The following is a 56,207-nucleotide window of genomic DNA, read 5'->3' as shown; positions in this document are numbered from 1 at the left end:
CGTGCTCACCCCCCACCCCCCTCGTCCTCCCTATCCGCCGCCCGGCGCCGGGGCGGGTGAATCGGACGAGTCGCTCGCCGCCCCGCTGCGCGCCGGCTCGGACTCCGAGGCATCCCGCTCCGCCGCGCTGCTCATGGCGCGGCACTGGCAGCCGGCCCAGGACTACGCGGCCATCTGCCTGGCGACCCCCGGCACCCTCGCCCACATGGTCACCGCCGCGGCCTTCCATCAGATCCTCGACCGGCTGGTGCTGGGCGAGACGGCGGACGCGCTTCGGCCCCGGTTGCTGCTCGCCGTCCGCGACACGGTCGCCAACTGGTCCGCCGAGGACCGGATATCCGAGGTTCTCCCCGATCTCCAGAAACCGGCCGGCGGCCGCGGTATGCGCGCGACGAAGTCGATGACGCCCGAAAACCGCGCACTCGCCGAGCGCTCTTTCCAGGGCCTTGTGCCGATGGCGCAGTGCCTGCTGTGGCACACCGCGGTCGAGGCCGAGTCGATAAATGTCCCGGCCGCCCTGCTGGGGATGGACGCCGACTCGGCGGCGTTCGCGCTGGAACAGGCCAGGGAGAAATTCCGGGAAGGCTGCGTACGTGCCCACCGGGAACTCGCCCCGTCCAAGGACTGCCGCTTCTACAACCGCCTCCTCGACGTCCCGATCCGCCGCGGCGGCGCCCTGCTGCCCGACGTCCAGCGGCATCTGACGGGGTGCCGGTACTGCCGCCACGCCGCCGAGCAACTCGGCCACGTCGAGAACGGGCTCGGCCTGCTGCTTGCCGAAGCGGTCCTCGGCTGGGGAGGCCGCCGCTATCTCGACTCGCGTCCCGGCCGCGGACGTCCGGCGGGAGCGCGCGGCCGGGGCGCCTCCCGGCACGGCGGCGGACGCCCGCACGCGGGAGCGCGCCACCGGCTGCTGGCTCGCATCCCGCTGTCCGCGCGCCGGGCCCCCGGCGCGGTCCGCTCGTCCAGAGCGCTGCTCACCGGAGTCGGCATCGCGGGTGCCGGGCTGCTCGCGACCGTCCTCGCGGTCGGCGCCTGGCCGGACGGCGGTGACGGCACCGACCCCGTCGCCTCCACCAGCGCGTCCGGTGCCCGCCGCACCCTGCCCGGGGCCGACACCCAGGCGCCGCCCGCCGTGACCCGGCAGACGCGGCTGCGCAACGCCGAGTCCGGCCTGTGCCTCGACATCAAGGGCGGGCCGGAGCCCGGTGCGGGCGTGGTCCTCGCGGTGTGCACCTCGTCCTGGACCCAGCAGTGGACGTACGAGGACGACGGGCTGCTGCGCAGCGTGGCCGGCGCGGACCTGTGCCTGGACTCGCACGCGGACGCCGGCGTCGTCATCCTCGGCACCTGCGCGGACACGAAGAACACGCGGGGTGACGACGTGCGCTACGACCTCACCGTCCACGGCGAGTTGCTGCCCCGCTGGGACGAGACGCTCGCACTCGCCGCCACCGGCCGGGACCCCGGCGCAGAAGCCGTCGTCAAGGTCCGCGACCGCTCCGCCGGCGAGCGCTGGCTGACCGACCCGGTCCCGGCGACCGACGGTTCCCTGTCGATCGGCGGCACCGGGAGACCGCCGGCACGAGCCGCGGAGCTGTCGGACCGGGTGGCGGGACGTTAGGTCACGACGTCGCGCGGCGCGTCCCCCGCGAGAGGCCCGGTCGCGTTCTGGTCGGCCGTCAGGGCTGTCCGGACCACCGTCTCGCGGGTGACGCCGCCGACGTGCGGAGCGACGAGGTCCCCCGGGAGGCTCACACGGACTGCTCGACGAGGTCCGCCGGGCCGAGCGAGCCGGGAGTGGCGTGTCCCGACAGGGCCAGGGTGAGGTCGAACTCGGCCAGCAGACAGCGGATCACGTGCTCCACGCCCGCCTGACCGTCCAGGGCGAGACCATAGACGTACGGCCGCCCCAGCAGGACCGCCCGCGCGCCGAGGGCGAGGGCCTTGAACACGTCGTCGCCGGTGCGGACCCCGCTGTCGAACAGCACGGTGAGCCGGTCGCCGACCGCCTCGGCGACCCGGGGCAGGGCGTCGGCCGCCGCGATCGAGCCCGCCACCTGCCGGCCTCCGTGGTTGGACACCACGACTCCGTCCATGCCGGCGTCGACGGCGAGCCGCGCGTCGTCCGGGTGCACGATGCCCTTGAGGACGATCGGGCCGTCCCAGTTCTCCCGCAGGAACGCAAGGTCCGGCCAGGTCTTGCCGGGGTCCGCGAACATGCCGACGAAGTGCAGCACGGCCGCGTTCGGATCCTCGTGCACCGGCTTGGTCAGACCCGCCTGGAACGCCGGGTCCGAGAAGTAGTTGGCGGTCCCCACCCCGTGCAGGAACGGCAGATACGCCTGGTCGAGGTCGCGCGGCCGCCATGCCAGCAACGGTGTGTCCAGCGTGACGACCAGTACCGAGAACCCGGACGCTTTCGCCCGGTTCAGGAAACTCCGCGTCACTTCACGGTCCTTGGCCCAGTACAGCTGGAACCACCGCTCGGCGTCCCCCATCGCCTCCGCGACCCGCTCGATCGGGGTACTGGACGCGGAGGACAGGACGAACGGCACCTCCTGCGCGGCTGCGGCCCGCGCGGCGGCGGTCTCCGCCTCCGGGTGCATGATCGACAGGACGCCGATGGGCGCGAGCGCCAGCGGGGCGGGCAGCGCGCGGCCCAGCACCTCGGCCGACAGGTCCCGTTCCTGCACGTCCCGCAGCATGCGCGGCACGATCCTGCGCCCCTGAAGGGCGGCCCGGTTGGCGCGCGCGGTGCTGCCGTCCCCGGCGCTGCCCGCGACGTACCCGACGGGACCGGGGCCGAGCCGCTGCTCGGTCAGCTCCTCGAGGCGGGTGAGATCGGTGGGCAGCCGGGGCACCGTCCCGGTCATCCCGTTGAGATAGATCTCGTACTGGAAGTCCGCCCAGTGCTTGGCCATCCGCCCGCCCCGCCTCTCGTCGTCGAGTCTGCGCCCGCTGACGATACTCGTGGGTAAGTGCGGGTCCGTCCACGGGGGATGCGCCGCGGACCAGGCCGGAGCAGCCGGGCTACCGCCCGCACGGGAGCGCCGTCCGCGCCGGGCAGCCGCAGCGGGAAGAGAAACGCCCCCACCTCCCGCTCGCCCACGAGCGGCCCAGGCCGGTGAGGTCCTCGTCGATCACCCCGCCCGCGCCGCGCAGCACCCGGTGCGAGGGCAGCCCCGGGGAACGGCTGTCCCGGCCGCGGGGGTCGCGCGGCACGGGCGGGGACGTTCTGGCGGGGTCCGCCGACGGTACGGCACCGGGCGGGACCCCGGCCGGAGGACGTCTCATCCGTCTTCCGCGTCGTCGGCGGACGAATCAGCCACCTCCTCGGCGTCGGGACCCTGGGAGCGCACCCGCTGGACGTGTTCGAGTGACTCGCGCAGTTCGCTGAGCCAGTCGTCGGTGTGGCGCTGGACCAGGCGCACGCACCAGGCCAGGGCCTCGCTGCGGCTGCGGGCCACACCCCCGGCGATCAGGGTGTCCAGGACCTGACGCTCCGGCTGCCGCAGCCGGGTCATCACGGGCGCCGCGATGTGCGTGAACAGGGCCCGCTCCGTCCCGCACACCACACCCCACGACACCTTGCGCCGGAACCGGTGCTCGGCCTCCCGGGCCACGGTCATGCGGCTCTCCCGGGTGCGCTCCCGGAACTCCTGGATCCGGCCCTGTACGGCCGCCTCCCGCTCGGCGTCCGAGGCGTCCTCGGCGAGCCGGGGTTCGGGAACGCGGCCGATCACGGTGATCTCCTCGCGGTCGACGGTCACCTCGACCAGTTCCTCGAAGAGATCGTCGGGCAGACGGCCGGCGAACCAGCCGCGCAGTTGCTGTCGCTGCTCCGTCGTAATCATGTAATGACGATTACTCCGTTGCGTCATGAACACAAGGGATCGCCGAGAGGTCTGCCGAGAGCTGAACCGGAATGTTTCAGGACGATCGGTGAGGCACCGGAAACCGGCCACCCGACCGCATTCGCTGATCAAGAACGGCCGGGTTCCGGGGTCGGCACGCTCGAATTCCGTGACTTCGCGCCACTGATTCAACACGCAAAGTTACTGAAAGCTGTGGGTCGGATGTGAGTTCCGGCGGCGGACTCGGCAGACTCGCGCTCGCCGTTTCCGGGACCGACCGCTCCGGAGCCGGCAGTCGGACGAATCGAGCGGAAGGATGCACACCATGCGGACCACCGCGCTCTGGGCAGCGACCCTCGGCCTCACGGCCGCGCCGTCTGCGGACCTCTGACCGGGGCCGCCGCCGCCTCGCCGGGCGCCGCCCCCGCGTCGCTGTACGCCCCTTCGGCCCTGGTGCTCACCACCGGACACGGCGACGACGCGGCCACCGTCACCCCGGAGCGCGCCGTCACCCTGACCTGCGCCCCGACGGCCTCCGGCAGCCATCCGGCCGCGGCCCGGGCCTGTGCCGAACTGCGCGGCGCCGACGGCGACTTCGACGCCCTCACGACCAGAGACGACGTGCGTTGCACGAAGGAGTACAACCCGGTGCTCGTCACGGTCCAGGGCGTCTGGCAGGGCCAGCGGGTCTCCTACGAGCGCACCTTCGGCAACGAGTGCGTGAAGAACTCCTTCGGGGCGGGTGTCTTCACGTTCTGAGGGACCGGGATCGCCCGGGTTCGCCGCATTCGCGGGATCAGGCTCGCAGCTGGGGAGTGCGAGCCCCCGCGGGAACCCGCGATCTCGCACCGGGGGTCGGCAGGGCGGAGTGGGGCCCCCTGCCGGCTCCCGGAATCACCGTCTCAGGCGTCGGCCCACGGGGTGCGCCGCGGCCACCAGCCCGGCACCGCCCGCCGGTAGCGCTCGTAGTCGGCGCCGAACCGCCGGGTGAGGTCCGGTTCCTCGTACCAGTGCACGAACGCCCACATCAGCACGGCCGCGCAGCCGCCGTAGCCGAACACCACCGGCCGGGCCAGCAGCAGCCCCTGACCGCCGAGCACCGCGAGCACGGCCAGATAGATCGGGTTGCGGACGTACCGGTACGGCCCGGTGACCACCAGCCGTCGGGGCGGCGCGAACGGCGCCGGGGTGCCGAGCCCTTGCAGGGCGAACCGCGTGAACGCCGCAAGGATCAGCGCGGTGCCCGCCGCCAGCGGCACCACCCCGAGCAGCCGCAGTGGCAGCCACCAGTCACCGGCCCGCCAGCCGGTCAGCCACCACGGCACCAGGACGGCCGCGCTACCGGAGACGACGATCAGGAAGAGCGCACTGCCCAGTGCCGCCGACGACTTGCGCATACGGCCACCATGACAGCGAAGAGGGGCCGCCGTCTCCCTGTGGACGGCGGCCCCTCGGACCGGTCGGCTCCCGGCAGCGGCCCTGCGGAGCCCTCGTGGCATCACATGTGGACGACCTGCGCGGCGGCCGCGTCCTGCTCGGGCACCCCGCGGCGGAAGAACACGAACGCGAGGACCGCGCCCGCCGCGAAGAAGCCCGCCGACCACCAGAAGGCGGTGGTGTAGCTCTCGATGGTCGCCTGCGCCTGGACCAGCTTGCTGGTGGCGTCCCGTCCGGCCAGATAGTCCGTCGCGGCGCTCGCCGCCAGGGTGTTCAGCAGGGCTGTCCCGACCGAACCGCCCACCTGCTGCATGGCGTTGACGGTCGCGGAGGCCACACCCGCGTCCTCGGCGGCGACCCCGCCGGTGGCCAGCTGCATCGCGGGCGGCATCACCAGGCCGAGACCGACACCGGTCACGATCAGCTGAGGCAGGACCGCGGTGACGTAGTCGGAGCCGACGCCGATGCCGGTCAGCCAGGCCATGCCCACCATGGCGACGGCGAAGCCCAGCGGGATGACGACCTTCGGGCCGATACGGGGCAGCAGGACCGTGGTGCCGAGCTGTGCGGTGACCATCAGGGCGCCGACCATCGGCAGGAACGCCGCACCCGTCTTCGTCGGACTGAAACCGAGGTTGAGCTGCAGGTAGTAGGTGAGGAAGAGGAACACGCCGAACATACCGGCGCCGGTGATCAGCACGGCGAGGAACGAGGCCGCCCGGTCGCGGTCCAGCAGGATGCGCAGCGGCAGCAGCGGGTGCGCGGCCCGGGTCTGCCACCAGGCGAAGGCCGCCAGCAGCAGCCCGCCCGCGAGCAGGAAGCCCCAGGTCAGCGGTGAACTCCAGTCGTGTGTCTCGGCGTTGGAGAAGCCGTAGACGAGGGTGAACAGACCGGAGGCGACCAGGACGGTGCCCGGCACGTCCAGCTTGGCGCCGGCCGCGTCGCGGTGGTTGGACAGCAGGACCCAGCCGCCGGCGAAGGCGACGACCGCGATGGCCACGTTGACGTACAGCGTCCAGCGCCAGTCGAGCGCGTCCGTCAGCAGACCGCCGAGCAGCAGGCCCACCGCACCGCCGGCGCCCGCGATGGCGCCGTAGACGCTGAACGCGCGGGCCCTCTCCCGGGCGTCGGTGAACGTCGTGTTGAGCAGCGACAGCGCGGCCGGTGCGAGAAGTGCGCCGAAGGCACCCTGCAGGGCGCGCGCGGTGACCAGCATCCCGAAGCCGGTCGCGGCACCGCCGAGCGCCGACGCGACGGCGAATCCGACCACGCCGACGAGGAAGGCCGGCTTGCGGCCGAAGAGGTCGGCGATACGACCGCCGAGCAGCAGCAGGGAGGCGAAGGCGAGCGCGTACGCCGTGACGATCCACTGCCGGTTGCCGTCGGAGAAGCCGAGGTCGGCCTGCGCCGACGGCAGGGCGATGTTCACGATCGTGGCGTCGAGCACGACCATCAGCTGGGCGACGGCGACGATCGCGAGGATCCACCACCGCCGGGGCGAGGCGGCCGGCGGCGCCTCCTCGGCGCGCGTCACGGCGCCGTCGGTCAGGGTCTTCTGGGGCATCGGGAACCACTCCGGGGAAGTCGTTCGGGTTCGAGGTCCACGGCTCACGGCAAAGGAACCATAAACGAAACTGTTTCGTACACATGAGCCTAGACCCCAGTGAGCGAAACGGCAACGTTTCGCTAGCGGGGTGGCTAGAGTCTCAGCGAATTCCAATATTCCTTGACGGGCATATAACCGTCGAGGCATATTGAACTCATGTCCGACTCCGCGCTCTGGACCGCCCTCGCCGACCCCCACCGACGGGCCGTCGTCGCCCTGCTCCTGGAGCGGTCCCGGCCCGTCGGGGAGATCGCCGAGGCGTGCGGGCTGAGCCAGCCGAGCGCCTCCAAGCATCTGAAGGTGCTGCGGGAGGCGGGCATCGTGCGCGTACGACAGGACGCGCAACGCCGGGTGTACGCCCTCGACCCGGCGCCGATCGCCGCCCTCGACGCCTGGCTCGCCCCCTACCGCAGACTGTGGAACCGCAGCCTGGACGCGCTGGGGCGCCGCCTCGACGAGGCGCCGGACGACAGCACCGAACCCTCCACCCCGAAGGACTGAGCCACCATGTCCGCCGAACTCACCGGTACCTACCTGACCTTGGGCGACGGCCGCCCCGCCGTCCGCTTCAGCCGCACCTACGACCACCCGATCGACCGCGTCTGGCACTTCGTGACCAATCCCGGCGAACTCGCCCAGTGGTTCCCCTCCCGTGCCGAGATGGAGCTGCGCCCCGGCGGCACGATCAGGTTCAGCGGCGACCCGAACATGCCCGAGTCCACGGGCCAGGTCCTCGCCGTCGACCCGCCCCGGCATCTGTCCTTCGACTGGGGCGGCGACGAACTGCGCTTCGATCTGGAGGAGTTGGACGAGGCGCGCACCCGGTTCACCCTCACCAACGTCCTCGCCGCCGAGGACACGGCCGCGCGCAACGGCGCCGGCTGGGAGGTGTGCCTCGCCGCCCTGGACGTGAAGGTCCACGGCGAGCGCTTCGAGGGGGCGCACGCCGGGCCGAGCGCGCCCTGGAAGGAGTTCTACGACGGCTACCTCGAGGCCGGCGTCCCCTCCGGCGCGCCCGTCCCCGGCCTCGACTGAACCGTCACGCCAGCTGCCGCCGCACCAGCTCGTGCAGCCGCCCGCCGGTGTCGGCGAGCAATTGTGCGGGCGGCCCCTGCTGGGCGATCTTGCCGTCCTCCATCACGATGACGCGGTCGGCGTCCAGGACCGTCGACAGCCGGTGCGCGATGACGACGCGCGTGGCGTTGAGCTTGCGCGTGCTCTCGATGACCGTGCGCTGGGTGTCGTTGTCCAGGGCGCTGGTCGCCTCGTCGAAGAAGAGGATGCGCGGGCGGCGGATCAGCGCCTGGGCGATCATCAGCCGCTGCCGCTGCCCGCCCGAGACCGCACCGCTCCCCGAGACGATCGTGTGCAGGCCCATCGGCATCCGCTTGATGTCCTCCGCGAGCCCCGCCATCTCGGCCGCCGCCATCGCCTCCTCCGGCGTGTAGGGCTCGGTGCCGCAGATGACGTCCAGGATCGAGCCGGTGAACGGCTGCGCGTGCTGCAGCACCACCCCGCACTGCCGCCGCACGGCCGACTGGTCGAGCGCCGCCAGGTCCTGCCCGTCGTACAGCACGCTCCCCGAGACCGGCCGGTCGAAGCCGATCAGCAGCCTGAGCAGCGTGGACTTGCCGCAGCCGCTCGGGCCGACGATCGCCACGAACTCGCCCGGCCGGACGTCGAACGACACGTCGTCCAGGACGAGCGGGCCGTCGTCGGCGTAGCGGAAGGACAGCCGGCGGGCCTCCAGGGCCCCCGACAGCGAGCCGGGCCGGGTGCTCGCGGTGCGGACCTCGGGTGTCGCCTCCAGGACCGGCCTGATCTCCTCGAACAGCGGCAGCGCGGCCACCAACGACACGAAGGAACCGGTCAGCTGGGTGACCGAGGTGAGCAGCATCGTCACCGACGTGTTGAAGGTGAGGAACGCCGCCGCGGACATCGTGCCCTTCGCCGGACCCGCCAGCAGCATGAACATCAGCAGCGTGCACACCGGCAGATACACGGAACCCATCACCGTGGTGAGGTTCTTGATGCGGCCCACCTTCTGCTGGAGCTCGCGGCTGCGCGCGAACTCGCTCGCCCAGGCGGCGTACGCGTAGTTCTCCGCCGCCGCCACGCGCAGCTTCGGCAGGCCGCGCAGCGTCTGGAACGCCTGGTTGTTCAGCTTGTTGCCGAGTACCACGAGCCGCCGCTGCCAGCGCACCTGCCACAGGCCGAGGCCCAGGAACACGGCGGCGATGACCACGAGCATGCCGATCGCCGCGAGCGCCATCGACGCACTGAACCAGAACAGCAGGACCAGGTTCATCGCGCCGACCGTCACCGACTGCGCGACCACCGGGCCGACGCCCGCCAGCAGCCGCCGGATCGCGCTGATGCCCATGGCCGCGCTCGCCAGCTCACCGGTCGAGCGCTCGGTGAAGAACTTCGTCGGCAGGCGCAACAGCCGGTCCCAGACGGCCGGTTGCAGCGTCGCCTCGACCCGGCCCTCCAGGCGCAGCATCGTGAGGTTCTCGAGCAGCATGAACGCGGCCGCCACGACACCGCTGACCATCACCGCCAGACAGACCTGCACGATGAGACCCGTCTGGGCCTTCGGCACGTACTCGCCGAGCACCTTGCCCGTCGCGACCGGCACCAGCGCGCCGATCGCCACCGTCACCAGACCGGCGAGCAGCAGGCCGGTCAGATCGCCGCGGGTGCCGTGCATGCTGAACCGCAGCAGGCCCAGCGGGCCCAGCTGCCGGTCGGGGAGCGGGCGGTAGAACATCACCGCGCGCGGTTCGAACTCCTCCGCGTTCGCCTTCTCGATCGGCGTCTCCCGGCCGGTCGCCGGATGGACGGCCATATAGCCGCCGCGCCGCCACAGCAGCGCGACGGGCGCCCCCGACAGCGCCCGGTGCCCGACCAGCGGGCCGACGTCGTCCCGCCACCAGGCGCCGTTCAGCCGGACCGCCCTGGTCCGCACCCGGGACGCCAGGGCGACCCGCTCGACGGGGTCGAGGCGCTCGCTTTCGGTGCCGCTCTGCGCCGGTTCGGCGAGGGTGATCCCAGCGGTCCGGGCGACCAGCTTGCAGGCGGCGTACGTGGCATCGGCGTCGGCGGCAGTGGTGCGCTTCGCCGACGCCTTCCCGATGGAGGCGAGGAGCGTCCGGTCGGCCTGGGCGCGAACCGCCTCACCGGCCTTGATCCCGGCGGCCGTGCGCGTCTCGTGGGTGTGCTCCAGCTGCTCGATCCAGCGGTCGAGGGTGGTCAGCAGCCGGTACTGCTGGTCGACCACGCTCTGCCACAGCGCCGGGTCCATCAGCAGGTCGGCGGCGGCCTCGGCGCCGTACAGGGAGCCGTACTGCACACTGCCCGGCGGCACCTGCATCCAGAACACGTCGTCGTCGTCCCCCATGCTCGAATACGCTCGCACGGGGGCACCCCCACCTTCGGCCTCGCGCTCGGTCGCCATGGGTGCCTGGAAGAGGACCGACAGGCCGCGGCCCACTCCGAGAGCCAGGGCGTACTCCAGCGGGCTCGTCGTCGGCGGTACGTACTGCGGGTTGCCGTACTCGTCGTACGACCACGTCTGGGTGTCCGGCGGCTGGTACAGCTCGCGCAGGCCGATCCGGCGCACGACACAGTCGCGCAACGGGCGCGCCACCAGGGTGTGCTGGGGCCCGGCGACCGGGCCGAGCAGCAGGGCGCCCGCCTCGAGCCGGCCCAGGTGGTGCCAGTGGCCCTGCTGGACGGCGTCCACCGCGAACAGGTCCAGGGCGCCCGCCGCGACCAGCCACAGCACCTGCGGGCCTTCCAGGTCGAGGCGGTTGAAGCCGCTGCAGTCGACCGGCGTGCCCAGCGCGCCGAGCGCGCCGAGGACCAGATCGCCTTCGTGCACGGAGGTCATCTCACCGCTCCCTGACCAGCGCGGTATACGCACCGCCGCGCGCCACCAGCTCGTCGTGCCGCCCGCGCTCCACGATCGTGCCGTGCTGGAGCACGACGATCTCGTCGCTGTCGCGCACGGTGCTCAGCCGGTGGGCGATCACCACGCAGGCGCAGCCGCGCCGGCGCAGATTGTCCATGACGACCAGCTCGGTCTCCGCGTCGAGCGCGCTGGTCACCTCGTCCAGGACGAGGATGCTCGGCCGGCGCACCAACGCCCGTGCGATCTCCAGGCGTTGACGCTGCCCGCCGGAGAAGTTGCGGCCGTCCTGCTCGACCTCGCTGTGGATGCCGCCGGGCCGGCGCATCACCACGTCGTACAGGGCCGCGTCCCGCAGCGCCTCCACCACGGCGTCGTCCGGGATCGACGGGTCCCACAGCGCCACGTTGTCGCGCACCGAGCCCTCGAACAGGAACACGTCCTGGTCGACGAAGGACACCGAGGCCGCGAGCGAACCGCGCGGAATGTCCTCCAGCCGTTGCCCGTCGATGCGGATCACTCCCTCCCAGGGGGCGTACAGGCCGGAAATGAGCCGGGACACCGTCGACTTGCCGCTGCCGGAGCCGCCCACCAGCGCCACCTGCTGTCCCGGGCCGACGGTCAGGTCGAACCCGGTGAGCAGCGGCTTGTCCAGCGGGCTGTAGCCGAAGGAGATGTTCTCCAGCTCGACGTGGCCGTGCAGCCGGCGGGTCGAATCACCCGCGCCGGGGCGGGCGTACAGCGGGTCGGCCTGGAAGTTCTCGACGTCCTTGAGACGGGCCACGTCGGCCGCGAAGTCCTGGATGCGGCCCGCCACGCCGTTGAGCCGGGTGAGCGGTGCGGTGAAGCGGGTCACCAGGGCCTGGAAGGCGACCAGGAGGCCGACGGAGATGTGCCCCTCCACCGCGCGCATGCCGCCGATCCACAGGATCAGCGCGCTGTTCAGGGTGGCGAGGGCCGGTGCGACCACGCCGAGCCAGGCGCTCGGCACCCCGAGCCGCTGCTGCTCCTCCAGCGTGCTCGCGTGCTGCCCGGCCCACCGGCGGAAGTAGCCGTCCTCGCCACCGGTCGCCTTCATCGTCTCGATCAACTGCAGTCCGGTGTAGGCCGTGTTGGTGAGCCGCGCCGTGTCCGCGCGCAGCTTCGCCGTACGGGTGGCCCGCATCCGTACGACGAGCCGCATGGCCACGATGTTGAGCAGCGCCACGCCGATGCCGACGAAGGTGAGCTGCGGGTCGTATGTGTAGAGCAGCACCGCGTACAGCACCACCACGACCGCGTCCACGCCCGCCGCCGCCAGGTCCCGGGCCAGGGTCTCGGCGACCTGGTCGTTGGACTGGAGGCGCTGCACGAGGTCGGCCGGGCTGCGCTGGGCGAAGAACGTCACCGGCAGCCGCAGCAGATGACGCAGGAAGCGGGCGCTGGAGAGGGTGGAGGAGATGATGCGGCCGTGCAGGAGATTGGCCTGCTGGAGCCAGGTCAGCACCAGCGTGAGCAGCACACAGGTGCCCATCGACGCGAACAGCACGCCCAGCAGCGAGGTCTGGCCGCCGATGAGGAACATGTCGATGTAGGTGCGGCTGAGCGCGGGCACCGCGGCCCCGACCGCCACCAGCAGCAGGCTGGCCAGCACCGCGGCGGGTATCGTGCCGGCGGTGCCGCGCAGCCGGGCGGGCATCGCGCCGAGGACGCCCGGCTTGCGCCCGCCCTTGTGGAAGCCGTCGCCGGGCTCCAGCACCAGGACGACCCCGGTGAAGCTGCCGTCGAACTCCTCCATCGGCACAAAACGGCGGCCCTTGGCGGGGTCGTTGATGTACACCCCGCGCCGGCCGAAGCGGCGGCCCATGCCGTCGTAGACGACGTAGTGGTTGAACTCCCAGAACAGGATGGCCGGTGCCGACACCTCGGCGAGGGCGGCCAGGTCCATCTGCATGCCCTTGGCGGTGAGGCCGTAACTGCGCGCCGCCTTCAGCAGGTTGCTGGCGCGCGAGCCGTCGCGGGAGACACCGCACGCGATGCGCAATTCCTCCAGCGGGACGAACCGGCCGTAATGGCCGAGCACCATGGCGAGGGAGGCGGCCCCGCACTCGACGGCCTCCATCTGGAGCACGCTGGGCGTACGGACCGTCCTGGTACGGCTCTTGGGTACCGGGCGCTTGGGCGGTGCGGCGCGGCGCCGGCCTCGAGTCTCCTGGGCGGTGGTCACGGGAGCAGCCAATCGACGGGACGCTGGTCGGCCAGCCGGATCGAACCCGTGGCCGGGGTCATGGTGTCGAGCCGGTACGGCGGACCCCCGGCGGAGCTCCACTTGTACCCGCTCTTCGTGGACGACGACGTGTCCAGCCGCACGAGCACGGCCACCGGCCGCCCCTTCCTGGTGAACTGCTCGCCCAGCTGGCCGTCCCCGAGGAACGCGGCGATCGACTGGGCCGACTGGGCCGTGCGGTCCACGGACTTCACATGACCGCGCAGCACGCCGTACTCCTGGGTGGACACCGAGGACACGGTCAGGTCGACGGCGGCGTGCGCCGGGATCGAGGCGGCGTTCTCGGCCGGGACGTACACGGTCGCGTACAGCGGGTCCGAGGCGTGGGCCACCTTCTCCACCGAGGCCACGTTGGCGCCGGTCTGGATGATCTGCCCGATGGTGGCGGCCAGCGCGGTGATCCGGCCCGCGGCGACGGTGCGTACGACCGCGTCGCCCTGGTTCGTACGGACCTTCAGGACGGGCGAGTCGGCGGGCAGCTGCTCGCCCTGCTTCGCGAGCACGGCGGTGACCTGGCCGGCGACCGGGCTCTGCAGGATGTAACTGCCCTGTCCGTGCGTCAGGATCGCGGGTGCGGCGACCGTGGAGGCGACCGAACCGGTCACCGCCCACACGGAGGCGGCGGCCATGACGACGACCGTGACGGACAGCGCGAGCCAGCCCTGGGGACGGGCGAGACGCACCGGAAGGTCGAGCTCCTCCGGCGACTGGAGCTTGGCGAGGGCCTGTTGGCGGAACTGCACGGAACTTCCCTCACCTGTGGGAGAGACTTCGTCACGACGTGGTTCTGGGCAACCGAGAGTCCCGGAGCCGCGGTACGGCTCCGGGACTCAGCGGCAACGAGGTGCGATCAGAGACCGGCGACCAGGTTGGTGACCGGAGCGGTGCTCAGGCCGGTGACACCCTCGACCGTGCTGACGCCGGTACCGATGAGGCCGGAGACCGGGGCGATGCCGTCCACCAGGCCGGTCACGGTGCCGACAGCGTTCAGGGACAGGCCGCCGGAGACGTTGTCGAGCTCGGCGTCGGAGATCTCGACGGTCTCAACCTGGGGGGTGGAGTTCATGATGGAACTTCCCTTCATATGGATATCTCATAAGGGGGGAGCGGCCCCCTCTGGGGACAGACGGACGGCCGCGGCCGCGGGCACCGGGCACCTGTCTCCAGGAGCCCCTCGCGGCCCCCGCGGTGCGATGGATCAAAGCACGCACGCGGCCTGCGTATCCAATCAATCACCGTTCCCACCTGGGCACTTGAGCCTCAGTGGACATCAACCGTGCAGGCCCGCCCACGTCTTGTCGGCGACTCCTTCACATGCCCCACCGCATCGGTGCACACGGGCGCTTGCCCCCGGCGCGGCGAATCCGGCACTCGGTACCAAAGAGGCGTGAGGGGGCGCGCGGTTGTGCAGATCCGCCGCATCCGGTGACTTGCTTGGGTGGTGGATGTGCAGATTCGCTGAAACAGCGATTCCGGTCCGTGATCGCGACGGAGCGTCGCCGACCGGTTTCGGGCCGTGTCAGCCCAGGATCGCGTAGACCGTGCTCGCGCGGGCGGCGATCGCACCCGAACTACCGTCGGTCATGGTGATGTCCGCGAATGCCATACGGCGGCCCAGTTTGCTGAGCACCGCCTCGATCAGGACGTCCGAACCCGTCACCGCCCGCTGGAACGACGTCGACTGCTGCACCGTCGTCATCGGCACGAACCCGCCCCGCGCCGCCGAGACGGCGATCACGGTCGCGGTGTCGGCGGCGGCCATGAGCGCCTGCCCCGACAGCCCGCCGCCCTCCCGGGACAGCCGGTCCGACCAGGGCAGCCGCAGGATCGCCCGGTCCTCGCCCACCTCCTCGACCGACAGCCCGAGATCGAGCACCCAGGGCGCGAAGTTGGCGGAGAGGATCTTGTCGGCTTCGGCGGTGGTCATCGTCATATGGGGGATTGTTCCCGGCTCCGCCCGACGACACGCGGAGCGTGGCTGATTCGCCGTTGCACACAGCCCGTTGGCGAACGGAGTTGAACGCACCATCCGGCCCGTCCGTACCTACAGCCATCCAGGCGCCCGACGAACCGGCTGCCGCACCGGCGGCACAGACCCCGTCCCCAGGAGGTCGAGCAGTTTGAGTCACAAGCGAATTCCGAAACGCAAGGCCGTGATGGCGGTGGGTGGTGTCGCGGCGCTCGGAGCGGCGGCGCTCCTGCTGCCGAACGCCAACGCGTCCCAGGACGACGCGGCGGGTGACACCACCCCCAGGACCTTCAAGGCGACGGACGCCTCGGATCTCGCCACGCGGCTGCGGGGCGTGCTGGGCGAGACCTTCGCCGGTTCCTACTACGACAGCGGCAAGCGGCAACTCGTCGTCAATGTGGCCGACGGCGACACCGGCTTGATCGCGCAGGCGGAGAAGGCGGGGGCGGTCGTCCGGCAGGTGGCGAACAGCACCGCCGAACTCAAGTCCGCGGCACGGACGTTGAAGGCCGGGGCGACCATCCCCGGCACCTCGTGGGCCGTCGACCCGCGCACCGACAAGATCCTGGTCACCGCCGACAGCACGGTCACCGGAGCCAAGTGGGACAGACTGCAGTCGACGGTCCGCAGCCTCGGCCCGGGTACGGCGACCGTCAGGAAGTCCGCGGGCACCTTCAAGACCTTCGTGTCCGGCGGCGACGCCATCTTCTCCCAGGTGCAGGGCGGCACCGTCCGTTGTTCCCTCGGCTTCAACGTCACCGCGTCCGACGGCAGCCCCGCCTTCCTGACGGCCGGTCACTGCGGCGTCGCCGCCAAGCAGTGGTCCGACTCCGAGACCGGGCAGCCGATCGCCACCGTCGACCGGGCCACCTTCCCCGGCGAGGGCGACTTCTCCCTGGTGAAGTACGACGACCCCGCCACCCAGGCACCGAGCGAGGTGAACGTCGGCAACGGCCGGACGGTCCAGATCAACCAGGCCGCGGACGCCACCGTCGGCGAGACCGTGTTCCGGATGGGCAGCACCACCGGACTGCACGACGGCACCGTCACCGGCCTCGACGCCACCGTCAACTTCCAGAGCGAGACCGACCCGAACGGCGTCGACACCGTCACCGGCCTCATCCAGACCGACGTCTGCGCGGAACCCGGCGACAGCGGCGGCTCCCTGTTCACCCAGGACGGCAGCGCGCTCGGCCTCACGTCCGGCGGCAGCGGCGACTGCACGAGCGGCGGCGAGACGTTCTTCCAGCCGGTGACCACCGCACTCCAGGCGACGGGAGCGACGCTCGGTGACGCCGGAGCGGGGGCCGGCGGCGGGGCGGGCGCGGGTGACCAGACCGGTGCCGGTGATCAGCAGGCGGGCGTCGACGGGACCGGCACCGGTCAGGAGCCCGGAACCGGTGAGCAGTCCGGGACCGGCGTGGACGACGGATCGTCCGCCCTCACCCGGACCCACTGACCGGCCACACCCGCGTTTCCCGGCCGGCGGTGGACGGCGGCCAGGCCCTCCGGCGGGAGGGCCTGGCCGTGGCCCGGTCCGGACGACTCGAACTGCCGTGTCGGACAGGAGAGCCGAGCCTCACCCGTCCCCGAGCGCGCGCAGCAGCAGCACCGCCACGTCGTCCGCCCGCTCCCGCGCGGCCACACTGTGCCGTATCAGCTCGTCGGCCAGGTACTCCAGGGGCTGGTCGCCCATCGCGGTGAGGAGTTCGCCCAGTCGGGCCAGGGCGTCCTCTAGGTCGACGCCGGGGGACTCGATGAGGCCGTCGGTGTACAGGACGAGCAGCGAGCCGGGTGCGAACTCGACCTCGGTGGTCGGGTACGTCGCCTCCGCGTCGATGCCCAGCAGCGGACCGCCGGCCAGGTCGAGGACCCGTACCCGCCCGTCCGGCCGGCGCAGCAGCGGCGGCGGATGCCCGGCTCGCGCCATCTCGGCCCGACCGTGCGCCGGATCGAGCCGTAGGTACAGACAGCTCGCGAAGAGTTCGGCGCCGAGGTCGACGAGCAGCCGATTGGTACTGCCCATGACCTCCTGAGGCGGCTGACCGCCGGTCGTGAACGCTCGTACCCCCGTGCGGATCTGACCCATCAGACCGGCCGCCGTCACGTTGTGCCCCTGCACGTCCCCGATCACCGCCGCGGCCAGCGGCCGGGTCGGCACCAGGTCGTAGAAGTCGCCGCCGATCTCCATGCCCTGAGTGGCCGGCAGATAGCGTGCGGCCGCGTCGATGCCGGGCAACGGGGCCAGCGAGTGCGGCAGCAGCGCCGCCTGCAGCCCGTGCGCCAGCTGGTTCTTGGCGTCGTACAGCAGGGCCCGCTCCAGTGCCTGCGCGATCAGCCCGCCGAGGCTCGTCAGTACGGCCCGCTCGTCTGCCGGGAAGACGTGCGGCTCCGCGTAGGCGAGCACACAGGTGCCCACCGGCCGCCCGGACGCGATCAACGGCAGATACGCCCACGCGGCGAACCCCTCCGGTGCCTTCTCCCGGGTCGGATACAGATGCTCCAGCTGCTGCCGCGAGTCGAAGAACGCGGGCACCCCGCTGCTGAGGACATGGGTACTCGGCGTCCGCTCGGTCAGCGGCATGCCGTCGAACCGTTCGACGGTCCGCGCGTCGGGATACCCGCGCTGTCCCAGCAGGCGCAACCGTCCGGCCTGCGTCCCGAGGATCGCCAGTGCCTGGCTGCCCACGGCCGGGCAGACCTCGTCCGCGACCAGCTGGACCACGTCCTGCACGCCGACCGCCTCGGTCAGCGCCCCGGCCAGGCTCAGCAGCTGGGAGATCGTGACCAGCCGGGAGTGGCCCTCGCCCGGCCGGGGCGAGCGGCTCGCCATCTCCGCGACCGCCCGGGCCCGGGTGATGCGTACGCTCAGCCCGGTCATGCTCGGGTACAGCCGGAACGACAGCCAGTCACTCGGCGGGCGCAGCGCCACGAACGAGGTCATCTGCTGGCTGATCAGCGCGGCCCGGTAGCGGTCCTCGTACATCGGGTCGTTCAGCCACGGCACCGACGCCCACAACTGGGTGCCGAGCAGTTCACCGGCCGGCCTGCCGAGCAGCGCGGCCGCGGCCTCGTTGGCGAAGCCGACCCGGCCGTGCAGGTCCAGCGAGACCAGCCCGTACGGCAGCCGGGCCACCAACCGGGCCGCCTCCACCGTCCCGAACGCGTCCGCGACGTCCGACGTGAGCCGGATCGTCAGATCGGGTTCGTGGCGCAGCGGGTGGCCGCCCTCCACCGAGCGCTCGAGCCGCAGCGCGAGCTGGTCGCAGGCCGCCGTCAGATGGTCCCGCTCCCGGTCGGACAGCTCCGGCGGGTGCGAGGCGGGCCAGGTCACGAAGACCGCGCCGAACCGGGTGGTCGCCGTGGCCACGGGCAGCGCGGCCAGCGCGAAGGGGTACGGCAGGACGACCGCGATACGCGGATAGCGGCGCGCCATCTCCTCCTCGCCGCCCACCCAGACCAGCCGCCGCTCGCGCAGTGCCTCCGCGACCGGGACCGGCGCGCTCAGCCCCACCCGCTCCCACGGCGCCGCGAACGCCCGGGGCAGCCCGGCCATCACCGCCATCTCCAGCACCGGCTCGCCGGGCGTCAGCAGATACACAGCGCCGGAGTGTGCGTGGACCTCCTCCATCATCGCGGCCAGCGACAGCGACAGCAGCGGCCGGCCGACACGCGACTTGGCCGCCGCCTGCGCGTGGATATGCCCGTTGGACACGGCGACCACCTCCTAGCAGCGCCGCGGGTCGCCCCCAGGGGACAAGGCTCCTCCCTGACGCGGCCCGGCGCACGGCGAGCACATGACGCTGACACGTGCCGGTGCGCGGGAGACGTCGGGGCGCACGCGGTCGGGCACCCCGGCGCGGAATGCGCCGCCGTTACCCCGTGTGGCTTACGGCGGGACCGGCAGGGCACCCTGATCCGGGGGGTCGTGTGTGGAGTGCGGCGTGTGGCGAGCGGCCCGGAGGCCCGCGGTCACAGGTGCGGGCCCGGGCGTACGGCGTGCCCGGAGGGCCCCGGCCATCCACCCCTCTCCCGCCCCGGCCGCCCGCGCACCGCAGTCCCGCCGTGCACACAACCCGGCCCTGGCGCCGAACCGTCACCCTCGTCCCACGGCCACCCCACGAAACGCGGCCACGACGTCATGTTCGGTGGGTTTCGAGCATCCGGGTGTCGCCGCGGCTTCGGGAGCTCCACGGAACGGTCACAGGGGCTGCGCAGGCGCCTCATAAGCGCTGTAATGGCGAACGTGGTCGGAGAGGGCGCAGCGGTACGCAGAACGCGAACGGAGCGTGCCGAAGTCGTCCTGGAAACGCTCGGCGCCGACCCGTACTCACCCGCACGGCTGCGCCGCGTCCTCGAACAGGCACTCGTCTTCGCCGGTGCCGCCTTCGCGGGCGTGTACACCCCGGGCGACGACGGCACGCTCCTGTGCCTGATCGAGTCGGCCGGTCTCCCGCTCACGCTCTACGGACTGCGCGACACCTATCCCCTGTCGGGCCGCTCCCCGCTCGTCGAGGCGCACCGCACCGGCCGCCCGGTCTGGCTCGGCCCCGAGGACCTGGCCGGCTGCTCCGAGGCACGCCGCACCCCGTCCGTGGACTTCTCCGTCGCCGTCCTTCCGATGCACGCCGGCGGCGGCTGCCTCGTCGCCGTGACCGACGCCGCCGGCGGCTTCGACACCGAGGACCGCGGCTGCCTCGCCCTCATCGCCGAGGCCGTCGGCCACCGCGCCCCGGCCGGCGCCGCCGACACGGGCGAGCTGCCCGCCGACGCCTTCAGCCTGGCCATGGACACCGGGCACGTGGAGGTCGGAAACGAGATCCTGGCGCTGTTCGGCATCGGCCGGGACGAGTTCGACGGCAAGGTCGAGAGCCTGCTCGGCCGGACCGTCCCCGAGGACCTGCCCGCGCTGATGTCCGTGGTCGAGGCCGACCACATGACCATCGGCGACCGCGAACTGGAGTTCCGCATCCTGCAGGCCTCCGGCCCGCCGAAGTGGCTGCGGCTGCGCGGCCGGCTGCTGCCCGGCGGCGAGGGCCGCCCGGCCCGGCTCGTCGGCACCGTCGCGGACGCCTCCACCCTGCGCTCCGACGTCACCGACGTGGCCCGGGTCCAGCGCCTGGCCGCCGCGCTCGCCACCGCGGGCAGCGTCAAGGACGTCGGCCACGCCGTCGTGACGGCCCTGCGCAAGCCGCTCCAGGCCGACCGGATCGCCCTCGCCGAGCTGGAGAACGACCGCCTCGTCGTCACCGTCCTCGACCCGCCCGAACCCGAGTCCTGGCCCGAGCTGTGGCGCACCGAGTGGCGCACCGAGTGGCCCGACGCGCCGGTGCGGGCCATGCCCACCCTCGCCGCCGCCCTGCGCGAGGGCCGCGCCCAGATCTGGCCCGCCGGAACCACCCTCGAACCCGCCCTCGCCGAGGTCGGCCCCGGTGGACTCGCCGTCCTGCCGCTGCCCGCCGGCGGCCGCATGGCGGGCGCCTGCCTCATCGGCTGGGACAGCCCGCACGAATTCGGCCCCGACGAGCGCGCCCTGCTCACCGCGTCCGCGGGCCTCGCCGGCCAGGCCCTGGTGCGCGCCCACGCCTTCGACGCCGAGCACGAACTCGTCGGCATGCTCCAGCGCACCCTCCTGCCCCGTCGCCTGCCACGACTGCCGGGCGCTGTCGCCGTCGCCCGCTATCTGCCCACCATCGCCGGGCTCGAGGTCGGCGGCGACTGGTACGACGTGATCCCGCTGACCGACAACCACGTGGCCCTCGTCATCGGCGACGTCCAGGGCCACAACGCCGGTGCCGCCACGCTGATGGGCCAGATGCGCACCGCCCTGCGCGCCTACGCTGCCGAGGGACACCCGCCCGACGTGGTCGTCTCGCACGCCAACCGCCTCCTGATGGAGATGGAGACGGACCTCTTCGCCACCTGCTGCTACGTCGACGTCGACATGGAGGAGGGCGCCGCCTGGTGCGTGCGCGCCGGCCATCCGCCGCCGGTCCTGCGCCACCCGGACGGCAGCACCGAGATCGTCGAGACCGAGGGCGGCCCGCCGCTCGGGGTGGTCCTGCAGGCGGCGTTCCCCATGACCCCGCTGCGCCTGCAGCCCGGCACGGTGCTCGCGCTGACCACGGACGGCCTGGTGGAGTCCGCCGAGTCCGACATCGACGAGGGGCTCGACCGGCTCGCCCGTGACCTCGCCGTCGCCGACCCGGCCCATCTCGACCTGGTCGCCGACGCCCTGCTCGGCGGCGCCCACCGCGGCGACGACGTGGCCCTGCTCCTGATGCGCTACGACGGCATGGCCGTACGCCCGCTGCGCGAGAGCTGGACGGTGTGGCGGGTCCCGGAGGCCGTCCGGCACGCCCGCCGCTTCACCCGCCGTACCCTGCGCTCCTGGGGCGTGCCCCAGGACCACCTGGACGCCGTCCAGCTCGTCGTCTCCGAACTGGTCACCAACGCCCTCGTGCACACCGACGGTCAGGTCCGTCTCGACCTGACCCTCGTCAACCACCGTTTCCGGGTGGCCGTCGCCGACTCCTCGCCCCGTTCGCCCATCAAGCCGACCAGCATCGGCTGGGAGGCCACCGGCGGCCGCGGCATCCTCCTCGTGGACGCCATGTCGGCGGCGTGGGGGACGGTGCCGGTCGGCGGCGGCAAGCAGGTGTGGGCCGACGTCGTGCTCGACGGCTGACGGCCACTCGGGTGCGCGGGACACTGCCCCCGGCAGGTCGTGGGGGCTGCGGCGGCCCGCCGTGCCTAGGGTTCATTGACGTGTCACACACCATCGAAGAGCTCGTGGCCAAGCAGCACGCGGCGGACGCGGCCCACGCCCAGGTCCTGGAACTGCGGGAAACCTACGGTCCCCCGGCCGAGGGCCAGTTGACCGGTACCCAGCGCGAGACCTACGAGACGGCCCTGCGGGCCTGGCGCGACCTGGACCGGGACCTGCAGACCGCGGTGAGCGAGTACGCCCGCGACGAGGGCCGTTCCCTGGCCGAGGTGGATGCCGAGCTGGCCCGGGTGGCCGGGAAGTCCCCGGAGAACCCGGAGGAGGCCGGGAACTGACACCCCCCGGCCAGCTGCCCTTAGGGCCCGGGACGTACTGTCGTAACCGATCGGCGGGACAAAGAAAGGTTTCCATTCGGACGATCGCCGATAAGGTGTGGCAGATGAAGGCACTCGTGCTCTCCGGCGGTGCCGGCACCCGCCTGCGGCCGATCACGCACACGTCGGCGAAACAGCTCGTGCCGGTGGCCAACAAGCCCGTGCTGTTCTACGGGCTGGAGTCCATCGCCGCGGCCGGGATCACCGACGTCGGGATGATCGTCGGCGACACCGCGGCCGAGATAGAGGAGGCGGTCGGCGACGGGGCGAAGTTCGGCCTGGAGGTGACCTACATACCCCAGGAGCGTCCCCTGGGCCTGGCCCACGCGGTGCTGATCGCGCGGGACTTCCTCGGGGACGACGACTTCGTGATGTACCTCGGGGACAACTTCATCGTGGGCGGCATCAACGACGTCGTCGACGCGTTCCGCACCACCCGTCCCGACGCCCAGATCCTGCTCACCCGCGTCCCCGACCCCCGCTCGTTCGGCGTCGCCGAACTCGGCCCGTCCGGGCAGGTGGTGGGCCTGGAGGAGAAGCCGGAACATCCCAAGAGCGACCTCGCGCTCGTCGGCGTCTATCTGTTCACTCCCGCGATCCACGAGGCGGTACGGGCGATCAAGCCGTCCTGGCGGGGCGAGTTGGAGATCACCCACGCGATCCAGCACCTCATAGACGCCCGCGCCGATGTCCGCTCCACGGTCGTCCGGGGCTACTGGAAGGACACCGGCAACGTCCGCGACATGCTGGAGGTCAACCGCACCGTGCTGGAGAGCATGGAGCGGCGTATCGACGGCGAGGTCGACGAGGCGTCCGAGACCGTGGGCCGGGTGGTCGTCGAGGAAGGGGCGCGGATCACGAACTCCCGGATCGTCGGCCCGGTCGTCATCGGCGCGGGAACCGTCGTCAGCGACTCCTACGTCGGCCCCTTCACCTCGGTCGCGGAGAACTGCCGGATCACGGACAGCGAACTGGAGTTCTCCATCGTGCTGCGGGACTCCTCCATCGACGGGGTGGGCCGGATCGAGTCCTCGCTGATCGGCCGGCATGTCGAGGTGACCCCGGCGCCCGGAGTGCCCAGTGCCCACCGCCTCGTCCTCGGAGACCACAGCAAGGTGCAGATCCGTTCATGAATCTCCTCGTCACCGGCGCCGCCGGGTTCATCGGCTCGACGTACGTCCGCGCGCTCCTGGCCGACGACGGCCCGGACGCGCCGCACATCACGGTCCTCGACAAACTCACCTACGCGGGCACGCTCACGAACCTGCCCGCGAGCCATCCCCGCCTGGAGTTCGTCCAGGGCGACATATGCGACGCCAGCCTGGTCGACAAGCTCATGGCCGAGGCCGACCAGGTCGTGCACTTCGCCGCCGAGTCGCACGTCGACCGGTCGATCGACGGGGCAGGGGAGTTCGTGCTCACCAACGTGGTCGGCACCCAGACCCTCCTGGACGCGGCCCTGCGGCACGGCGTCGGTCCGTTCGTGCACGTCTCCACCGACGAGGTGTACGGCTCCATCGACTCCGGGTCCTGGCCGGAGACTCACCCGCTGGCCCCGAACTCGCCGTACTCCGCCTCCAAGGCCTCCTCCGACCTCCTGGCCCTCGCGTACCACCGCACCCACGGCCTGGACGTGCGCGTCACCCGCTGCTCCAACAACTACGGGCCGCACCAGTTCCCCGAGAAGGTGATCCCGCTCTTCGTCAGCAACCTCCTGGACGGCCGCAAGGTCCCGCTGTACGGCGACGGACGCAACGTCCGCGACTGGCTGCACGTCGACGACCACTGCCACGGCATCGACCTGGTCCGTACGAAGGGCCGTCCCGGCGAGGTCTACAACATCGGCGGCGGCACCGAGCTCAGCAACAAGGACCTCACCGGCCTGCTCCTCGGGGCCTGCGGTGCGGACTGGGACCGCGTCGAGTACGTCACCGACCGCAAGGGCCACGACCTGCGCTACAGCGTCGACTGGAGCAAGGCGCGCGACGAACTCGGCTACCGTCCCCGCCGCGACTTCGCCACCGGCCTCGCCGGCACCGTCGCCTGGTACCGCGAGCACCGCGACTGGTGGGAGCCGCTCAAGCAGCGGGAGGCGCGATGAGGTGGCTGGTCACCGGCGCGGGCGGCATGCTCGGCCAGGACACCGTCGAGGAACTGCGCCGGCGCGGCGAGGAGGTGACCGGCCTGGACCGGGCCGCGCTCGACATCACGCGACCCGGGTCCGTACGGCGGGCGTTCGAGGAGCACCGGCCCGACGTGGTCGTCAACTGCGCCGCGTACACGGCCGTCGACGACGCCGAGAGCGACGAGGAACGGGCGCTCGCGATCAACGGCGACGGCCCGCGGCTGCTCGCCCGTGCCTGCGCCCGGAACGGCGCGCGCCTGATCCACGTCTCCACCGACTACGTCTTCGACGGCGGGACCAGAACCACCCCGTACCCGGAGGACCACCCCACGGCCCCGCGCACCGCCTACGGCCGCACCAAACTCGCGGGCGAACAGGCCGTGTCGGAGGAACTCCCGGGCGCGAGCGTGATCCTGCGCACGGCCTGGCTGTACGGCGCCCACGGCCGCAGCTTCGTCCGTACGATGCTCGAACTCGAAGCCCGCCGCGACACCCTCGACGTCGTCGACGACCAGCGCGGCCAGCCCACCTGGAGCGCGGACGTCGCGGCCCGGATCGCGGACCTCGGCACGAAGCCCTCAGCGCACGGCGTCTTCCACGCCACCAGTTCCGGCGAGGCCACCTGGCACCAACTGGCCCGCGAGGTGTTCCTGCTCGTGGACGCGAACCCGCACCGGGTGCGCCCCACCGACAGCCGCTCCTTCCCCCGGCCCGCGCCGCGCCCCGCCTACAGCGCCCTCGGGCACGCCCGCTGGCGGGAGCTCGGCCTGGCACCCCTGAGGGACTGGCGATCCGCCCTGCACGAAGCACTGCCCCACATCCGCAAGGAGATGTCTCAGTGAAACGGCACGAGTTCCTGCGGGAACTCCACAAGGTGACCGCGAACCGCAACTACCTGGAGATCGGCGTCAACGACGGCCGCAGCCTGACGCTGTCCCGGGTGCCCAGCATCGCGATCGATCCCGCGTTCAAGGTGGTCACGGAGATCCGCTGCGACGTGCACCTCGCGAAGGCGACCAGCGACGACTTCTTCGCCCGCGAGAACCCCCTCGCGCACCTGAGGGGCGGCCGTCATCCGCTGCGCCAGCTGGCGCGCAACCGCAGCCCGTTCGGCTACTGGAAGCGCACCACGCTCGACCTGTCGTTCATCGACGGGATGCACCTGTTCGAGTACGCGCTGCGCGACTTCATCAACGTCGAGAAGTACTCGGACTGGGCCGGCGTGATCGTCTTCGACGACATGCTGCCGCGCAACGTGGACGAGGCCGCCCGTGACCGGCACACCAACGCCTGGACCGGGGACGTCTACAAGCTCGTCGAGATCCTCAACCGCCACCGCCCCGATCTGGTGACGGTCCTGGTCGACACCGCGCCCACCGGCCAGCTCCTGGTCTTCGGCGCCGACCCGGACAACACGGTGCTCCAGGACAAGTACGACGAGATCATCGCGGAGTTCGAGGTCCCCGACCCGCAGAAGGTGCCCGAGTCGATCCTGGAGCGGACCACGGCCGTGAAGGCCGAGGACCTGCTGTCCGCGGGCTTCTGGAAGGCACTCGAGACGTCCCGCAACCGCGGCACCAAGCGCGCCCGCGGCTGGGAGCCCCTGCGCCGGGCGCTGGAGCAGTTCGGCACGAACCGCTGATCTACCGCCCGCGCAGCCGCTCGTAGTGGGCGGAGCAGTCCGCGTAGCTGGGAAGCAGCCCGGACCGCTCCGCCTCGGCGAGCGAGGGCGCCTCGACGTCCTTGTCGGACAGCACCGGCTCGATGCCCTCGGGCCAGGCGATGCCCAGGTCCGGGTCGAACGGGTTCAGCCCGTGCTCGCGGCGCGGTGCATACCCGGTCGAGCACAGGTAGACCACCGTCGCGTCGTCGGTGAGCGCCATGAACGCGTGCCCGAGGCCCTCCGCGAGGAACACGGCGTGGTGGGCGTCGTCGTCGAGCCGCACGGCCTCCCACCGGCCGAAGGCGGGTGACCCGACGCGGATGTCCACGACGACGTCCAGCACGGCCCCGCGCACACATGTCACGTACTTGGCCTGGCCGGGCGGCACATCGGCGAAATGGATCCCGCGCACGACACCGCGCCGGGACACTGAGCAGTTGGCCTGGGCCAGGTCCAGGTCGTAGCCCGTGGCCTCCTTGAACTCCTCACCCCGGTACCACTCGTGGAAGCTGCCGCGTTCGTCCGGGAACACCTTGGGCTCGAGCACCCAGGCGTCGGGGATCTCCAGTGCGCGCACGGCCTCAGGCCTCCTGTGTCGTGGCTCGGTCCGTCGTCCCGCGCAGCGCGCCGCCCAGCACGTGCCGGGCCTTGCGCACCACCCGCCGCAGCAGGCCGGGCGGCGTGGGCCGGGAGAGGCGGACGCCGCCGCTGCGGCCCACGCGCGCGACGAGCGGCAGGCGCAGGAAGCGGGGCGTGCCGTCCTCCGGGGCCAGACACACCTCCAGCCGCCAGGTCGCGCCCCGCATGTCGCGCAGGGGCAGCCGCGCCTCCAGCAGCGAACCGGCCGCGTGGGCGGGCGTGAGCGTCCCGGTCTGCCGCAGGGACCGGCCCGAGCCGGTGCTGGTCAGCCGCACCAGGACGTCGGTGCGATCCGGGACGTACACCGGCAGCGCGAGGTTCAGCCACTCGGTGTCGGACATCGTGGCGTCCTCCACCGTGAGCCGGCCGAGGCCGAGGGACTTGCTCGCCCTGTCGACGTCCAGGGAGAGGTTGTCGTGCTGCTTCGTCCGGTACGGCAGCACCACACGGCCCACGACGATCCCGGCGGGCGGTGTCGGCCCGCCCTGTCGCGGGACGGGGCCGAGACGGCACTCCTTGGTCCAGGTGCCGAGGCCGACCCGGACGTACAGGTCCCACAGGCCGCCGTACAGCGGGGCGCCGCCCGCGGCGGTGCCGGGGTCGACTGTCGCCTCGGCGTGCAGCACGAGGCGGACCCGGCCGTCGTCGGCGGGGATCCGCTCGCGGGTGACCTGGACCTTCTGGAAGAAGGAGGCGGCGCTGGCGCGGTCGCGCAGGATCAGGTCGACGGTCGCCTTCTCGAAGCCGTTGACGGCCGCCGTGCCCAGGCGGGCGATCGCCTCGTCGAGGTCGGCGGGCGCGGTGTCGGAGGGCTCGGCGCCGCCGTCCGCCGGGAAGGTGAGCGGCCGGCCGCCGGCCTTGAACTCGGTGGTGAAGCCGACATGCAGCGTGCCGTCGCCCCACTCGGCCCCGGTCGGTGCCGCCTTCGGGCCGACTCCGGCCTCGTACTCGGCGTAGGCGACGAGGTCGTCGTACCGGTCGTCCCTGATCAGGGCGGCGACGATGCGCTGTCCCGGGCGCAGGCCGGGCGCGACGCCGGGGCCGAAGCGCTCGACGACCACTGCGTGCGTCTCCTGGAACAGTTCGCGCCGGTAGTCGTCGGGCAGGGCCAGCAGCCGGCGGCCGCTCATCCGGTCGACGATCTCGACGCGCAGCCAGCGGCGCAGCAGCCGGTCGCGCAGCGGGCCCGGCTCGGTGTACCGCTCGACGACGGCCAGGGCCTCGCGGAGGTTCTTGAAGTAGCCGACCGGGTCGAAGCGCTGGAAGCCCGCGTTCGAGGCGTCGTCCCGCTTGACGTGGTAGTAGCAGACGTAGTCGCTGAGCACCGAGACGTTGTCCGCGCGCAGGTACGCCTCGCTGACGAAGACGTGGTCCTCCAGGCGGCGCCGGCCTTCGGGGAAGCGCAGGCCGGTGCGGTCCAGGAAGGAGCGCCGGACCATCTTGTGCGGGGTGAGGCTGTCGATCAGCGGGGCGTTCGCGACGGTGGCGTGCGGGTGATTGCGGCGGAACAGCTCCACCGGCACGGGACGGCCCTTGCCGGCCATCTTGCCGACGATCACGTCGGCCTTGTTCGCCACGCCGTACTCGTACATCCGCTCCAGGGCCTCGTCGCCGAGGTAGTCGTCGTTGTCGACGAACATCACGAACTCGCCCCTGGACTCGGCGATCCCGACGTTGCGCGGCTTGCCCGACCAGCCGGAGTTCGGCTGGTGGATCACCCGGACGTGCGGGTGCTCGGCGGCTAGTTCGTCCAGCCGGGCCGGGGTCGCGTCCGTGGAGCCGTCGTCGACGAAGACCACCTCGAACTCGTCGGGGGGCAGTGACTGCCGCAGCAGCGAGGCGATGCAGTCCTCGATGTACGGCCCCGGGTTGTACACGGGGACGATGACGCTGACTTTGACCGGCATCCGGCTTTCCAGCCCCCTTAGTCCGCTGTCCGTCGTCGCGGTGACGCGGTGTGCGTGGGCCGAATGCTAACGCGGTCCCTTCTGAGTGCTAACGCCCACCCTCGTAAGGATGAACATCCACCCCCGGAAGGGACCGGGCCCGGGGTCAGGAGTGGGTCTTGGCGAGGAGCTCGAGGACCTCCGCCGTCGTACCGGTCTCGCCGAGCCGCGGGAAGATCCGCTCGACGCTGTTGGCGTGCGTCTCCGGTGCCATGTCGGCGACCGCGTCGGTGGCGACGGTGACGTGGTAGCCGTGTTCGTACGCGGCACGGGCGGTGGACTCGACGCCGATGCTGGTGGCGATGCCGGTCAGCACGATCTGCGTGACGCCCCGGCGGCGCAGCTGCACATCGAGGTCGGTGCCGTGGAAGGCGCCCCAGTTGTGCTTGGTGACGTGGACGTCGCCGGGGTGGCCGGACAGCTCGTCGACGATCGTGTCCCAGCCCTCCGGGTAGGAGCCGCCACCACCCTGGTGCTCGGTGCGGCCGGGGACCCGGTCCGCCCAGTCGGGGGCGAAGGACACCCGGACCAGGACCACGGGCAGGTCCCGGGCCCGGAAGGCGTCGGCGAGCTCCACGGAACGTGCCACCACCTCGGCGCCGCTGTACGGCTGGGTGGGTGCGCCGGCGATGCCGCGCTGGAGGTCGATCACGACGAGGGCGGTACGGGGGTCGAGGGCGGTGAGCGCCATGGGGGTTCAGGCCTTTCCGGGGGTGTTCGGGGAGGTACTGCGAGCCGGGGCTCGGGCGATGGTCCGGGTGGTTCCCCGGGGCGTGAGGGAACCGGGGGACCGGTCCACGAGGGTCGTCGCCGGCGGCAGGGCCGATCCTGCGACAAGGAAGAGGGCCGGACCGTGCAGCCCGGCCGTGTCGGCGTGGTGCGGGAAGAACGCCGCCGTGGCGGCGGCCGCGACGCCCACCAGGGCCGTACCGGCGAGGTACAGCCTGCGCGGCCCGTACCTGTCCACGAGCCGCCCGAGCAGGGCCACGGCGATCACCGAGGAGTCGATCGGGTTCAGTACCGAGCCCAGGGCCATCGGCGCGATGAGCCGCCGGTCGAAGGCCGTGGGGGAGGGCCGCGCGTCCCGTCCGGGACGCTTCACCGGGCTCGGTGTCACTGCTGCGACAGCCGTTCCATCAGCTCCAGCGCGGTCAGGACCGTGGCGCGCTCGTCCTCCGTGAACCGGTCCTGGAAGGCGCGGGCCAGCCACTCCTCGCGTGCCTGCCGGTTGCCCGCCACGCGAGCCTGGCCGGCCTCGGTCAGGGTGACCAGCTGGCGGCGACCGTCGTCGGGGTCGGGGGTGCGGCGGATGAGGCCGTGCTGGTTGAGGGCGGCGAGCGTGGTGGCCATGGACTGCGGTCGTACGCCCTCGGCGGCGGCCAGGGCACTGGCCGTGGCGGCACCGTGCTTGCCGACCAGGGTGAGCGCCGACTCCTGGGACGGAGTGAGGTCCGCGTCCTGCGAGACCTCCCTGATGCGGCGCCGCAGGCGGCTGAACACGACCCGCAGATCGCGGGCCGCACGCGCGGCGGAGCCGGAGATCTCGTCCATGCCGCCACCGTAAAACCGTCAGTTCAACCTGTCCAGTCAAGACTGACTAATCTCGGCCGGCCCCGCGCCGTGACCCGCCCCGCCCTAGGCTGTCCGTGTGCGTCTGCTGATGATGTCCGACACCCACGTACCCCAGCGGGCCAAGGAGCTGCCCGCCGAGCTCCTCGCCCGGCTCCCGCACGCCGACGTGGTGTTCCACGCCGGCGACTGGGTGGACACGGCCACCCTCGACCTGCTGGCGCAGCGCAGCCGGCGGCTGATCGCGGTGTACGGCAACAACGACGGTCCCGGTCTGCGCGCCCGCCTCCCCGAGGTGGCCCGCGCCGAACTGGGCGGTCTGCGCTTCGGCGTCGTCCACGAGACCGGGCCCGCCCCCGGTCGCGAGGCCCGCTGCGCCGCCCGCTTCCCCGACCTCGACGTCCTGGTCTTCGGCCACAGCCACATCCCCTGGGACACCGTCACGGACACCGGTCTGCGCCTCCTCAACCCGGGCTCCGCGACCGACCGCCGCCGCGAGCCGCACTGCACGTACCTCACGGCGGCCGTGGCCGACGGCGCGCTCACGGACGTGACGCTGCACCCTCTGCCGCAGCGCCGCTGATCCTGTGGCAGCATGCCGGGATGATCTCCAGCGCAGGCATACCGGACGTCGTCCCCGCAGGCCGGATGGCCGGCACGGGCCAGCCCGTCCTGGCCCTGCCGGGCGGCCTCGAGCTGCGCCCGTGGAGCCCGGACGACGCGGGAGCGCTGCTCGCGGCGGGCCAGGACCCGGCGATCCGCAGGTGGAACCTCTTCACCGTGGCCGACCGCGCGGAGGCGGTCCGGCGCATCGAGCGCATGCACGAGCGCCGGCGGGCCGAGACCGGCGCCGTCTGGGCCGTCGCACGGCCGGGCGGCGAGGCCCTCGGGCTCATCGGCTGCAACGACCTGGACCTCGCGGGCGGCAGCGCCGAGATCGTCTACTGGGTCCTGCCCGCGGCCCGAGGCGTCGGAATCGTCGTCGAGGCGACCCGAGCGCTCAGCCGCTGGGCCCTCGACGACCTGGGCCTGCACCGCCTGCGCCTGTGCCACTCGACCGCCAACCCCGCGTCCTGCCGCGTGGCGGAGAAGGCGGGCTACACCCTGGAGGGCACCATGCGCGGCGCCCTGCTCCACGAGGACGGCTGGCACGACCAGCACCTGCACGCGCTGGTCAAGAGCGACCTCTGAGCCGGGACTCGACGTCGGACGCACTCGGCGCGGCGGCCACCGGCGGGCGGCACCCGAGTCCGGCCTCCCCGCCCGACGCCACGGCCCGCGCTACCGCCGCGCTCGCGGGTGGCCGAGTCGCCTGTGCCGGCGTACCCGGCCCAGCAGCACCAGTACGGCCGCCGCGGCCACCACCACCGCCGCCCGCTTGGCCACCGGTACCCCGGCCGTCCGGAACAGGTCGATGGCCTCGGCCTCCTGCGGCGCCGGTGGCTGGGGTTCCGTGCCGACCGCCGGGACCGCCGGGACTGCCGGTTCGCTCAGGCGCTCGGCCAGGCAGCTCGCGAACTGGCCGATGATGCGGTCGCCGACCTCGGCCATCACCCCGCGGCCGAACTGCGCCGGGCGTCCGGTCACCGTCAGGTCCGTCCGCACCGACACCGCCGTCCCGCCGTCGCGTTCGCTCAGCGTGCCGGTGACGGTCGCCCGGGCAGTGCCCTGCCCGCGGGTCTCGCGGCCGCTGGCGGTGAGCACCATCCGGTGCGCCGTCTCGTCCTGCTCCTCGAAGACGGCCGTGCCCTTGTAGGTGACGGTGATCGGGCCGACCTTGACCTTCACCGAACCCGTCACCGTCTTGCCGTCGTAGTCCTCGACCGTCGCCCCGGGCAGACAGGGCGCGACCCGTTCGATGTCGAGGAGCGCGCGCCAGGCGTCGTCGACCGGGACGGGGACGGTGAACTCGTGGTGCAGCTCCATGACTTCCTCCTCGTACTCAGGACACGCCCGCCGGGTGGATGGCCCCGGCGGTCGCGGTGAGGGGCGTACCGCTGCCGCCCCAGCGCAGGGCGACGATCTCCCCGGCGACGGACACGGCGACCTCCTCGGGCGTACGGGCGCCGAGGTCGAGCCCGAGCGGTGAGCGCAACCGGGCCAGCTCCCCCTCCGTGAGACCCGCCTCGGCCAGCCGCTTGCGGCGCTCGTCGTGGGTACGGCGGCTGCCCATCGCCCCGATGTACGCGGCCGGCCGGCGCAGCGCCTCCTCCAGCAACGGCACGTCGAACTTCGGGTCGTGGGTGAGGACGCAGATCACCGTGCGCTCGTCGGTTCCGGTGCCCGCGAGATAGCGGTGCGGCCAGTCGACGACGACCTCCACACCCGCCGGGAAACGCTTCGGCGTGGCGAAGACCGGGCGGGCGTCGCACACGGTGACCCGGTAGCCGAGGAAGTCACCGATCCGGGCCACGGCCGCCGCGTAGTCGATCGCGCCGAACACCAGCATCCGCGGGGGAGGGGCGAAGGAGTGCAGGAACACGGTGACGTCGTCCTCGCGGCGCTCGCCGTGCGGCCCGTAGTGCCTGAGCCCCGTGGCGCCGAGGGCGAGTTCGCCGCGCGCGTCGGCGGTGACCGCCGCGTCCAGACCGGTCGTGCCGAGCGTCCCCGACACCTTGCCCGGCCACACCGCGAAGGTGGCCCCACGCGGGGCGGGCCCGTCCACCACCGTGGCCACGGTGACCGGCTCGCCCGCCGCGACCGAGGCCGCGACCGCGCCGAACGCGGGGTCGGTCTGCGGCGTCACGGGCCGTACCAGCAGGGTGATCTCGCCGCCGCAGGTGAGGCCGACCGCGAACGCGTCCTCGTCGCTGTACCCGAACGTCTCCAGCCGGGCCTCGCCGCTCGCCACCACCTCCTGCGCGAGCTCGAACACCGCGCCCTCCACGCAGCCCCCGGACACACTCCCCATGACCTCGTCGTCGGGCCCCACCGCCATGGCCGCGCCGGGCCCGCGCGGCGCGCTGCGGCTGACCGAGACGACCGTGGCCAGCCCGAAGGGGGCACCAGCCGCGTACCAGCGCTCCAGAGCCGGCAACATCTCACGCACGATCCGCTCCTTCCAGACCTGTGATCTCCGTCGGGGAGACCGCGACTGCCGCGTCCGCCCCTCGCACCACCGCCGCGAGCCGCTCCAGCGCCGCCAGGCTGTGCCCCGCGACGAACGCGTCCACGTACGGCAGCGCCGCCGCCATGCCCGCGGCCACCGGCGCGTAACCCGGTCGCGCCTTGCGCGGGTTGGCCCAGATCACCCGGTGCGCCAGCCCGTGCAGCCGGCGCATCTGCGCGCCCAGCAGCTCGGGGTCGCCGCGCTCCCAGCCGTCCGACAGCAGCACCACGACCGCGCCGCGCGCCATGCCGCGCTGCCCCCAGCGGTTGAGGAACTCGCGCAGCAGCTCGCCGAGCCGGGTGCCGCCGCGCCAGTCCGGTACGGCCGCGGCGAGCGCCGCCATCGCCAAGTCGGGGTCGCGGTGCGAGAGTTCGCGGGTCACCCGGGTCAGCCGGGTACCGATCGTGAAAACCTCGGTACGGCCCCCGCGTACGGCCGCGTGCGAGAACCGCAGCAGCGCGTCGGCGTACGGCGCCATCGAACCGCTCACGTCCACCAGCAGCACGACCCGGCGCGGCCGCTCCACGCGTGCGTGCCGCAGAAGCCGGGCCGGTTCCCCGCCGCGCCGCAGCAGCTCCCGTACGGTACGCCGCGGATCGACGTCCCCGCGCCGGGCCGGCCGCCGGCGTGCCGAGCGCCGGGTCTGCCCGTGCAGCGCGAACGCGGCGAGAAGCCGGTTGAGCTGGGCCCGTTCGGCGGCGTCCAGTCCGGCGACGTCCCGGTGTCTGAGCACCTCGACGGAGCTGGCGAGCGTGGCCGTCGGCGGCCCCGGCCGCTCGTCGTCGGCCGGTGCGCGGGCGCCGGGCGGCGCGTCCCGCAGGACGAGCCGCAGCCGGGGCGGGGGAGCGGCGACCGCCGGCCGCCGGGAGGGCTCGCCGGCCGTCCCGAAGTAGGCGGCGAACACCCGCTCGTAGCGCTCCAGGTCGTCGTGCCCGCCGCACAGCGTCGCCCGTCCCGCCCAGTACACGTCACCGCGCAGCTCCGGCCGCAGGACGTCCACGGCGCGCAGAAAGGCGTACACCCGCTCGGTGCTCGCCTCGACCCCGGCCGCTCGCAGCGCGCGCACGAACCCCAGCAGGACCGCGTCGGCACGGGCGAGCCCGTCCCTCCGTGCCGTGTCGTCCGTTCCGGTCACGCCGCTCACGCCCCCCGGGCGGCCAGCACCGCGGCCAGGTCGAGACCCCGGGCCCGGTCCGTGTCCTCGCGGTACTTCAGCACCGAGCCCAGTGTCGCCACCGCCAGCTCCGCGTCCACCTCGTTCGCGCCCAGCGTGTCGAGGGCCTGCGCCCAGTCGATCGTCTCGGCCACTCCGGGCGGCTTGACCAGGTCGGCCGCCCGCAGTGCCTGGACGAGGGCCGTGACCTGCTCCGCCAGCCGCGCCGACACCCGCGGCAGCCGGCTGCGCACGATGGCGAGTTCACGGGCGAAGGAGGGATGGTCGAACCAGTGGTACAGGCACCGCCGCTTCAGCGCGTCGTGCACCTCGCGGGTCCGGTTGGAGGTGAGGACGACGACGGGGGGCGCCTCGGCCCGCAGCGTGCCCAGCTCCGGGATCGTCACCGAGTACTCCGACAGCAGCTCGAGCAGGAACGCCTCGAACTCGTCGTCGGCCCGGTCGATCTCGTCGACCAGCAGCACCGCCGGCTGTGTCTGCAAGGCACGCAGCAGCGGCCGGGCGATGAGGAAGCGGCGGTCGTACAGCTCGCTCTCGAGCCGCTCCGCGTCCTTCACCCCGGCCGCCTCGGCGGCCCGCAGATGCAGCAGCTGGCGCGGGAAGTCCCAGTCGTACAGGGCCTGCGAGGCGTCGATGCCCTCGTGGCACTGCAACCGGATCAGCGGGGCGCCGAGCGCCTCGGCGAGGGCGGTCGCGAGCGCGGTCTTGCCCACGCCCGCGTCGCCCTCGCAGAAGAGCGGACGGTGCAGCCTCAGGGCCAGGAAGCAGGCGATGGCCAGCCCTTCGTCGACGAGGTACCCCGTCTCCTCCAGGCGGGCCCGCACCTGCTCCGGGTCGTCCAAGCCCTTGATCGGCGCTCACCCCATTCCGGCGGCGGTCAGGACCGCCCGCTTCGTCAGCACCCGGGCCAGATGCGCCCGGTACTCGGGCGAGCCGGACGGGTCCTGCGACGGCCGGGTGCCCTCGGCCGCCGACTCCGCGGCCCGTGCCACGGCGTCCGGGTCCCCCGCGCCGGCCAGCGCCTGCTCGGCCGCGGTGGCCCGCAGCGGTGTGCTGCCCATGTTGCTGAGCCCGACGCGCGCCTCGGCGATGTGCCCGTTGTCCCGCCGGACCAGGGCGGCCACGCCGACGATCGGCCAGGCCTGGGCGACCCGGTGGAATTTCTCGTAATGGAAGCCCCAGCCGTCCGCCTTCGGCACCCGCACCTCCACCAGCAGTTCGTCGGGTGCCAGCACGGTCTGGAGGTAGTCGACGAAGAACTCGCGGGCCGGGATCGTGCGCCGCCCGTTCGGCCCGACGGCGACCAGTTCGGCGTCCAGTGTCAGCACCACCGCGGGCAGGTCACCGGCCGGGTCGGCGTGCGCGAGCGAGCCGCCGAGGGTGCCGCGGTGCCGTACGGCGGGATCGGCGACGGTCTCGGTGGCGGCCGCCAGCAGGCCGGCGTGCCGGCGCACCAGCGGGTCGTGCATCACGTCGTGGTGCGTGGTCAGCGCGCCGATGACAAGTGCGTCGCCCTCGTCGCGGACGCCGCGCAGCTCCGGGATCCGGCCGACGTCGACGACCAGTTCGGGGAAGGCCAGCCGCAGCCTGAGCAGCGGCAGCAGGCTCTGCCCGCCGGCCAGCACCTTCGCGTCCTCGCCCGCGTCGGCGAGGGCGCGGACCGCCTCGTCGACGCTCGCGGGCCGGACGTAGTCGAATGCGGGAGGGATCATGCCGAGGCCTCCTTGCCGGAGCCGGCGGACCGCACGGCCTGCCAGACCCGCTCGGGCGTACAGGGCATCCGCACGTCGTGCACGCCCAGCGGGCGCAGCGCGTCCACGACCGCGTTCACCACGGCGGGGGTCGAGGCGATCGTGCCCGCCTCGCCGACTCCCTTGACGCCCAGTGAGTTCGCGGCGGGCGTCTCGGTCCGGTCGGTCACGAAGTCCGGCAGGTCCGCCGCCGACGGCACGAGGTAGTCGGCCATCGTGCCGGAGACGAGGTTGCCCTCGGCGTCGTACACGGCCTCCTCGTACAGCGCCTGCGCGATGCCCTGCGCCAGACCGCCGTGCACCTGCCCCTCGACGATCATCGGGTTGACGACCCGGCCGACGTCGTCGACGCAGACGTACGACCTGATCCGCGTCCGCCCGGTCTCCGTGTCGACCTCGACCGCGCACAGGTGCGTGCCGTGCGGGTAGGAGAAGTTCTCCGGGTCGACCAGGGTCTCCGCGTTGATGGTGGGTTCCATGCCGTCGGGCAGGTCGTGCGAGGAGAACGTCTCGAACGCGATCTCCTGGATGGACCTGCGCGCCTCGGGCGAGCCCTTCACGGAGAACACGCCGTTCGTGAACTCCAGGTCCTGCTCGCTCGCCTCCAGCAGGTGGGCGGCCACCTTCCGCGCCTTCTCCACCACCTTCTGCGCGGCCCGGTGCACGGCCTCGCCGCCGACGACCAGCGACCGCGAGCCGTAGGTGTCCATGCCCTGCGGGGCCGCCTTGGTGTCGCCGTGGACCACCTCGACGTCCTCGAACGGCACGCCCAGCACGTCCGCGGCGATCTGGCTCCAGCAGGTCACGTGGCCCTGCCCGTGCGGGCTGGTGCCGGTGACGACCTCGACCTTGCCGGTGGGCAGCATGCGGATGCTCGCCGCCTCCCAGCCGCCGGCCCCGTACCTGAGGTCGCGCAGCACCCGGCTCGGCGCCAGGCCGCACATCTCGGTGTACGTCGACACGCCGATGCCGAGCCGTACGGCGTCCCCGCGCTCGTTGCGCTTCTGCTGCTCGGCGCGCAGGTCGTCGTACCCGAACAGGGCGAGGGCCTTCTCGGTCGCCGCCTCGTAGTTGCCGCTGTCGTAGGTCAGCCCGGCGATCGAGGTGAACGGGAACTCCTCGTGCCGGATCCAGTTCCGGCGGCGCAACTCCACGGGGTCCAGGCCGAGTTCGGCAGCCAGTTCGTCCATGACCCGCTCGATGGCGAACGTCGCCTCGGGGCGCCCGGCGCCGCGGTAGGCGTCGGTGGGGGTGCGGGTGGTGAAGACGCCGGTGCAATTGAATTCGTACGCATCCATCTTGTAGATCGCCGGGTACATGAACGCGCCGAGGATCGGGATGCCCGGGGTGACGAGCATCAGATAGGCGCCCATGTCGGCGATCAGGTCCACCTTGAGGCCGAGGAGCTTGCCCTCGCGGGTCGCGGCGACCTCGATGTCCTGGATCATGCCGCGGCCGTGGTGGGTGGCGAGGTAGCCCTCGGAGCGGGACTCGGTCCACTTCACCGGGCGGCCGATCTTCCGCGCGACGGTGAGCGCCAGGGCCTCCTCGCCGTACACCTGGAGCTTGGAGCCGAAGCCGCCGCCCACGTCCGGGGCGATCACCCGGAGCTTGTGCTCGGGGACGCCGGTGACCATGGCCAGCATGATCCGCAGAATGTGCGGGATCTGGGTGGCCGAGTAGACGGTGTACTCGCCGGAGGCGGCGAGCGGGGTGACGACGACCGCGCGCGGCTCCATGGCGTTGGGGATCAGCCGCTGCTGGTGGTAGCGGCGCTTGACCGTCACCTCGGCGCGCTCACGCACCGAGTCGAAGCTCTCGCCGGCCGCCAGCGGCCAGAGGTAGCTGCGGTTGGTGCCCTTGTCGGAGTGGACCAGCGGGGCGTCGTCCGCGAGGGCGGCCTCCAGGTCGAGGACCGGGGGCAGCGGCTCGTAGTCGACCTCGATCGACTCCAGCGCGTCGGCGGCCGCGTACCGGTCCCGGGCCACGACCACGGCGACAGGGTCGCCGGCGTAGCGCACCTCGTCCACCGCGACCGGCGGGTGGTCGGGCAGCACGATGTCCTCGGTCACCGGCCAGGCGCAGGGCAGCGAGCCCATTCCGTCGGCCAGGTCGGCGCCGCTGAACGCCGCGACGACACCGGGGCGTTCGAGAGCAGGCGAGACATCCACCCGCGTGATCCGGGCGTGGGCCATCGGGCTGCGCAGGATCGCCAGGTGCAGCAGTCCGGCGACCTGGATGTTGTCGGTCCAGTTGGTCTGGCCCGTGATCAGCCGGGCGTCCTCCTTGCGCAGCCGGGAGCGTCCGACCTCGCGTTCGACGGCCTGATCGGTCATGCCGTGACCTCCTCGGCCACCGCGGGAGCCTCCTGCCCGGAGGCGGCGAGGACGGCGCGGACGATGTTCTGGTAGCCGGTGCAGCGGCAGAGGTTGCCCTCCAGGGCCTGCCGGATCTCGTAGGAGGTCGGCTGCGGGTTCTCGCGGAGCAGATCGCGCGCGGCCATGATCATGCCCGGGGTGCAGTAGCCGCACTGGAGCGCGTGCCGTTCGTGGAACGCGCGCTGCAGCGCCGTCCACTCGCCGTCCTTGGCCAGTCCCTGGACGGTGGTCACCTCGGAGCCGTCGGCCTGGACGGCGAGGACCGAGCAGCTCTTGACGGTCGCGCCGTCGAGGTCGACCGTGCACGCACCGCAGTTCGAGGTGTCGCAGCCGATCGGGGTGCCGGTCAGACCGAGGCGGTCGCGCAGATAGTGGGCGAGCAGCAGACGGGGTTCCACTTCGTCCTCGTACGTCGTGCCGTCCACGTTCACCTTGATGTGGGTCATGTGCCCTCCAGACCGTACGGGCGTGCGTGAGGGGGATCAGCGACCGAGCGTGATGAAGGTCACTCTATGACCGGCCCCTGGCGACGGCGAGTGGTGCGACACGGCTTTGTTGACCGTTAATCCATTGTCGCCGGGTGCCGGTTTCTGCTCCACTTCACGGGATCCGCCGTCACCGGGACGGCATCAGTCGTCACCGAGAAAGGACCACCGATGCGAGCTGCGTGCATGTCCACCCAGGAAGGAATCCCACCCATGCCGAAGGACATCACGCTCAGTGCATCTGCTCAATCTCGGAATCCTCGCCCATGTCGACGCCGGTAAGACCAGCCTGACCGAGCGGCTGCTGCACTCCGTCGGAGTGATCGACGAGGTCGGCAGCGTCGACGCCGGAAGCACCACGACCGACACCCTCGCCCTCGAACGGCAGCGCGGCATCACCATCAAGTCCGCCGTCGTCTCCTTCCCGCTCGACGGCGTGACCGTCAACCTCATCGACACCCCCGGCCACCCCGATTTCATCGCCGAGGTGGAGCGGGTGCTCGGCGTGCTCGACGGAGCCGTCCTGGTCGTCTCGGCCGTGGAGGGCGTCCAGGCGCAGACCCGCGTGCTCATGCGCACGCTGCGGCGGCTCCGCATCCCCACGCTCGTCTTCGTCAACAAGATCGACCGGCGCGGGGCGCGCGACGAGGACGTCCTGCGGGCGATGGCCCGCCGCCTCACCCCCGCGCTCGTCCCGATGGGCGCCGCCGCCGGACTCGGCACCCGCGCCGCCCGCTTCGTCCCGGGCCTTGCCCAGACCGCGCTCGACGTCCTCGCCGAACACGACGACGACCTGCTCGCCGCGTACGTCGAGGACACCGTCTCCCACGACCGGCTGCGCGCCGCCCTCACCGCCCAGACCCGGCGAGCCCTCGTCCACCCGGTCTACTTCGGCTCCGCGATCACGGGCGCCGGCGTGCCCGAGCTGATCACCGGCATCGAGCGCCTGCTGCCCACCGCGGCCGGGGACCCCGGTGGGCCCCTGTCGGGCACGGTGTTCAAGGTCGAGCGGGGACCCGCGGGTGAGAAGGTCGCCTATGCGCGGATCTTCTCCGGCACCCTCCGCACCCGTGACCGGATCCCGTTCGGGGACGGCCACGAGGAGGGCAAGGTCACCGCGGTCAGCGTCTTCGACCACGGCACGGACGTCCGCGAGGAGAGCGTCGGCGCGGGCCGCATCGGCAAGGTGTGGGGCCTCGGCGGCATCAGGATCGGCGACGCGCTCGGCGCACCGGCCTCGGCGTACGAGCACCACTTCGCGCCGCCCACGCTCGAGACCGTGGTCGTCCCCGGGCCCGGCGTGGGCCGGCGCTCGCTGCACGTCGCGCTCACCCAGCTCGCCGAACAGGACCCGCTGATCGACGTGCGCCACGACGAGGTGCGCCAGGAGACCTCCGTCTCCCTCTACGGCGAGGTGCAGAAGGAGGTCATCCAGGCCACCCTCGCCGACGAGTACGGCCTCCACGTCACCTTCCGGGAGACGTCGCCCCTGTGCATCGAGCGTCCGGTCGGCTCGGGCGCGGCCGTCGAGTTCAACAACAAGGACGCCAACCCGTTCCTCGCGACCGTCGGCCTGCGCGTCGATCCCGCGCCGGCCGGCTCCAGCGTGGACTTCCGGCTCGAGGTCGAGCTGGGCTCGATGCCGTACGCCTTCTTCAAGGCCGTCGAGGACACCGTGCGCGAGGCGCTCGGCCAGGGGCTGCACGGCTGGCGGGTCACGGACTGCACGGTGACCATGACCCACTCCGGCTACTCGCCCCGGCAGAGCCACGCCCACCAGGGCTTCGACAAGAGCATGTCCAGCACCGGTTACGACTTCCGCGGGCTGACCCCGCTCGTCCTGATCGAGGCGCTGCGGCGCGCGGGCACCCGGGTCCACGAGCCCCGGCACCGCTTCCGCCTCGAGGCCCCGGCGGACACACTGGGCGCCCTGCTGCCGGTGCTGGCCCGCCTCGACGCCGTACCGCGGACGACGCAGACGCACGACGTCCTGTGCCTCCTGGAGGGCACGGTGCCGGCCGCCCACGTGCACGAACTGGAGCAGCGGCTGCCGGGGCTGACGCGGGGCGAGGGCGAGCTGGAGAGCGCCTTCGACCACTACGCGCCGGTCACCCGCGGCACGGTCCCCGAGCGCCCGCGCACCGACCACAACCCGCTGAACCGGAAAGAGTATCTGCTGAACGTGACGAACAGGGTGGGCGGTTGAGGACGCGGGCCGGTCTCCAGGGGGTTCCCCGCCCCCGGAGACCGGCGTCCTAGGGGAACTTCAACTGCCGCTCGGCCCCGTCCAGTCGTCCTGCACGTGACCCAGCCGCACGCGCTGCGGATGGTCGCCCACCGCGACCGACGTGACCTTCTGCCCGGTCGCGAAGTCCATCGCCGTCACCTGGTCGGCGCCGCTCTCAGAGACGATGCAGCGAGATCATCGGCGTCAGCCCCCGCCTGGAGGAACAGCGCCTGGCCCGCCGCTCCCGCTGGGTCGACCTGATCTGCGCGGAGGCCCGCGCCGCCGTGGCCCGCGGGGAGGCGGCCCCGCGCGACTACCGCCTCGCCGCGACGGCCTTCATCGGCAGCGTCAACGGCCTGCTCCACGACTGGAGCGCCGGGTGGGTGGACGCGACCCTGGACGAGGCGGTCGACGAACTGGTCCGCCAACTGCTCGGGATACTGCGGCCGGCAGGGTGGTCACCGGGATTGTGAAGCGGGTGCGGCCACCACGAACTGCCGCTCCACCTCCTCACGTCGGGCGCAAGACGTCCTGTCGTACCGCCGGCCGCGCCCCGCTCAGCGCGATCGGCGGTGCCGTATGCGCAGCACCCGTGGACGTGGCGGCCGAGGGCGTGTGCCTCGTAGGAGCGAGCGGATGAGGGCCGCGGAGGCCAGGCGGCCTGCCGTCGTAACCGGTCGGTGGTGGGCGCGGCGGGCCTGGCCCAGTACCGCGCGAGCCGAGAAGGTCCAGGTCAGCCGGGAGGTAACCTGGACCCTCGCGGCCCTCCTCGCTACTCGTCCCATGCCTGGATCATGATCTGCTCGGCGATCTTCCCGTCGCGCAGCGTGATCATCGACTCCGCGAGGACCCGGACGCCGTCCGCGTACTCGCAGGACTCGCTGTAGGCGGCGCGGTCGCCCTGCACGATGCACTGATCCAACTTGTGCGTCATGTCGCGGCTGTAGACGTCGTCCAGCATCGCCGCGATCTCCGGCCGCCCGCGCAGGATCTTCGGGTGGCTCGGCTGGGTGTTGCGGTCGATGATGCGGATCTCCGCGTTGTCGGCGTAGAGCGACAGAAGGGTGTTGCCGGTGTTCCCTTCTATCCCGCGGCGCAGTGTCTCGATGTCGAAGGCGGAGCCTGTCGCGGTGCCCATGGTGACCTCCTCAAGAGGGCGCGGCCCATGGGGAGCGGGCCGCCAGGGGGCCCCTCTTCTACGAGGCTCCCCCGGCCCGGCGGCCTCGGCAAGCCCAGCCGGGGGTCCGCCTCACGGGTGAGCGGGGCCGCCCGCCCGTGTCCGGCCGGGCCCCGGCGGCGTTGCTGAGGACATGATCTCAACACGACGTATCGTCGCCGCCGTCGGTCTCGCCGCGGGCGTCACCGGCCTCGCCGCACCGCTGGCGAACGCGGCCCCGGCGGGGGCGCAGGAGACCGGGAAGATCAGCCCGATCGACACACTCGACTCGCTCGCCGTTAGCGACATCCCCGTGGAGCGCCAGGGAGAGATCCCGCGGATCTCCGAGCAGTTGCAGGGGCTGGGCCGGCTCAACGACCTGAACCAGCTGCACCAGGTGACCGACCTGGCCGCGCCCGTGACCCAGCTGCTGCCGGCCGTCCAGTCCTGAGCACCACCGCGTCGCATCCTGCCGAGGGCCGTCCGGGAACGGGCGGCCCTTCGTCGTGCCCCGGCCCCGCCCCGGTGTCAGCCCGCCGTCGCCAGGAACTGCGTGGCGGCCAGCTCGGCGTACAGCGGATCGGCGTCCACCAGCTCCCGGTGCGTGCCCATCGCGCGCACCCGGCCCGCGTCCATGACCACGATCCGGTCGGCCATCGTCACCGTGGAGAGCCGGTGCGCGACCACGAGGACGGTCGTCGAGCGGGCGACGTCCGCGACTGTGTCCCGCAGCGCCGCCTCGTTCACCGCGTCCAACTGGGACGTCGCCTCGTCCAGGAGCAGCAGCCGGGGGCGGCGCAGCAGGGCGCGGGCGATGGCGACGCGCTGGCGCTCGCCGCCCGACAGCTTGGTCCCGCGGTGGCCGACCAGGGTGTCCAGGCCCTGCGGCAGCCGGGCCAGCAGTCCGTCGAGGCGCGTCGTGCGCAGTACCTCCGTCACCGCGTCCTCGTCGGCCTCCGGGTTGCCCAGCAGCAGGTTGTCGCGCAGCGAGCCCGACAGGACCGGGGCGTCCTGCTCGACGTACCCGATCGCCGAGCGCAGCCGCGGCAGGTCCCAGTCGGCCAGCGCGCAGCCGTCGAGCGTGATGACGCCGGAGCCGGGGTCGTAGAACCGCTCGATGAGCGAGAACACCGTCGTCTTGCCCGCGCCGGAGGGGCCGACGAACGCCGTCATGCCCCGCGCCGGTATGTCGAAGCTGACCCCGTGGTGGACGTAGGGCAGGTCGTCGGCGTACCGGAAGCGGACGTCCGTGAAGGCGAGCGTGGCGGGTTCTGCGCCGGCGGTGGGCAACGGGGCGGGCCCGGCCGGTGGTTCGGCGGGCAGTCGCAGCGCCTCCTGGATCCGGGCCAGCGCAGCGGCGCCCGTCTGGTACTGGGTGACGGCGCCGACGACCTGCTGGATCGGCGACATGAGATAGAAGACGTACAGCAGGAACGCCACCAGCGTGCCCACGTCGATCGCGCCGGTCGCGACCCGCGCCCCGCCCACCGCGAGCACGGTGATGAAGGCGATCTGCATCGCGAGACCGGCCGTATTGCCCGCGGCCGCCGACCACTTGGCGGCGCTCACGCTCTGCCGCCACGACTCCTCGGCGGCCTCGTGCAGCGTCCGCTCCTCCCGGTGCTCGGCGCCGGACGCCTTCACCGTGCGCAGCGCGCCGAGGATCCGCTCCAGCGAAGCTCCCATCACACCGACCGCGTCCTGCGCCCGCCTGCTGGCCCGGTTGATGCGCGGCACGATCGCGCCGAGCACCGTACCCGCCCCGGCGATCACCGCGAGGGTGACCCCGAGGAGCACGGGGTCGACCACGCCCATCAGCACCACGGTGGCCACGAGGGTCAGGCCACCCGTGCCGAGGGCCACCAGCGAGTCCGTGGTGACCTCGCGCAGCAGCGTGGTGTCCGAGGTGATCCGGGCCATCAGGTCGCCCGGCTCGCTGCGGTCCACGGCGGTGATCCGCAGCCGCAGCAGATACGACGACAGGGCGCGCCGGGCGCCCAGCACGACCGACTCGGCGGTGCGCCGCAGGACGTACGAACCCAGCGCGCCCACGGCCGCGTTGGCGACGACGAGGCCTGCCATGGCGAGCAGCGGCCAGGTGATGGAACGGTCGTGCGCCAGATCGCCGATGAGACCGCGCGCCACCAGCGGCAGCAGCAGCCCGGTCGCCCCGGTGACCAGGGACAGCAGCGCGCCCGCCAGCAGGGCCCACCGGTGCGGCCGCACATAGCCGAGAAGGAGCCGCCACACGGGCGGCCCGGTCCTGTCCGTCGCTGCGTCGCCCACGGTGCTCCCCGTTCGTCCGGTAGGATACCCCTGAGGGTATACGGAGGAGTGGTCGTGGAGCTGCAGTTCGAGGGTGATGATCTCAGGTCAGTCCTGAACCGGCTGCGCCGGGCGCAGGGGCAGATCTCCGGTGTGATCAAGATGATCGAGGAGGGCCGGGACTGCGAGGACGTGGTCACCCAGCTCGCCGCGGCCTCCCGTGCCCTGGACCGGGCCGGATTCGCGATCATCGCGACCGGACTCCAGCAGTGTCTGACGGACGTCGACCGCAGGGACGCGGACGGCGAGACCACGCAGCAGCTGAAGGCCCGTCTGGAGAAACTCTTCCTTTCGCTGGCGTAGGCCGCGTCCGAACGGGCGTGGGCCGCGGTCGAAAGATCCACGGCCTTCGTCGCGCTCCGAGCCGTTACCGATCAGTCGCGCGTAGGGTCGGTACGCAGGCACATCGAGGAAGGGGCCAGGCATGGCGCAGGAAGTACGCGGCGTGATCGCACCGGGCAAGGACGAGCCCGTACGGGTCGAGACGATCGTCGTACCGGATCCGGGGCCGGGAGAGGCGGTCGTACGCGTCCAGGCCTGCGGCGTCTGCCACACCGATCTGCATTACAAGCAGGGCGGCATCACCGACGAGTTCCCCTTCCTGCTCGGCCACGAGGCCGCGGGGATCGTGGAGTCCGTCGGCGAGGGCGTCACCGATGTCGAGCCCGGCGACTTCGTGATCCTCAACTGGCGTGCGGTGTGCGGGCAGTGCCGGGCCTGTCTGCGTGGACGGCCGTGGTACTGCTTCAACACCCACAACGCGAAGCAGAAGATGACGCTGCTCGACGGCACGGAACTCTCCCCGGCCCTCGGGATCGGCGCGTTCGCAGAGAAGACGCTGGTCCACTCCGGGCAGTGCACCAAAGTCGACCCGGCCGCGTCGCCTGCCGTCGCGGGTCTCCTCGGCTGCGGTGTGATGGCCGGTATCGGCGCCGCGATCAACACGGGCAACGTCGGCCGCGGCGACTCCGTCGCCGTCATCGGCTGCGGCGGCGTCGGTGACGCGGCCATCGCCGGGTCGAACCTCGCGGGCGCGGCGAAGATCATCGCCATCGACATCGACGACCGGAAACTCCAGACGGCCCGCAAGATGGGCGCCACCCACACCATCAACTCCAAGGAGACCGACCCGGTCGAGGCGGTCCGCGAGCTGACCGGCGGCTTCGGCGCCGACGTCGTCATCGACGCGGTCGGCCGCCCGGAGACGTACAAGCAGGCCTTCTACGCCCGCGACCTCGCCGGCACCGTGGTCCTGGTCGGCGTCCCCACCCCGGAGATGAAGCTCGAACTCCCGCTTCTGGACGTCTTCGGCCGCGGCGGCTCCCTCAAGTCGTCCTGGTACGGTGACTGCCTGCCCTCCCGGGACTTCCCCATGCTGATCGACCTGCATCTGCAAGGACGCCTGGACCTGGCCGCGTTCGTCACCGAGACCATCCAGCTCGACGAGGTGGAGAAGGCGTTCGAGCGGATGCACCAGGGTGATGTGCTGCGCTCGGTGGTGGTGCTGTGATGACCGCCCGCATCGAACGCCTCGTCACCTCCGGTCAGTTCACCCTCGACGGGGGCACCTGGGACGTCGAGAACAACGTGTGGGTCGTCGGCGACGACCACGAGGTGATCGTCATCGACGCCGCCCACGACGCCGATGCCATCGCCGAGGCCGTCGGCGACCGGCGCCTGACCGCGATCGTGTGCACCCACGCGCACAACGACCACATCGACGCCGCGCCCGCCCTGGCCGACCGCACCGGAGCCACCATCTGGCTGCACCCCGACGACCTGGATCTGTGGAAGCAGACCCACCCCGACCGGGACCCCGACGCGCATCTGCAGGACGGCCAGGTCATCGAGGCACCCGGCTTCCATCTGACCGTCCTGCACACCCCCGGCCACGCGCCCGGCGCGGTCTGCCTGTACGACCCCGGCCTGGCCACCGTCTTCACGGGCGACACCCTCTTCAAGGGCGGCCCGGGCGCCACCGGGCGCTCCTACTCCCACTTCCCGACGATCATCGACTCGATCCGCGGCAAACTGCTCACCCTCCCGCCCGAGACGAAGGTCCTCACCGGCCACGGCGACTCCACCACCATCGGCGACGAAGCCCCGCACCTCGACGAGTGGATCGCCCGCGGCCACTGATCCGGACGGCGAACCGCCGCCAAAGGTGACAGAGGATGTCCGGCTTTCCCGCCACCCTGGACAGCGACAGCAGTCGTACGGGTACGGGAGGCCGGACATGCCGGGTCCGCTGGAAGGCAAGGTCGCACTGGTCGCGGGAGCGACACGGGGGGCGGGACGTGGGATCGCGGTGGAGCTCGGCGCGTCCGGTGCCACCGTCTACGTCACCGGACGCACCACCCGGGACCGCCGCTCGGAGTACGACCGCCCCGAGACCATCGAGGACACGGCCGACCTCGTCGTCGCGGCCGGCGGCCACGGCATCGCCGTACCCACCGACCACCTCGACCCCACCGCCGTGCGGACGCTCGTGGACCGGATCGCGGACGAACAGGGCCGTCTGGACGTCCTGGTGAACGACATCTGGGGCGGCGAGCATCTCTTCGCCTGGGACACCCCGGTGTGGGAACACGACCTCGACAAGGGGCTGAGGCTGCTGCGGCTCGCCGTCGAGACCCACGCGATCACCAGCCACCACGCCCTGCCCCTGCTGCTGCGCCGGCCCGTCGGTCTGGTCGTCGAGGTCACCGACGGCACCGCCGCCTACAACCGCGACCACTACCGGGTGAACTTCTTCTACGACCTCGCCAAGGCGGCGGTCCTGCGCATGGCCTTCGCCCTCGGCCATGAACTCGGCCCGCGCGGCGTCACCGCCCTCGCGCTCACCCCCGGCTGGCTCCGCTCCGAGATGATGCTCGACATCTACGGGGTGCGCGAGGACAACTGGCGCGACGCCCTCGACCGGACCCCGCACTTCGCGATCTCGGAGACCCCGCGCTATGTCGGCCGCGCCGTCTCAGCCTTGGCCGCCGACCCCGACGTGGCCCGCTTCAACGGACAGTCCCTCTCCAGCGGCGGGCTCGCCCAGGTGTACGGCTTCACGGACCTGGACGGCAGCCGCCCCGACGCGTGGCGCTATCTCGTCGAGGTGCAGGACGCGGGCAAGCCGGCGGACGTGACCGGCTACCGGTGACCGACGCAGGGCTCCGTCGGCTCACGCGTCCTCGTGTGCCCTCTGTCGTGGTGATCGTCGCGGCCCTACCGTCGCTTCCATGACCGACATCAAGCGCTTCCACGGGCACGGAGTACTCGTCACCGGCGCGGCACGCGGCATCGGCGCGGCCGTCGCGCGGCGGCTGGCGCAGGAGGGCGGGCGCGTGCTGCTCACCGACCGGGACCTGCCCGAGGCCGAGAAGACCGCGGCCGGACTGCGTGAACAGGGGCTGGAGGCACGGGCGTTCGCGTGCGACGTGGCCGACCGGGCCTCCGTGGAGGCGGCCGTGGCGAAGGCGGTGGAGAGCTTCGGCTCGCTGGAGGTGCTCGTCAACAGCGCGGCGCACTGCACCCCGGACGTACCCCTCTTCGAGGACGAGCCGGACGAGACCTGGGCCCGCGACCTCGACGTCACCCTCACCGGCGCCCACCGCTGCTGCCGCGCCGCCCTTCCGCACCTCGCGGCATCCGGCCGTGGCGCCGTGGTCTCCATCGGCTCCGTCAACGCCCTGCAGGACTTCGGCAACCACGCCTACAGCGCCGCCAAGGCCGGGCTCGGCTCCCTCACCCGCACCCTCGCCGGGCACGCGGCGGCCCGGGGGGTCCGGGTGAACCTGGTGTTGCCGGGCACGGTCCGCACCTCGGCCTGGGAGGGCCGGGACGCCGAACTCGACGCCGTCCGCGCGCTCTACCCGCTCGGCCGGGTCGGCGAGCCCGAGGACATCGCGGCCGCGGTCGCCTTCCTCGCCTCCCGGGACGCCGCCTGGATCACGGGCACCACCCTGTGCGTCGACGGCGGACTCACCGCCGTCAACACCGGCTTCCGCGCCGCCCTGGGCGACTCGACGGACGCCTGAGCCGCCCCACGCCCCTCCCGCGGATGTGCGGACGCGTGACCGGGAAGTTCACCGTTCGGTCACAGCCCGGCCGCCGCTACAACCGACGAGCCGTTCCGTCTGTCTAGCTCTCCGAGACCGCAGGACGTCGCGCGAGCGACAGCAGGGAAGGGCCTCTCATGGGGGACATACGCAGACGGGGCGTCGTCGTGCTCGGCGTCACGGGACTGGTCGCGCCGCTCACGCTGGCGCTCGGGGCGCCACCGGCGCAGGCGGCGAGCTGCACCACGAAGGCGGGGCCGTACCAGAAGCAGGTGGAGAAGTTCCTCGGCCGTCCGGTCGACGGGAAGCAGTCCGCCGCCGACTGCAAGGCCATCCAGGCCTTCCAGAACAAGCACGGCATCACGCCCAACATCGGCTACGCCGGGCCGGTGACCTGGGGTGTGATGGACCTGATGAACAAGCAGAAGGCCGTCGGGACGAACCCCAACAAGGCCGGCAAGTGCCCGGTGAACAAGGGCCGTATCGCCTGTGTGAACCTCACGCTCCAGCTCTCCTGGATCCAGGACGGCAAGAAGCTCGTCTACGGCCCGGTGCCCGTACGCACCGGACGCAACGGCTACGAGACCCGCACCGGCCTGAAGAAGATCTACTGGCGGGACATCGACCACGTCTCGAGCATCTACGACGTGCCGATGCCCTACAGCCAGTTCTTCGACGGCGGCCAGGCCTTCCACTCGGTCGGGCTCAGCATGTGGAACCCGCCGGGTTCGCACGGCTGCGTCAACATGACGACGAAGGACGCCAAGAAGTACTGGTCGTTGCTGAAGAAGGGCGACGACGTCTACGTGTACGGCCGCAAGCCGGGCACCTGAGCCGCTCCGGGCACCCGGGCCCACAGCGAAACGGGGACGTCACGCCAGCGGGGCGTCCCCGAAGTCCGGGATCTCCAGCCGTACCCCGCCCCGCCGCGCCGACTCGTGCGCGACGATGCCCGGCAGGGTGTAGCGGGCCGCGACCCAGGCGTTCACGGACGGCAGCGACCGTGTGTTCACCGCGGTCACGAAGTCGTCCACCAGGAAGTGATGGCTGCCCTCGTGCCCGTTGTGCAGCTGGTCGAACGCCCGCGGCAGCCGGGCGCGGTCGTGCACCGGCGCCGAACCGGACGTGAACGCGGCCCGCAGCTCCGGCGCGATGTGCTGGAGCGACGGGTCGTCCGGCGCCAGGGTGGGCTTCGGCTCCAGCAGCTCGCTGATGTCCTTCACCCCGTTCTTGTCCTGCCACAGGGCGACCGTCGCGAGCTGCTCCATGCTCGCCTCCGTGCCGAAGAAGCGGAAACGGGACTCCCTGATGTGCGAGGGGTAGCCGACCCGCCGGAACTCGTTCGTACGGAACGATCCGCCGCCCGCGACCTCGAACAGCGCGGTCGCGTTGGAGACGTCGTTGTCGAACTGGCTGACCGCGCGGTCGAAGACACCGTCGCCGCGCTCGTCGACGACCCCGATGGCCGACACGCTCACGGCGTGCGTCCGCCACGCCCCGAGCACCCCGCCCACCGAATGCGTCGGGTACAGCAGCGGGGGATAGCTGGCGGTCGCCTGCCAGTTCTCGCCGCCGCTGTACCGGTACGCCTCGTAGAAGCCGAGGTCCATGTCGTGGACGTAGTCGCCCTCGGCGTAGAAGAGCCGGCCGAAGGCGCCCTCGGCGATCTGGTTGCGGGCGTGGACCGTGGCCGGGTTGTACTGGCTGGTCTCGCCCATCATGTAGGTCAGCCCGGTAGTCCTGACCGCGTCGATGATCGCCGCGATCTCCTCCGTGGTGATCGCCATCGGCACCGCGGAGTACACGTGCTTGCCCGCGTTCAGTCCCTGCAGGACCAGGGGGCCGTGGGTCCAGCGCTGGGTGAAGATCGCGACCGCGTCGACCGCGTTCGACTCCAGCATCGCCTCGAACGACGGGAAGGTGCCCGCCAGGCCCTGGGTGGCGGCGAGCTGCTCGGCGCGTTCGGGCAGCAGGTCGGTGACGTACACCTCGCCGACGCCGGGGTGGGCCTGGAACAGCGTGGCGAACTGGCCGGAGAACTGTCCGGCTCCGACGATGCCGAGGGAAAACGGGGAGAGCGTCATGCGGTTTACTTTTGCTGCGGAAGAATCATCGCGTCAAGGGTGCGTCCGCGTCGACTGATCGGGCGCTTGACCATGATGGGCTGACCTGGTTACTTCCTCATCAAAAGAAACTGAAAGGTCCGCCCTCATGACCAGCTGGCTGCCGCTGAGCCCGGGTGAACGCTCCGTGGCGATCGAGGTCCTCGTGCACGGCCCGCTGTCCCGCACCGAGCTGGCCCGTCGGCTGCGGCTCTCGCAGGGCAGTCTCACCCGGCTGACCAAACCGCTCATCGAGTCCGGGCTGCTGGTGGAGGCGGCGGACGCGGGCGGCCCGGCGGAGGCACGCCAGGGGCGGCCGTCCCGGCCGCTCGCCGTCGTCGCCGAGTCCCGCTCGTTCATCGGGTTCAAGATCACCGAGGACGTGGTCTACGGCGTCGTCACCACCCTGCGCAGCGATGCCGTCGCCCGCCTCGACCGCCCGCTGACCACCCATGATCCCGGTGAAGTCGCCGATCTGCTCGCGGAGATGACGCGTGAACTCGGCGCACGCTTCCCCGCTCTCGCGGGCATCGGCATCGGAGTCGGGGGACTGGTGCGGGACCGGGCCGTCGTCGGCGAGTCGCCGTTCCTGAGGTGGCGGGACGTCCCGCTGGCCGAGCTGGTGGGGGAGCGCACCGGGCTGCCGGTGGTCGTGGAGAACGACGTCGCCGCCCTGGTCGAGGCCGAGACCTGGTTCGGTGCCGGCCGCGGACTCGACCGCTTCGTGGTCCTGACCATCGGCGCCGGCATCGGCTACGGACTGGTGCTCGGCGGCCGGCGCGTGCCGTACCCGGAGGAGAACCGCGGCTTCGCACGCCACTGGATCGTCGACCGCAACGGCCCGCTCACCCCCGACGGGGAGCGTGGCAGTGCCGTGTCGCTGCTCACGATCCCCAGCATCCGGTACCAGATCCGGGCGGCCACCGGTCATGACGCGACGTACGAGGAGATCCTCGCCCGCGCCGCCGCGGGTGAACCCATGGCCGCGCGGGTGATCGACGAGGCCGCGCGGGCGCTGGGCACGCTGGTCGCGCAGATCGCCAACTTCGCGATGCCGCAGAAGATCCTCCTCGCCGGAGAGGGCGTCGGGCTGATGGATGTGGCGGGTGATGTGGTGGACGCCACGATCCGGGCCAACCGCCATCCGCTCGCGGCCCCGGTCGGCCTGGAGACCAAGGTCTCCGACTTCCACGACTGGGCCCGTGGAGCCGCCGTACTGGCCATCCAGGTGCTGGTGCTCGGCAGTGTGCAGGGGTGAACTCCCCTGTGTCCCTTGGCAGATGGACGTGATGAGCAACACGGTCCGATATGCCGGTATTGCTCCTGCTTACTCACCTTGCCTTCACGTCGACCGGCATATGCTTCACAGCATGTCCACCACTGTTGAAACCGCCTCCGAGCGATCGGCCGCGGAGGTCAACGAGGAGATCAGGGCCCTGTGGCTCCGGTCCGGCGGGACACTGAGCGTCGAGCAGCGTGAGGAGTACCAGCGGCTCGTCCTCGAGTGGGCCGCCGCGGCCCCGGAACCCCCGAAGGCGGCCTGAGCGCCCCAGAAGGCGGCCGGGCCTGAGGGCCCCCTGCCACCTACGGGTTGATTCCTCGTGGCCTGCCGGCCGTACTGTCGCGGTCCTCCGTCACGCGTCCTGGCCGCGCCTGCAGCGCAGGAAGATCTGCTCCTCGGGCTGCACGTCCGCACTGGCCGGCGCGTAGGAGTACGACTCCTCGCCGACGATCTCGAAGCCCGCCCCCTTGACCACCTCGCGCAACTCGTCCTGCAGATAACCGGAGACGCGGATGGTCGTCCCGATGAACGGGATCGGGAAGTCGTCCAGGTCCGCCTCCACCATCGACAGCACGAACAGCCCGCCGGGCACCAGCAGTTGGTGCACGGTCCGCAGGGCGAGCGGTATTTCGGCGCGCGGCAGCATCAGCAGCGAGAAGAACGCGGCGACCCCGTCGAAGCGGCCGAGGTCTCGGGTGCCGTCCGACCGCAGATCCGCGACGTCCACCTGATGGAACTCCGCACCCGGCACGTTCTCCCGGGCCAACGCGACCATCCGGCCCGACAGGTCGATTCCGACGACCTTCAGCCCCGCCTCCACCAACTGGCGCGCGGTCGGCAGGCCGGTGCCGCAGCCCAGGTCCAGGACGCGGGAACCGGCCGGCAACGACTCGACGAGCCATTCCGCGGCGGCGACCTGTCCCTCCTTGTGCGGGAAGGCCTCGTCGTAGCGATGGCCGAGCGCGTCGAAGGCCTCGGCCTGACCGGTGCGGTCGCGCCGGATGTTCCCGTGACCGGACGGACTGGTGGGGCTGTTCACGAATGTTCTCCCTCGAACCCGTGTACGTGAGCGACTACCCAAGGTAGTCGTATCCGCCGTCCGCCGCGCGGGCTTGTGGACAACCGGACCGACCGGAGCGCGAGCCCACCCAGGGGATCAGCCCCAGGTCGCCGAGTAGTACCGCTGATACGCCCTGCGGTCCTGCTCCGCGCGGATGTAGCGGGTCGCGACCAGGGCGATCAGGCTGCCCGCGATCACCAGGAGGCCGGGGCCGACGTTACGGGTGTCCGTGAGCCGGGACAGCAGCGTCGCGCCCTGCGCGGTGCCCGAGGCCGGGGCCGAGGAGCCCGGGGACGCGGCGCCCGGGGCGATCGCGCCCTGCGTGGCCGGGGCCGACGGCGCGGGGGAGGGGGCCGCGCTCCGGGAGCTCCGCGCGTTCTGCGCCGACACGATCAGCCTGACGCCGAGCGCCGAGAGCGCTTTGCTCACCGGCTGGAAGAAGGTCGTACCGCCCCGGGTGCAGTCGCCGTTGCCGCCCGAGGTCACGCCCAGCGCGATCCCCTCGGAGAACAGCGGTCCGCCGCTGTCGCCGGGTTCCGCGCACACGTCGGTCTGGATGAGCCCGGTGACGGTGCCCTCGGGGTAGTTGACGGTCGTGTCGAGCCCGGTCACCTGACCGTCGTGCAGCCCGCTCGTGCTGCCGCTGCGGAACACCCGCTGTCCGACCGCCGGATCGGCCACCCCCGTGATCCGCACCCCCTTGCCGCCGCCCACGACGACCACGTCGGCCCCGTCACCGGCCCTGCCGGAGGCGTACTGGACGAGCGAGAAGTCGCTGCCGGGGAAGTTCGTCTCGACCGTCGACCCCAGTTGCCGGTCGCCCCGGCCGTCCGCGAACCAGATCGTGTCGACCGGTCCGCAGTGCCCGGCGGTGAGGATGAAGTCGCGTTGCCCGTCGGTGACATTGAACCCCGCCGAGCAGCGGCCGCCCGTCGACAGCATCGGCTGGGCCCCGTTGAGCCGCGTCGTGAACTCGCCGTCGGTGCGCTGCATATGGACGAAACCGCCGATGCCCGCGGCGACGTGGGACATCCGCGACCAGTCGCCGGCGGAGACGGTGCGGTCGGCCTGCACCACCACCCGGTTCGTCCGGTAGTCCACCGACCACGCCGTGCCCGTCACGCGCGGCGCCGAACGCAGTGCTGCCGCGGCCGACTTGAGCTCGTCCATGCTGTGCCGTACGACCTTCGCCTCGGCACCCGCCCGCCGAACCGCCTGCGCCGCCCGCTCGTCGGTGACCGCGACGACCGGCCGCCCGTCGGCGCCGATCCAGCTGCCCGCCGTACGCGCCGTGCCCAGCTCGGCCACGAGGTCCGCGCCCGGGCCGGCGACGCCCCGCGCCGAGCCGAACGGGACGGTGGCCGTGCCGGGCGTCTCGCTCGCCATGGCCGTGGTGACCATCGCGCCTCCCAGCAGTAGTCCGCCGACCGCCGCCAGCTGTGCCACCCGCCGGACGACCCGTCGTCGTGCGTGCCTCATCCCTGGCTCCCGAACCCCGAACGCGCGGTGTCAGCACCGCGGGGCCCTCCGGTCGTCGAGTGCCCGCCCCTCCATACGCGGTCCGGGGCACGGGCGTTCACCGCGACCGTGATCCGCTCAGGGCTTGCGGGCCACCCCGCCGAACATCGCGACCTCCGCCGGCTCGGCCCCGTCCCTGCCGTCCGGACGCCGGCGCGAGCAGGACACCACGCCCGGGTCGAGCAGTTCCAGGCCGTCGGAGAACCGGGCCACGTCCTCGGGCCTGCGCTGGTTGAGCTTCGGCGTGCCGTGCTCGTTCCAGAACCTGACCGCCTCGTCCACGTCCGGCATCGCGGGACTGGTGACGGTGTGCGACAGCACCAGATGGCTGCCGGACGGCAGCCGGTCGGCCAACTGCCGTACCAGCCCGTACGGGTCCTCGTCATCGCCGATGAAGATGACCACGCCGAGCAGCATCAGCGCGACCGGGCGGCTGAGGTCCAGCGTCTTCGCCGCGTGTTCGAGGATCGCGTCGATGTTGCGGAGGTCCTCGTCGAGATAGTCGGTACGGCCCCTCGGGCGTGCTGGTGAGCAGGGCACGCGCGTGCGCGGGGACGAGCGGGTCGTTGTCGACGTACACGATCCGGGAGTCCGGGGCGACACGCTGGGCGACCTCGTGCGTGTTGTCGGCGGTGGGCAGCCCGGTCCCGATGTCCAGGAACTGGCGGATGCCCACGTCACCGACCAGATGACGGACGGCCCGGCCCAGGAACAGCCGGTCCGCGCGCGTACTCGCCGATGCCCGGATGCAGTTGGCGGATCTGGTCGCCCGCCGCGCGGTCGACCTCGTGGTCGTCCTTGCCGCCGAGCCAGTAGTTCCAGATCCGGGCCGTGTGCGGCCGGCTCGTGTCGATACGGTCGCACGGGGGCACGGCTACGTCGTTCGTGGCTGCGTCCGGGAGGTCGGTCACGGGTCGGCTCCAGGGGCCGGGCGGCGGGTACAGAGGCAACACGCGATCCAGACACCCAGGTTGACATCCGCTGCCGTTCGTACGGGGTTGTCGGCGGCCGGACCGGAGCGGGACGAACTGCCTGTGCCGCCCCACACCCACGACCGTGGGGGCGACGGGAACTTTCCCTGCTGGGGCGGCTGTCCGGCGCCTAGACTGCCCGTCATGACGGAAGAGACGCTGGACCGGCTCGGCGGGGGCAAGTACCTGCTGGTCACCAGCTACCGCAAGGACGGCACCCCGGTCGCCACCCCGGTGTGGGTGGTGCGGGACGGGGGCTCGCTCGGCGTCTGGACGGCCGCCGACTCGTGGAAGGTCAAGCGGATCCGGCGCCGCGGCGAGGTCCTCGTCGCGCCCTGCGACGTCCGGGGCCGCCCGACCGGCGACGCGGTTCCGGCCACGGCCGAGATCTGCGACCCTGCCACCGCCGCCCGTTACCGCGGCCTCATCGCCCGCAAGTACGGCGTCATGGGCCGCCTCACCCTCCTCGGCAGCCGTCTGCGGCGTGGATCGGACGGCACGGTGGGGATCCGGGTGACCCTGACGCCCTGAG

General features: G+C 72.2%; 51 protein-coding genes and 4 pseudogenes. 25 read left to right on the top strand and 30 right to left on the bottom strand.

Annotated elements, in window-relative coordinates; translation table 11 throughout:
- The first annotated feature begins 1 nt into the window (after position 1).
- Positions 2 to 1,624 (top strand): RICIN domain-containing protein, encoded by a 1,623-nt coding sequence (locus IEZ19_RS02090; protein ID WP_189309204.1) that lies wholly within the window; start codon positions 2 to 4, stop codon positions 1,622 to 1,624.
- On the opposite strand, the gene IEZ19_RS02085 is transcribed toward IEZ19_RS02090, so the two are convergent.
- From IEZ19_RS02085 to abmR, 3 genes are all read right to left on the bottom strand, one after another.
- A complete protein-coding gene (locus IEZ19_RS02085; protein ID WP_189309203.1) occupies positions 1,621 to 1,758 on the bottom strand; it encodes a hypothetical protein in 138 nt (45 codons plus the stop codon). The two genes, IEZ19_RS02090 and IEZ19_RS02085, sit on opposite strands and share 4 nt — an antisense overlap.
- Positions 1,755 to 2,924, bottom strand: coding sequence for a lactate 2-monooxygenase (locus IEZ19_RS02080; RefSeq protein ID WP_189309202.1), 1,170 nt, complete (start codon positions 2,922 to 2,924; stop codon positions 1,755 to 1,757). Before IEZ19_RS02080 ends, IEZ19_RS02085 begins: the two co-directional genes overlap by 4 nt.
- A gap of 369 nt (positions 2,925 to 3,293) precedes the next feature.
- Positions 3,294 to 3,857, bottom strand: a complete 564-nt coding sequence (gene abmR, locus IEZ19_RS02075; RefSeq protein WP_189309201.1) for an ATP-binding transcription factor AbmR — start codon at positions 3,855 to 3,857, stop codon at positions 3,294 to 3,296.
- Between the two features lie 325 nt (positions 3,858 to 4,182).
- On the opposite strand from abmR, the pseudogene IEZ19_RS02070 reads away from it, so the two are divergent.
- A pseudogene (locus IEZ19_RS02070) lies at positions 4,183 to 4,616 on the top strand (protease inhibitor).
- Positions 4,617 to 4,759: 143 nt separating this feature from the next.
- Here IEZ19_RS02070 and IEZ19_RS02065 read toward each other — a convergent pair.
- A complete protein-coding gene (locus IEZ19_RS02065) occupies positions 4,760 to 5,254 on the bottom strand; it encodes a methyltransferase family protein (protein WP_189309200.1) in 495 nt (164 codons plus the stop codon).
- Between the two features lie 101 nt (positions 5,255 to 5,355).
- Positions 5,356 to 6,858 (bottom strand): MFS transporter, encoded by a 1,503-nt coding sequence (locus tag IEZ19_RS02060; RefSeq protein WP_189309199.1) that lies wholly within the window; start codon positions 6,856 to 6,858, stop codon positions 5,356 to 5,358.
- Between the two features lie 198 nt (positions 6,859 to 7,056).
- On the opposite strand from IEZ19_RS02060, the gene IEZ19_RS02055 reads away from it, so the two are divergent.
- Positions 7,057 to 7,401, top strand: coding sequence for an ArsR/SmtB family transcription factor (locus tag IEZ19_RS02055; protein WP_189309198.1), 345 nt, complete (start codon positions 7,057 to 7,059; stop codon positions 7,399 to 7,401).
- Between the two features lie 6 nt (positions 7,402 to 7,407).
- The gene (locus tag IEZ19_RS02050; RefSeq protein ID WP_189309197.1) at positions 7,408 to 7,935 is read left to right on the top strand and encodes an SRPBCC family protein; all 528 of its coding nucleotides are present in this window, start codon (positions 7,408 to 7,410) and stop codon (positions 7,933 to 7,935) included.
- 4 nt (positions 7,936 to 7,939) lie between these two features.
- Here IEZ19_RS02050 and IEZ19_RS02045 read toward each other — a convergent pair whose 3' ends face one another.
- The 5 genes from IEZ19_RS02045 to IEZ19_RS02025 form a co-directional block, all read right to left on the bottom strand.
- On the bottom strand, positions 7,940 to 10,792 hold the full coding sequence (locus IEZ19_RS02045) for an NHLP bacteriocin export ABC transporter permease/ATPase subunit (RefSeq protein ID WP_189309196.1): 2,853 nt from the start codon (positions 10,790 to 10,792) through the stop codon (positions 7,940 to 7,942).
- 1 nt (position 10,793) lies between these two features.
- Entirely contained in the window at positions 10,794 to 13,016 is a 2,223-nt protein-coding gene (locus IEZ19_RS02040; RefSeq protein ID WP_189309195.1) for an NHLP family bacteriocin export ABC transporter peptidase/permease/ATPase subunit, read from the bottom strand.
- Positions 13,013 to 13,819, bottom strand: a complete 807-nt coding sequence (locus IEZ19_RS02035) for an HlyD family efflux transporter periplasmic adaptor subunit (protein WP_189309194.1) — start codon at positions 13,817 to 13,819, stop codon at positions 13,013 to 13,015. The genes IEZ19_RS02040 and IEZ19_RS02035 overlap by 4 nt, the downstream gene beginning before the upstream one ends.
- A 107-nt stretch (positions 13,820 to 13,926) precedes the next feature.
- On the bottom strand, positions 13,927 to 14,142 hold the full coding sequence (locus tag IEZ19_RS02030) for a type A2 lantipeptide (protein ID WP_189309193.1): 216 nt from the start codon (positions 14,140 to 14,142) through the stop codon (positions 13,927 to 13,929).
- A 453-nt stretch (positions 14,143 to 14,595) separates the two neighbouring features.
- Complete coding sequence (locus tag IEZ19_RS02025; RefSeq protein ID WP_189309192.1) at positions 14,596 to 15,009, bottom strand: PaaI family thioesterase; 414 nt, start codon at positions 15,007 to 15,009, stop codon at positions 14,596 to 14,598.
- A 187-nt stretch (positions 15,010 to 15,196) separates the two neighbouring features.
- On the opposite strand from IEZ19_RS02025, the gene IEZ19_RS02020 reads away from it, so the two are divergent.
- On the top strand, positions 15,197 to 16,504 hold the full coding sequence (locus tag IEZ19_RS02020) for a S1 family peptidase (protein ID WP_189309191.1): 1,308 nt from the start codon (positions 15,197 to 15,199) through the stop codon (positions 16,502 to 16,504).
- A gap of 120 nt (positions 16,505 to 16,624) precedes the next feature.
- Here IEZ19_RS02020 and IEZ19_RS02015 read toward each other — a convergent pair whose 3' ends face one another.
- The gene (locus IEZ19_RS02015; protein ID WP_189309190.1) at positions 16,625 to 18,769 is read right to left on the bottom strand and encodes a SpoIIE family protein phosphatase; all 2,145 of its coding nucleotides are present in this window, start codon (positions 18,767 to 18,769) and stop codon (positions 16,625 to 16,627) included.
- 513 nt (positions 18,770 to 19,282) lie between these two features.
- Here IEZ19_RS02015 and IEZ19_RS02010 point away from each other — a divergent pair.
- From IEZ19_RS02010 to IEZ19_RS01985, 6 genes are all read left to right on the top strand, one after another.
- Positions 19,283 to 21,733, top strand: coding sequence for a SpoIIE family protein phosphatase (locus IEZ19_RS02010; RefSeq protein ID WP_189309189.1), 2,451 nt, complete (start codon positions 19,283 to 19,285; stop codon positions 21,731 to 21,733).
- Between the two features lie 80 nt (positions 21,734 to 21,813).
- Complete coding sequence (locus IEZ19_RS02005) at positions 21,814 to 22,107, top strand: hypothetical protein (protein ID WP_189309188.1); 294 nt, start codon at positions 21,814 to 21,816, stop codon at positions 22,105 to 22,107.
- Positions 22,108 to 22,211: 104 nt separating this feature from the next.
- Positions 22,212 to 23,279 carry a glucose-1-phosphate thymidylyltransferase gene (locus IEZ19_RS02000; protein ID WP_189309187.1) on the top strand — a complete coding sequence of 356 codons (1,068 nt, stop codon included), beginning with the start codon at positions 22,212 to 22,214 and terminating at the stop codon, positions 23,277 to 23,279.
- On the top strand, positions 23,276 to 24,247 hold the full coding sequence (gene rfbB, locus IEZ19_RS01995) for a dTDP-glucose 4,6-dehydratase (RefSeq protein ID WP_189309186.1): 972 nt from the start codon (positions 23,276 to 23,278) through the stop codon (positions 24,245 to 24,247). The genes IEZ19_RS02000 and rfbB overlap by 4 nt, the downstream gene beginning before the upstream one ends.
- Complete coding sequence (gene rfbD / locus IEZ19_RS01990; protein WP_189309185.1) at positions 24,244 to 25,113, top strand: dTDP-4-dehydrorhamnose reductase; 870 nt, start codon at positions 24,244 to 24,246, stop codon at positions 25,111 to 25,113. Before rfbB ends, rfbD begins: the two co-directional genes overlap by 4 nt.
- Positions 25,110 to 25,913 carry a class I SAM-dependent methyltransferase gene (locus tag IEZ19_RS01985; protein ID WP_189309184.1) on the top strand — a complete coding sequence of 268 codons (804 nt, stop codon included), beginning with the start codon at positions 25,110 to 25,112 and terminating at the stop codon, positions 25,911 to 25,913. The genes rfbD and IEZ19_RS01985 overlap by 4 nt, the downstream gene beginning before the upstream one ends.
- Position 25,914: 1 nt before the next feature.
- Here IEZ19_RS01985 and rfbC read toward each other — a convergent pair whose 3' ends face one another.
- The 5 genes from rfbC to IEZ19_RS01960 all read right to left on the bottom strand — a co-directional run bounded on the left by rfbC (position 25,915) and on the right by IEZ19_RS01960 (position 30,070).
- The gene (rfbC, locus tag IEZ19_RS01980) at positions 25,915 to 26,511 is read right to left on the bottom strand and encodes a dTDP-4-dehydrorhamnose 3,5-epimerase (protein ID WP_189309183.1); all 597 of its coding nucleotides are present in this window, start codon (positions 26,509 to 26,511) and stop codon (positions 25,915 to 25,917) included.
- Between the two features lie 4 nt (positions 26,512 to 26,515).
- On the bottom strand, positions 26,516 to 28,480 hold the full coding sequence (locus IEZ19_RS01975) for a glycosyltransferase family 2 protein (RefSeq protein WP_189309182.1): 1,965 nt from the start codon (positions 28,478 to 28,480) through the stop codon (positions 26,516 to 26,518).
- 145 nt (positions 28,481 to 28,625) lie between these two features.
- The gene (locus IEZ19_RS01970; protein WP_189309181.1) at positions 28,626 to 29,210 is read right to left on the bottom strand and encodes a hydrolase; all 585 of its coding nucleotides are present in this window, start codon (positions 29,208 to 29,210) and stop codon (positions 28,626 to 28,628) included.
- A gap of 6 nt (positions 29,211 to 29,216) precedes the next feature.
- On the bottom strand, positions 29,217 to 29,621 hold the full coding sequence (locus tag IEZ19_RS50340) for a hypothetical protein (protein WP_229839915.1): 405 nt from the start codon (positions 29,619 to 29,621) through the stop codon (positions 29,217 to 29,219).
- Between the two features lie 11 nt (positions 29,622 to 29,632).
- On the bottom strand, positions 29,633 to 30,070 hold the full coding sequence (locus IEZ19_RS01960; protein ID WP_189309180.1) for a MarR family winged helix-turn-helix transcriptional regulator: 438 nt from the start codon (positions 30,068 to 30,070) through the stop codon (positions 29,633 to 29,635).
- A 97-nt stretch (positions 30,071 to 30,167) separates the two neighbouring features.
- Between IEZ19_RS01960 and IEZ19_RS01955 the strand changes: the two genes are divergently transcribed.
- Together IEZ19_RS01955 and IEZ19_RS01950 are read left to right on the top strand one after the other, a co-directional pair.
- Entirely contained in the window at positions 30,168 to 30,671 is a 504-nt protein-coding gene (locus IEZ19_RS01955; protein WP_189309179.1) for a metallophosphoesterase family protein, read from the top strand.
- A gap of 20 nt (positions 30,672 to 30,691) precedes the next feature.
- Positions 30,692 to 31,279: a GNAT family N-acetyltransferase gene (locus tag IEZ19_RS01950; RefSeq protein ID WP_189309178.1), complete on the top strand. Its 588-nt coding sequence runs from the start codon at positions 30,692 to 30,694 to the stop codon at positions 31,277 to 31,279.
- A gap of 90 nt (positions 31,280 to 31,369) precedes the next feature.
- Here IEZ19_RS01950 and IEZ19_RS01945 read toward each other — a convergent pair whose 3' ends face one another.
- From IEZ19_RS01945 to IEZ19_RS01915, 7 genes are read right to left on the bottom strand one after another with little or no spacing between them, the layout of a single operon-like run.
- The gene (locus tag IEZ19_RS01945) at positions 31,370 to 32,014 is read right to left on the bottom strand and encodes an SRPBCC family protein (protein WP_189309177.1); all 645 of its coding nucleotides are present in this window, start codon (positions 32,012 to 32,014) and stop codon (positions 31,370 to 31,372) included.
- A 16-nt stretch (positions 32,015 to 32,030) separates the two neighbouring features.
- On the bottom strand, positions 32,031 to 33,137 hold the full coding sequence (locus IEZ19_RS01940; protein ID WP_189309176.1) for an XdhC family protein: 1,107 nt from the start codon (positions 33,135 to 33,137) through the stop codon (positions 32,031 to 32,033).
- Positions 33,130 to 34,332: a vWA domain-containing protein gene (locus tag IEZ19_RS01935; RefSeq protein WP_189309175.1), complete on the bottom strand. Its 1,203-nt coding sequence runs from the start codon at positions 34,330 to 34,332 to the stop codon at positions 33,130 to 33,132. Before IEZ19_RS01935 ends, IEZ19_RS01940 begins: the two co-directional genes overlap by 8 nt.
- Before the next feature lie 5 nt (positions 34,333 to 34,337).
- The gene (locus tag IEZ19_RS01930; protein WP_229839858.1) at positions 34,338 to 35,213 is read right to left on the bottom strand and encodes an AAA family ATPase; all 876 of its coding nucleotides are present in this window, start codon (positions 35,211 to 35,213) and stop codon (positions 34,338 to 34,340) included.
- Positions 35,214 to 35,228: 15 nt separating this feature from the next.
- A complete protein-coding gene (locus IEZ19_RS01925) occupies positions 35,229 to 36,083 on the bottom strand; it encodes an FAD binding domain-containing protein (protein ID WP_189309174.1) in 855 nt (284 codons plus the stop codon).
- Positions 36,080 to 38,458: a xanthine dehydrogenase family protein molybdopterin-binding subunit gene (locus IEZ19_RS01920; protein ID WP_189309173.1), complete on the bottom strand. Its 2,379-nt coding sequence runs from the start codon at positions 38,456 to 38,458 to the stop codon at positions 36,080 to 36,082. Before IEZ19_RS01920 ends, IEZ19_RS01925 begins: the two co-directional genes overlap by 4 nt.
- Positions 38,455 to 38,946 carry a (2Fe-2S)-binding protein gene (locus IEZ19_RS01915; protein WP_189309172.1) on the bottom strand — a complete coding sequence of 164 codons (492 nt, stop codon included), beginning with the start codon at positions 38,944 to 38,946 and terminating at the stop codon, positions 38,455 to 38,457. The genes IEZ19_RS01920 and IEZ19_RS01915 overlap by 4 nt, the downstream gene beginning before the upstream one ends.
- A 274-nt stretch (positions 38,947 to 39,220) precedes the next feature.
- On the opposite strand from IEZ19_RS01915, the gene IEZ19_RS01910 reads away from it, so the two are divergent.
- Positions 39,221 to 41,191, top strand: coding sequence for an elongation factor G (locus IEZ19_RS01910; protein WP_189309171.1), 1,971 nt, complete (start codon positions 39,221 to 39,223; stop codon positions 41,189 to 41,191).
- Positions 41,192 to 41,251: 60 nt separating this feature from the next.
- On the opposite strand, the pseudogene IEZ19_RS01905 reads toward IEZ19_RS01910, so the two are convergent.
- Positions 41,252 to 41,401 (bottom strand): annotated as a pseudogene (locus tag IEZ19_RS01905) (YncE family protein); the annotation flags it as partial.
- Between IEZ19_RS01905 and IEZ19_RS01900 the strand changes: the two are divergent.
- Positions 41,401 to 41,685, top strand: a pseudogene (locus tag IEZ19_RS01900) (TetR/AcrR family transcriptional regulator); the annotation flags it as partial. The pseudogenes IEZ19_RS01905 and IEZ19_RS01900 overlap by 1 nt on opposite strands.
- Positions 41,686 to 41,984: 299 nt before the next feature.
- Here the strand turns inward: IEZ19_RS01900 and IEZ19_RS01895 are convergent.
- Positions 41,985 to 42,350, bottom strand: coding sequence for a nuclear transport factor 2 family protein (locus IEZ19_RS01895; RefSeq protein ID WP_189309170.1), 366 nt, complete (start codon positions 42,348 to 42,350; stop codon positions 41,985 to 41,987).
- A 172-nt stretch (positions 42,351 to 42,522) separates the two neighbouring features.
- Between IEZ19_RS01895 and IEZ19_RS01890 the strand changes: the two genes are divergently transcribed.
- Positions 42,523 to 42,819, top strand: a complete 297-nt coding sequence (locus IEZ19_RS01890; RefSeq protein WP_189309169.1) for a hypothetical protein — start codon at positions 42,523 to 42,525, stop codon at positions 42,817 to 42,819.
- A gap of 77 nt (positions 42,820 to 42,896) precedes the next feature.
- Here the strand turns inward: IEZ19_RS01890 and IEZ19_RS01885 are convergent, their stop codons facing one another.
- Entirely contained in the window at positions 42,897 to 44,654 is a 1,758-nt protein-coding gene (locus tag IEZ19_RS01885; protein WP_189309168.1) for an ABC transporter ATP-binding protein, read from the bottom strand.
- A gap of 54 nt (positions 44,655 to 44,708) precedes the next feature.
- Between IEZ19_RS01885 and IEZ19_RS01880 the strand changes: the two genes are divergently transcribed.
- From IEZ19_RS01880 to IEZ19_RS01855, 6 genes are all read left to right on the top strand, one after another.
- Entirely contained in the window at positions 44,709 to 44,996 is a 288-nt protein-coding gene (locus IEZ19_RS01880) for a metal-sensitive transcriptional regulator (RefSeq protein ID WP_189309167.1), read from the top strand.
- A gap of 121 nt (positions 44,997 to 45,117) precedes the next feature.
- On the top strand, positions 45,118 to 46,203 hold the full coding sequence (locus IEZ19_RS01875; RefSeq protein WP_189309166.1) for an S-(hydroxymethyl)mycothiol dehydrogenase: 1,086 nt from the start codon (positions 45,118 to 45,120) through the stop codon (positions 46,201 to 46,203).
- Positions 46,203 to 46,832, top strand: coding sequence for an MBL fold metallo-hydrolase (locus IEZ19_RS01870; RefSeq protein ID WP_189309165.1), 630 nt, complete (start codon positions 46,203 to 46,205; stop codon positions 46,830 to 46,832). Before IEZ19_RS01875 ends, IEZ19_RS01870 begins: the two co-directional genes overlap by 1 nt.
- A gap of 97 nt (positions 46,833 to 46,929) precedes the next feature.
- Entirely contained in the window at positions 46,930 to 47,844 is a 915-nt protein-coding gene (locus IEZ19_RS01865; protein ID WP_189309164.1) for an SDR family oxidoreductase, read from the top strand.
- Between the two features lie 79 nt (positions 47,845 to 47,923).
- Positions 47,924 to 48,721 carry an SDR family NAD(P)-dependent oxidoreductase gene (locus IEZ19_RS01860; RefSeq protein ID WP_189309163.1) on the top strand — a complete coding sequence of 266 codons (798 nt, stop codon included), beginning with the start codon at positions 47,924 to 47,926 and terminating at the stop codon, positions 48,719 to 48,721.
- Positions 48,722 to 48,879: 158 nt separating this feature from the next.
- Positions 48,880 to 49,575, top strand: coding sequence for a L,D-transpeptidase family protein (locus IEZ19_RS01855; RefSeq protein ID WP_189309162.1), 696 nt, complete (start codon positions 48,880 to 48,882; stop codon positions 49,573 to 49,575).
- A gap of 39 nt (positions 49,576 to 49,614) precedes the next feature.
- On the opposite strand, the gene IEZ19_RS01850 is transcribed toward IEZ19_RS01855, so the two are convergent.
- The gene (locus IEZ19_RS01850) at positions 49,615 to 50,826 is read right to left on the bottom strand and encodes a Gfo/Idh/MocA family protein (RefSeq protein ID WP_189309161.1); all 1,212 of its coding nucleotides are present in this window, start codon (positions 50,824 to 50,826) and stop codon (positions 49,615 to 49,617) included.
- 127 nt (positions 50,827 to 50,953) lie between these two features.
- Here IEZ19_RS01850 and IEZ19_RS01845 point away from each other — a divergent pair, with 127 nt between their 5' ends.
- Entirely contained in the window at positions 50,954 to 52,102 is a 1,149-nt protein-coding gene (locus IEZ19_RS01845) for an ROK family transcriptional regulator (RefSeq protein WP_189309160.1), read from the top strand.
- Between the two features lie 100 nt (positions 52,103 to 52,202).
- The gene (locus IEZ19_RS01840; protein WP_189309159.1) at positions 52,203 to 52,388 is read left to right on the top strand and encodes a hypothetical protein; all 186 of its coding nucleotides are present in this window, start codon (positions 52,203 to 52,205) and stop codon (positions 52,386 to 52,388) included.
- Positions 52,389 to 52,478: 90 nt separating this feature from the next.
- Here IEZ19_RS01840 and IEZ19_RS01835 read toward each other — a convergent pair whose 3' ends face one another.
- The 3 genes and pseudogenes from IEZ19_RS01835 to IEZ19_RS01825 all read right to left on the bottom strand — a co-directional run bounded on the left by IEZ19_RS01835 (position 52,479) and on the right by IEZ19_RS01825 (position 55,615).
- Positions 52,479 to 53,165 (bottom strand): class I SAM-dependent DNA methyltransferase, encoded by a 687-nt coding sequence (locus IEZ19_RS01835; RefSeq protein ID WP_189309158.1) that lies wholly within the window; start codon positions 53,163 to 53,165, stop codon positions 52,479 to 52,481.
- Positions 53,166 to 53,282: 117 nt separating this feature from the next.
- Positions 53,283 to 54,665 (bottom strand): S1 family peptidase, encoded by a 1,383-nt coding sequence (locus IEZ19_RS01830; RefSeq protein ID WP_189309157.1) that lies wholly within the window; start codon positions 54,663 to 54,665, stop codon positions 53,283 to 53,285.
- Between the two features lie 117 nt (positions 54,666 to 54,782).
- Positions 54,783 to 55,615 (bottom strand): annotated as a pseudogene (locus IEZ19_RS01825) (SAM-dependent methyltransferase).
- 204 nt (positions 55,616 to 55,819) lie between these two features.
- Between IEZ19_RS01825 and IEZ19_RS01820 the strand changes: the two are divergent.
- Positions 55,820 to 56,206 carry a PPOX class F420-dependent oxidoreductase gene (locus tag IEZ19_RS01820; RefSeq protein ID WP_189309156.1) on the top strand — a complete coding sequence of 129 codons (387 nt, stop codon included), beginning with the start codon at positions 55,820 to 55,822 and terminating at the stop codon, positions 56,204 to 56,206.
- The last annotated feature ends 1 nt before the right edge of the window (position 56,207 follow it).

Source organism: Streptomyces brasiliensis, assembly GCF_014647875.1.
In the GTDB taxonomy this organism is placed as follows: Bacteria; Actinomycetota; Actinomycetes; order Streptomycetales; family Streptomycetaceae; genus Streptomyces; species Streptomyces brasiliensis.
This window is presented reverse-complemented; position numbering and strand designations above follow the sequence as displayed.

Bases quoted from the DNA above. Each gene is read 5' to 3' on its own strand.
- IEZ19_RS01875 (WP_189309166.1), top strand. From the start codon at position 45,118: ATGGCGCAGGAAGTACGCGGCGTGATCGCACCGGGCAAGGACGAGCCC.
- IEZ19_RS02025 (WP_189309192.1), bottom strand. From the start codon at position 15,009: ATGACGATGACCACCGCCGAAGCCGACAAGATCCTCTCCGCCAACTTC.
- IEZ19_RS01970 (WP_189309181.1), bottom strand. From the start codon at position 29,210: ATGGCGCTCACCGCCCTCGACCCCCGTACCGCCCTCGTCGTGATCGAC.
- IEZ19_RS01950 (WP_189309178.1), top strand. From the start codon at position 30,692: ATGATCTCCAGCGCAGGCATACCGGACGTCGTCCCCGCAGGCCGGATG.
- IEZ19_RS01820 (WP_189309156.1), top strand. From the start codon at position 55,820: ATGACGGAAGAGACGCTGGACCGGCTCGGCGGGGGCAAGTACCTGCTG.
- IEZ19_RS01860 (WP_189309163.1), top strand. From the start codon at position 47,924: ATGACCGACATCAAGCGCTTCCACGGGCACGGAGTACTCGTCACCGGC.
- IEZ19_RS01915 (WP_189309172.1), bottom strand. From the start codon at position 38,946: ATGACCCACATCAAGGTGAACGTGGACGGCACGACGTACGAGGACGAA.
- IEZ19_RS01840 (WP_189309159.1), top strand. From the start codon at position 52,203: ATGCTTCACAGCATGTCCACCACTGTTGAAACCGCCTCCGAGCGATCG.
- IEZ19_RS01850 (WP_189309161.1), bottom strand. From the start codon at position 50,826: ATGACGCTCTCCCCGTTTTCCCTCGGCATCGTCGGAGCCGGACAGTTC.
- IEZ19_RS01925 (WP_189309174.1), bottom strand. From the start codon at position 36,083: ATGATCCCTCCCGCATTCGACTACGTCCGGCCCGCGAGCGTCGACGAG.
- IEZ19_RS01865 (WP_189309164.1), top strand. From the start codon at position 46,930: ATGCCGGGTCCGCTGGAAGGCAAGGTCGCACTGGTCGCGGGAGCGACA.
- IEZ19_RS01890 (WP_189309169.1), top strand. From the start codon at position 42,523: ATGATCTCAACACGACGTATCGTCGCCGCCGTCGGTCTCGCCGCGGGC.
- IEZ19_RS02065 (WP_189309200.1), bottom strand. From the start codon at position 5,254: ATGCGCAAGTCGTCGGCGGCACTGGGCAGTGCGCTCTTCCTGATCGTC.
- IEZ19_RS02080 (WP_189309202.1), bottom strand. From the start codon at position 2,924: ATGGCCAAGCACTGGGCGGACTTCCAGTACGAGATCTATCTCAACGGG.
- IEZ19_RS01845 (WP_189309160.1), top strand. From the start codon at position 50,954: ATGACCAGCTGGCTGCCGCTGAGCCCGGGTGAACGCTCCGTGGCGATC.
- IEZ19_RS01945 (WP_189309177.1), bottom strand. From the start codon at position 32,014: ATGGAGCTGCACCACGAGTTCACCGTCCCCGTCCCGGTCGACGACGCC.
- IEZ19_RS01895 (WP_189309170.1), bottom strand. From the start codon at position 42,350: ATGGGCACCGCGACAGGCTCCGCCTTCGACATCGAGACACTGCGCCGC.
- IEZ19_RS02045 (WP_189309196.1), bottom strand. From the start codon at position 10,792: ATGACCTCCGTGCACGAAGGCGATCTGGTCCTCGGCGCGCTCGGCGCG.
- rfbB (WP_189309186.1), top strand. From the start codon at position 23,276: ATGAATCTCCTCGTCACCGGCGCCGCCGGGTTCATCGGCTCGACGTAC.
- IEZ19_RS02010 (WP_189309189.1), top strand. From the start codon at position 19,283: ATGGCGAACGTGGTCGGAGAGGGCGCAGCGGTACGCAGAACGCGAACG.
- IEZ19_RS01920 (WP_189309173.1), bottom strand. From the start codon at position 38,458: ATGACCGATCAGGCCGTCGAACGCGAGGTCGGACGCTCCCGGCTGCGC.
- IEZ19_RS01975 (WP_189309182.1), bottom strand. From the start codon at position 28,480: ATGCCGGTCAAAGTCAGCGTCATCGTCCCCGTGTACAACCCGGGGCCG.
- IEZ19_RS01830 (WP_189309157.1), bottom strand. From the start codon at position 54,665: ATGAGGCACGCACGACGACGGGTCGTCCGGCGGGTGGCACAGCTGGCG.
- IEZ19_RS02030 (WP_189309193.1), bottom strand. From the start codon at position 14,142: ATGAACTCCACCCCCCAGGTTGAGACCGTCGAGATCTCCGACGCCGAG.
- rfbD (WP_189309185.1), top strand. From the start codon at position 24,244: ATGAGGTGGCTGGTCACCGGCGCGGGCGGCATGCTCGGCCAGGACACC.
- IEZ19_RS01855 (WP_189309162.1), top strand. From the start codon at position 48,880: ATGGGGGACATACGCAGACGGGGCGTCGTCGTGCTCGGCGTCACGGGA.
- IEZ19_RS02055 (WP_189309198.1), top strand. From the start codon at position 7,057: ATGTCCGACTCCGCGCTCTGGACCGCCCTCGCCGACCCCCACCGACGG.
- IEZ19_RS01960 (WP_189309180.1), bottom strand. From the start codon at position 30,070: ATGGACGAGATCTCCGGCTCCGCCGCGCGTGCGGCCCGCGATCTGCGG.
- IEZ19_RS01870 (WP_189309165.1), top strand. From the start codon at position 46,203: ATGACCGCCCGCATCGAACGCCTCGTCACCTCCGGTCAGTTCACCCTC.
- IEZ19_RS02000 (WP_189309187.1), top strand. From the start codon at position 22,212: ATGAAGGCACTCGTGCTCTCCGGCGGTGCCGGCACCCGCCTGCGGCCG.
- abmR (WP_189309201.1), bottom strand. From the start codon at position 3,857: ATGATTACGACGGAGCAGCGACAGCAACTGCGCGGCTGGTTCGCCGGC.
- IEZ19_RS02050 (WP_189309197.1), top strand. From the start codon at position 7,408: ATGTCCGCCGAACTCACCGGTACCTACCTGACCTTGGGCGACGGCCGC.
- IEZ19_RS02060 (WP_189309199.1), bottom strand. From the start codon at position 6,858: ATGCCCCAGAAGACCCTGACCGACGGCGCCGTGACGCGCGCCGAGGAG.